The organism is Stenotrophomonas sp. Steno-Z10-BAI, from assembly GCF_056393115.1.
The window spans coordinates 171,190-227,397 of the sequence record NZ_JBWJOZ010000006.1 but is presented as its reverse complement, the minus strand read 5'-3'; the positions used below and the strand labels follow the sequence as shown (position 1 = coordinate 227,397).

53 protein-coding genes and 1 tRNA gene (1 of these 54 only partly in view) are annotated in these 56,208 nt (G+C 66.2%); 25 read left to right on the top strand and 29 right to left on the bottom strand.

What is annotated here, in order from left to right; all coding sequences use genetic code 11:
• Together AC06E9_RS15615 and AC06E9_RS15610 are read left to right on the top strand one after the other, a co-directional pair.
• Positions 1–945 carry the 3' portion of a dipeptidyl-peptidase 5 gene (locus AC06E9_RS15615; RefSeq protein WP_478056365.1) on the top strand. The gene continues 1,119 nt to the left of window position 1, outside the view, so only the last 945 of its 2,064 coding nucleotides appear in the window; the start codon falls outside the window, past its left edge; it ends in the stop codon at positions 943–945.
• A gap of 133 nt (positions 946–1,078) precedes the next feature.
• Positions 1,079–2,323 (top strand): DUF819 family protein, encoded by a 1,245-nt coding sequence (locus AC06E9_RS15610; RefSeq protein ID WP_183073818.1) that lies wholly within the window; start codon positions 1,079–1,081, stop codon positions 2,321–2,323.
• Positions 2,324–2,337: 14 nt separating this feature from the next.
• On the opposite strand, the gene AC06E9_RS15605 is transcribed toward AC06E9_RS15610, so the two are convergent.
• The 5 genes from AC06E9_RS15605 to AC06E9_RS15585 are packed head-to-tail and all read right to left on the bottom strand — an operon-like array spanning position 2,338 to position 5,373.
• A complete protein-coding gene (locus tag AC06E9_RS15605) occupies positions 2,338–2,823 on the bottom strand; it encodes a hypothetical protein (RefSeq protein WP_121043356.1) in 486 nt (161 codons plus the stop codon).
• A 47-nt stretch (positions 2,824–2,870) separates the two neighbouring features.
• Positions 2,871–3,131, bottom strand: a complete 261-nt coding sequence (gene minE / locus AC06E9_RS15600) for a cell division topological specificity factor MinE (protein WP_017355894.1) — start codon at positions 3,129–3,131, stop codon at positions 2,871–2,873.
• A gap of 2 nt (positions 3,132–3,133) precedes the next feature.
• Positions 3,134–3,943 carry a septum site-determining protein MinD gene (gene minD, locus AC06E9_RS15595; RefSeq protein WP_088432112.1) on the bottom strand — a complete coding sequence of 270 codons (810 nt, stop codon included), beginning with the start codon at positions 3,941–3,943 and terminating at the stop codon, positions 3,134–3,136.
• A 35-nt stretch (positions 3,944–3,978) separates the two neighbouring features.
• On the bottom strand, positions 3,979–4,761 hold the full coding sequence (minC, locus tag AC06E9_RS15590; protein WP_121043359.1) for a septum site-determining protein MinC: 783 nt from the start codon (positions 4,759–4,761) through the stop codon (positions 3,979–3,981).
• A 15-nt stretch (positions 4,762–4,776) separates the two neighbouring features.
• The gene (locus AC06E9_RS15585) at positions 4,777–5,373 is read right to left on the bottom strand and encodes a GNAT family N-acetyltransferase (RefSeq protein ID WP_088432114.1); all 597 of its coding nucleotides are present in this window, start codon (positions 5,371–5,373) and stop codon (positions 4,777–4,779) included.
• 138 nt (positions 5,374–5,511) lie between these two features.
• Between AC06E9_RS15585 and AC06E9_RS15580 the strand changes: the two genes are divergently transcribed.
• The 5 genes from AC06E9_RS15580 to AC06E9_RS15560 all read left to right on the top strand — a co-directional run bounded on the left by AC06E9_RS15580 (position 5,512) and on the right by AC06E9_RS15560 (position 9,893).
• Positions 5,512–6,708: a sensor histidine kinase gene (locus tag AC06E9_RS15580; protein ID WP_088432115.1), complete on the top strand. Its 1,197-nt coding sequence runs from the start codon at positions 5,512–5,514 to the stop codon at positions 6,706–6,708.
• On the top strand, positions 6,708–7,349 hold the full coding sequence (locus tag AC06E9_RS15575) for a response regulator (RefSeq protein ID WP_019184539.1): 642 nt from the start codon (positions 6,708–6,710) through the stop codon (positions 7,347–7,349). The genes AC06E9_RS15580 and AC06E9_RS15575 overlap by 1 nt, the downstream gene beginning before the upstream one ends.
• 313 nt (positions 7,350–7,662) lie before the next feature.
• Complete coding sequence (locus AC06E9_RS15570; RefSeq protein WP_152153664.1) at positions 7,663–8,742, top strand: polyketide cyclase; 1,080 nt, start codon at positions 7,663–7,665, stop codon at positions 8,740–8,742.
• A gap of 103 nt (positions 8,743–8,845) precedes the next feature.
• On the top strand, positions 8,846–9,217 hold the full coding sequence (locus AC06E9_RS15565) for a DUF423 domain-containing protein (RefSeq protein ID WP_121043365.1): 372 nt from the start codon (positions 8,846–8,848) through the stop codon (positions 9,215–9,217).
• A 1-nt stretch (position 9,218) separates the two neighbouring features.
• Positions 9,219–9,893, top strand: a complete 675-nt coding sequence (locus AC06E9_RS15560; protein ID WP_478056364.1) for a DNA-3-methyladenine glycosylase family protein — start codon at positions 9,219–9,221, stop codon at positions 9,891–9,893.
• A gap of 2 nt (positions 9,894–9,895) precedes the next feature.
• Here the strand turns inward: AC06E9_RS15560 and AC06E9_RS15555 are convergent, their stop codons facing one another.
• From AC06E9_RS15555 to AC06E9_RS15530, 6 genes are all read right to left on the bottom strand, one after another.
• On the bottom strand, positions 9,896–10,408 hold the full coding sequence (locus tag AC06E9_RS15555) for a hypothetical protein (protein ID WP_478056363.1): 513 nt from the start codon (positions 10,406–10,408) through the stop codon (positions 9,896–9,898).
• 27 nt (positions 10,409–10,435) lie between these two features.
• Positions 10,436–11,245, bottom strand: a complete 810-nt coding sequence (locus AC06E9_RS15550) for a M15 family metallopeptidase (protein WP_478056362.1) — start codon at positions 11,243–11,245, stop codon at positions 10,436–10,438.
• A 9-nt stretch (positions 11,246–11,254) separates the two neighbouring features.
• Positions 11,255–11,797, bottom strand: a complete 543-nt coding sequence (locus AC06E9_RS15545) for a PH domain-containing protein (protein WP_478056361.1) — start codon at positions 11,795–11,797, stop codon at positions 11,255–11,257.
• Between the two features lies 1 nt (position 11,798).
• Complete coding sequence (locus AC06E9_RS15540) at positions 11,799–11,987, bottom strand: DUF4177 domain-containing protein (RefSeq protein WP_121043380.1); 189 nt, start codon at positions 11,985–11,987, stop codon at positions 11,799–11,801.
• Entirely contained in the window at positions 11,984–12,163 is a 180-nt protein-coding gene (locus tag AC06E9_RS15535; protein WP_121043383.1) for a type II toxin-antitoxin system antitoxin, read from the bottom strand. Before AC06E9_RS15535 ends, AC06E9_RS15540 begins: the two co-directional genes overlap by 4 nt.
• Before the next feature lie 87 nt (positions 12,164–12,250).
• Entirely contained in the window at positions 12,251–13,120 is an 870-nt protein-coding gene (locus AC06E9_RS15530; protein ID WP_088432124.1) for an SPFH domain-containing protein, read from the bottom strand.
• A 131-nt stretch (positions 13,121–13,251) separates the two neighbouring features.
• Between AC06E9_RS15530 and purT the strand changes: the two genes are divergently transcribed.
• The gene (gene purT, locus AC06E9_RS15525; protein ID WP_121043386.1) at positions 13,252–14,439 is read left to right on the top strand and encodes a formate-dependent phosphoribosylglycinamide formyltransferase; all 1,188 of its coding nucleotides are present in this window, start codon (positions 13,252–13,254) and stop codon (positions 14,437–14,439) included.
• 270 nt (positions 14,440–14,709) lie between these two features.
• Here purT and AC06E9_RS15520 read toward each other — a convergent pair whose 3' ends face one another.
• Positions 14,710–15,915, bottom strand: a complete 1,206-nt coding sequence (locus AC06E9_RS15520; RefSeq protein WP_478056360.1) for an endonuclease/exonuclease/phosphatase family protein — start codon at positions 15,913–15,915, stop codon at positions 14,710–14,712.
• A 37-nt stretch (positions 15,916–15,952) separates the two neighbouring features.
• Positions 15,953–16,708: an arginyltransferase gene (locus AC06E9_RS15515; RefSeq protein ID WP_121043392.1), complete on the bottom strand. Its 756-nt coding sequence runs from the start codon at positions 16,706–16,708 to the stop codon at positions 15,953–15,955.
• A 154-nt stretch (positions 16,709–16,862) separates the two neighbouring features.
• Between AC06E9_RS15515 and AC06E9_RS15510 the strand changes: the two genes are divergently transcribed.
• Complete coding sequence (locus AC06E9_RS15510; RefSeq protein ID WP_478056359.1) at positions 16,863–17,468, top strand: EF-hand domain-containing protein; 606 nt, start codon at positions 16,863–16,865, stop codon at positions 17,466–17,468.
• Between the two features lie 58 nt (positions 17,469–17,526).
• Here AC06E9_RS15510 and AC06E9_RS15505 read toward each other — a convergent pair whose 3' ends face one another.
• The 4 genes from AC06E9_RS15505 to AC06E9_RS15490 all read right to left on the bottom strand — a co-directional run bounded on the left by AC06E9_RS15505 (position 17,527) and on the right by AC06E9_RS15490 (position 21,211).
• Positions 17,527–18,735 (bottom strand): RNA polymerase sigma factor, encoded by a 1,209-nt coding sequence (locus tag AC06E9_RS15505; protein WP_282263310.1) that lies wholly within the window; start codon positions 18,733–18,735, stop codon positions 17,527–17,529.
• 129 nt (positions 18,736–18,864) lie between these two features.
• The gene (locus AC06E9_RS15500) at positions 18,865–19,374 is read right to left on the bottom strand and encodes a putative signal transducing protein (protein WP_478056358.1); all 510 of its coding nucleotides are present in this window, start codon (positions 19,372–19,374) and stop codon (positions 18,865–18,867) included.
• Between the two features lies 1 nt (position 19,375).
• The gene (tesB, locus tag AC06E9_RS15495; protein WP_088432131.1) at positions 19,376–20,284 is read right to left on the bottom strand and encodes an acyl-CoA thioesterase II; all 909 of its coding nucleotides are present in this window, start codon (positions 20,282–20,284) and stop codon (positions 19,376–19,378) included.
• Positions 20,285–20,431: 147 nt separating this feature from the next.
• The gene (locus AC06E9_RS15490) at positions 20,432–21,211 is read right to left on the bottom strand and encodes an enoyl-CoA hydratase/isomerase family protein (RefSeq protein ID WP_478056357.1); all 780 of its coding nucleotides are present in this window, start codon (positions 21,209–21,211) and stop codon (positions 20,432–20,434) included.
• 34 nt (positions 21,212–21,245) lie between these two features.
• On the opposite strand from AC06E9_RS15490, the gene AC06E9_RS15485 reads away from it, so the two are divergent.
• Positions 21,246–21,689, top strand: a complete 444-nt coding sequence (locus AC06E9_RS15485) for a copper chaperone PCu(A)C (RefSeq protein ID WP_152153684.1) — start codon at positions 21,246–21,248, stop codon at positions 21,687–21,689.
• 116 nt (positions 21,690–21,805) lie between these two features.
• On the opposite strand, the gene AC06E9_RS15480 is transcribed toward AC06E9_RS15485, so the two are convergent.
• A complete protein-coding gene (locus tag AC06E9_RS15480) occupies positions 21,806–22,213 on the bottom strand; it encodes an acyl-CoA thioesterase (protein ID WP_088432134.1) in 408 nt (135 codons plus the stop codon).
• On the bottom strand, positions 22,210–25,185 hold the full coding sequence (gene uvrA, locus AC06E9_RS15475) for an excinuclease ABC subunit UvrA (protein WP_478056356.1): 2,976 nt from the start codon (positions 25,183–25,185) through the stop codon (positions 22,210–22,212). Before uvrA ends, AC06E9_RS15480 begins: the two co-directional genes overlap by 4 nt.
• Positions 25,186–25,480: 295 nt before the next feature.
• Between uvrA and rplU the strand changes: the two genes are divergently transcribed.
• The 3 genes from rplU to obgE all read left to right on the top strand — a co-directional run bounded on the left by rplU (position 25,481) and on the right by obgE (position 27,321).
• Positions 25,481–25,798: a 50S ribosomal protein L21 gene (gene rplU / locus AC06E9_RS15470; RefSeq protein ID WP_019184518.1), complete on the top strand. Its 318-nt coding sequence runs from the start codon at positions 25,481–25,483 to the stop codon at positions 25,796–25,798.
• A gap of 15 nt (positions 25,799–25,813) precedes the next feature.
• A complete protein-coding gene (gene rpmA / locus AC06E9_RS15465) occupies positions 25,814–26,074 on the top strand; it encodes a 50S ribosomal protein L27 (RefSeq protein ID WP_019184517.1) in 261 nt (86 codons plus the stop codon).
• A 194-nt stretch (positions 26,075–26,268) separates the two neighbouring features.
• Positions 26,269–27,321: a GTPase ObgE gene (gene obgE, locus AC06E9_RS15460; RefSeq protein WP_121043410.1), complete on the top strand. Its 1,053-nt coding sequence runs from the start codon at positions 26,269–26,271 to the stop codon at positions 27,319–27,321.
• Positions 27,322–27,514: 193 nt separating this feature from the next.
• On the opposite strand, the gene rpsT is transcribed toward obgE, so the two are convergent.
• Positions 27,515–27,784, bottom strand: a complete 270-nt coding sequence (gene rpsT / locus AC06E9_RS15455) for a 30S ribosomal protein S20 (protein WP_019184515.1) — start codon at positions 27,782–27,784, stop codon at positions 27,515–27,517.
• A 116-nt stretch (positions 27,785–27,900) separates the two neighbouring features.
• On the opposite strand from rpsT, the gene murJ reads away from it, so the two are divergent.
• The 6 genes from murJ (at position 27,901) to AC06E9_RS15425 (ending at position 36,967) form a co-directional block, all read left to right on the top strand.
• Complete coding sequence (murJ, locus tag AC06E9_RS15450) at positions 27,901–29,505, top strand: murein biosynthesis integral membrane protein MurJ (protein WP_121043413.1); 1,605 nt, start codon at positions 27,901–27,903, stop codon at positions 29,503–29,505.
• A 75-nt stretch (positions 29,506–29,580) separates the two neighbouring features.
• Entirely contained in the window at positions 29,581–30,528 is a 948-nt protein-coding gene (locus AC06E9_RS15445) for a bifunctional riboflavin kinase/FAD synthetase (protein ID WP_282261916.1), read from the top strand.
• Entirely contained in the window at positions 30,525–33,356 is a 2,832-nt protein-coding gene (ileS, locus tag AC06E9_RS15440) for an isoleucine--tRNA ligase (RefSeq protein WP_478056355.1), read from the top strand. The genes AC06E9_RS15445 and ileS overlap by 4 nt, the downstream gene beginning before the upstream one ends.
• Positions 33,356–33,862: a signal peptidase II gene (lspA, locus tag AC06E9_RS15435; RefSeq protein ID WP_478050372.1), complete on the top strand. Its 507-nt coding sequence runs from the start codon at positions 33,356–33,358 to the stop codon at positions 33,860–33,862. Before ileS ends, lspA begins: the two co-directional genes overlap by 1 nt.
• A gap of 53 nt (positions 33,863–33,915) precedes the next feature.
• Positions 33,916–34,866, top strand: a complete 951-nt coding sequence (gene ispH, locus AC06E9_RS15430) for a 4-hydroxy-3-methylbut-2-enyl diphosphate reductase (protein WP_121043425.1) — start codon at positions 33,916–33,918, stop codon at positions 34,864–34,866.
• A 220-nt stretch (positions 34,867–35,086) separates the two neighbouring features.
• Positions 35,087–36,967: a M61 family metallopeptidase gene (locus tag AC06E9_RS15425; protein WP_478056354.1), complete on the top strand. Its 1,881-nt coding sequence runs from the start codon at positions 35,087–35,089 to the stop codon at positions 36,965–36,967.
• A gap of 24 nt (positions 36,968–36,991) precedes the next feature.
• On the opposite strand, the gene treA is transcribed toward AC06E9_RS15425, so the two are convergent.
• Positions 36,992–38,620, bottom strand: a complete 1,629-nt coding sequence (gene treA / locus AC06E9_RS15420) for an alpha,alpha-trehalase TreA (protein WP_478050370.1) — start codon at positions 38,618–38,620, stop codon at positions 36,992–36,994.
• 163 nt (positions 38,621–38,783) lie between these two features.
• On the opposite strand from treA, the gene AC06E9_RS15415 reads away from it, so the two are divergent.
• Positions 38,784–38,859: transfer RNA gene (locus AC06E9_RS15415), tRNA-Thr, on the top strand.
• A gap of 58 nt (positions 38,860–38,917) precedes the next feature.
• Here AC06E9_RS15415 and AC06E9_RS15410 read toward each other — a convergent pair.
• The 6 genes from AC06E9_RS15410 to AC06E9_RS15385 form a co-directional block, all read right to left on the bottom strand.
• The gene (locus tag AC06E9_RS15410) at positions 38,918–41,992 is read right to left on the bottom strand and encodes an efflux RND transporter permease subunit (RefSeq protein WP_478056353.1); all 3,075 of its coding nucleotides are present in this window, start codon (positions 41,990–41,992) and stop codon (positions 38,918–38,920) included.
• Positions 41,989–43,089 carry an efflux RND transporter periplasmic adaptor subunit gene (locus AC06E9_RS15405; RefSeq protein WP_152153698.1) on the bottom strand — a complete coding sequence of 367 codons (1,101 nt, stop codon included), beginning with the start codon at positions 43,087–43,089 and terminating at the stop codon, positions 41,989–41,991. The genes AC06E9_RS15410 and AC06E9_RS15405 overlap by 4 nt, the downstream gene beginning before the upstream one ends.
• 49 nt (positions 43,090–43,138) lie before the next feature.
• Positions 43,139–43,771 carry a TetR/AcrR family transcriptional regulator C-terminal domain-containing protein gene (locus AC06E9_RS15400; protein WP_121043440.1) on the bottom strand — a complete coding sequence of 211 codons (633 nt, stop codon included), beginning with the start codon at positions 43,769–43,771 and terminating at the stop codon, positions 43,139–43,141.
• Positions 43,772–43,847: 76 nt separating this feature from the next.
• Entirely contained in the window at positions 43,848–45,182 is a 1,335-nt protein-coding gene (locus tag AC06E9_RS15395; RefSeq protein ID WP_152153703.1) for a GGDEF domain-containing protein, read from the bottom strand.
• Positions 45,179–45,985 (bottom strand): alpha/beta fold hydrolase, encoded by an 807-nt coding sequence (locus tag AC06E9_RS15390; RefSeq protein ID WP_121043445.1) that lies wholly within the window; start codon positions 45,983–45,985, stop codon positions 45,179–45,181. The genes AC06E9_RS15395 and AC06E9_RS15390 overlap by 4 nt, the downstream gene beginning before the upstream one ends.
• Positions 45,986–46,020: 35 nt before the next feature.
• Complete coding sequence (locus tag AC06E9_RS15385) at positions 46,021–46,365, bottom strand: hypothetical protein (protein WP_121043588.1); 345 nt, start codon at positions 46,363–46,365, stop codon at positions 46,021–46,023.
• A gap of 70 nt (positions 46,366–46,435) precedes the next feature.
• Here AC06E9_RS15385 and AC06E9_RS15380 point away from each other — a divergent pair, with 70 nt between their 5' ends.
• Positions 46,436–47,446, top strand: a complete 1,011-nt coding sequence (locus AC06E9_RS15380; RefSeq protein WP_121043591.1) for a 2-hydroxyacid dehydrogenase — start codon at positions 46,436–46,438, stop codon at positions 47,444–47,446.
• A gap of 76 nt (positions 47,447–47,522) precedes the next feature.
• Here AC06E9_RS15380 and AC06E9_RS15375 read toward each other — a convergent pair whose 3' ends face one another.
• Positions 47,523–49,547, bottom strand: a complete 2,025-nt coding sequence (locus AC06E9_RS15375) for an acyltransferase family protein (protein WP_478056352.1) — start codon at positions 49,545–49,547, stop codon at positions 47,523–47,525.
• A 368-nt stretch (positions 49,548–49,915) separates the two neighbouring features.
• Between AC06E9_RS15375 and cyoA the strand changes: the two genes are divergently transcribed.
• The 4 genes from cyoA to cyoD are packed head-to-tail and all read left to right on the top strand — an operon-like array spanning position 49,916 to position 53,986.
• Positions 49,916–50,992 carry a ubiquinol oxidase subunit II gene (gene cyoA, locus AC06E9_RS15370; RefSeq protein ID WP_121043451.1) on the top strand — a complete coding sequence of 359 codons (1,077 nt, stop codon included), beginning with the start codon at positions 49,916–49,918 and terminating at the stop codon, positions 50,990–50,992.
• Positions 50,993–51,000: 8 nt separating this feature from the next.
• Complete coding sequence (cyoB, locus tag AC06E9_RS15365) at positions 51,001–52,998, top strand: cytochrome o ubiquinol oxidase subunit I (protein ID WP_121043594.1); 1,998 nt, start codon at positions 51,001–51,003, stop codon at positions 52,996–52,998.
• A 20-nt stretch (positions 52,999–53,018) separates the two neighbouring features.
• Complete coding sequence (gene cyoC, locus AC06E9_RS15360; RefSeq protein WP_121043454.1) at positions 53,019–53,636, top strand: cytochrome o ubiquinol oxidase subunit III; 618 nt, start codon at positions 53,019–53,021, stop codon at positions 53,634–53,636.
• The gene (gene cyoD / locus AC06E9_RS15355) at positions 53,636–53,986 is read left to right on the top strand and encodes a cytochrome o ubiquinol oxidase subunit IV (protein WP_121043457.1); all 351 of its coding nucleotides are present in this window, start codon (positions 53,636–53,638) and stop codon (positions 53,984–53,986) included. Before cyoC ends, cyoD begins: the two co-directional genes overlap by 1 nt.
• Positions 53,987–54,114: 128 nt before the next feature.
• Here the strand turns inward: cyoD and AC06E9_RS15350 are convergent, their stop codons facing one another.
• Entirely contained in the window at positions 54,115–56,178 is a 2,064-nt protein-coding gene (locus tag AC06E9_RS15350; protein WP_121043460.1) for a putative bifunctional diguanylate cyclase/phosphodiesterase, read from the bottom strand.
• Between the last annotated feature and the right edge of the window lie 30 nt (positions 56,179–56,208).

Sequence of the window (56,208 nt, the reverse complement as noted above, 5' to 3'; positions counted from 1 at the left end):
GACGGCGGCAGCATCGGTTCGCCGGTGATCGCCGGGACCACCCTGGCGTATACGAAGAACAGTCTGAAGAGCGGCGATCAGATCATCGTGGCCGCCTTCGACGGCGCCAACCCGCGTGAGATCACCCCGAGCGCCGGTGAAATGCTGCCCGACGTCGCCTTCGGCGATTACGAGCAGTTCCAGTTCAAGGGCTGGAACAACGAGACCGTGCACGGTTACGTGGTCAAGCCGTACAACTACCAGGAAGGCAAGAGCTACCCGGTCGCGTTCCTGATCCACGGTGGCCCGCAGGGCAGCTTCGGCAACGGCTGGAGCTACCGCTGGAACCCGCAGACCTACGCTGGCCAGGGTTACGCGGTGGTCATGATCGACTTCCACGGCTCCACCGGCTACGGCCAGGCCTTCACCGATGCGATCAGCCAGCACTGGGGCGACCGCCCGCTGGAAGATCTGCAGAAGGGCTGGGTTGCGGCACAGAAGCAGTACCCGTTCCTCAACGGCGACAAGGCGTGCGCCCTGGGCGCCAGCTATGGCGGCTTCATGGTCAACTGGATCGCCGGCAACTGGAACGAGCCGTGGAAGTGCCTGGTCAATCATGACGGCGTGTTCGACCAGCGCATGATGGGCTACGCCACCGAAGAGCTGTGGTTCACCGAGTGGGAGCAGGGTGGCACGCCGTACGCGAAGGCCGCCAACTACGAGAAGTTCAACCCGGTCAACCACGTGGCCGACTGGAAGAAGCCGATCCTGATCGTGCACGGCCAGCTCGACTACCGCATTCCGGTGGAGCAGGGCCTGGCGGCGTTCACCGCTGCGCAGCGCCAGGGCATCGAGTCCAAGTTCCTGTACTTCCCGGATGAGAATCACTGGGTGCTCAAGCCGCAGAACAGCGTGCAGTGGCACGACACCGTCAACGGCTGGTTGAAGCAGCACATCGGCGAATAAGCCGGTTTGAAGCGCCGCCCCCAGGGGCGGCGCTTTGCTATCGGTGGTGCCGGTCATTGGCTGGCGGTTGTATCGCGCGTTCCACATCCATGAGGTTGCCGGCCAGCGGCCGGCACTACGCAGGCCATCCCCCGTGAAAGCACCCGCCCTGATCCAGAACGATATCGTCGTCTTCGGCTTGATCGCCGCCACCCTCGGTGCCGTGTTCTGGACCGCCTCGCGCGAGCAGGGGCTGTGGAAGCGGTTCTATACCTACGTGCCCGCGTTGCTGCTGTGCTACCTGATTCCCGGCGTGTACAACACCGTCGGCCTGATCGATGGCCAGAACACCCATCTCTACAACCCGGTCGCGCGCGACATCCTGCTGCCCGCCGCTCTGGTGCTGCTCACCCTGGCCGTGGACATCAAGGGCATCCTGCGGTTGGGGCCGAAGCTGATCGTGATGTACCTGGGCGCCTCGCTCAGCATCATGATCGGCGCCGTGGTCGCCTTCCAGTTGATGAAGTGGCTGCACCCGGCGACGGTCGCCGGTGACACCTGGGCGGGCATGGCGGCGCTGGCCGGCAGCTGGATCGGCGGCGGTGCCAACATGCTGGCCATGCGCGAAGTGTTCGATGTCAACGCGACCACCTTCGGGCAGTTCGCGGTGGTCGATGTCGGTGTCGGTTATGTGTGGATGGCGGTGCTGATCTTCATGGCCGGGCGCGCGGCAAAGATCGATGCGCGCAGTGGTGCCGACACCTCCGGCATCGATGCCCTCAAGCTGCGCATCCAGGCGTTCCAGGCACAGCATGAGCGCGTGGCCAGCCTGACCGACCTGATGCTGATCGTGGCGGTCGCCTTCGGCGTGGTGGGGCTGTCGCACGCGATCGCCGGGCCGGTCTCGGCATGGTTCAAGGGGCATGTCGCCTGGGCCTCGCAGTTCAGCCTGGATGCGCCGTTCGTGTGGGTGGTGGTGATCTCCACCACCTGCGGCCTGGCGTTGAGCTTCACCCGTGCGCGCAACCTGGAAGGTGCCGGTGCCTCCAAGCTCGGCTCGCTGCTGCTGTACTTCCTGATCGCCTGCATCGGCATGCAGATGGACCTGCTGGCACTGCTGGACCGCCCGTGGCTGTTCCTGCTCGGCCTGATCTGGATCGCGGTGCACATCGTGCTGCTGTGGGCGCTGGCGCGCGCGCTGAAGGTGCCGTTCTTCTACTTCGCGATCGGCTCGCAGTCCAACATCGGCGGGCCAGCCTCCGCGCCCGTGGTGGCGGCGGCGTTCCATCCTTCGCTGGCGCCGGTCGGCGTGCTGTTGGGCACGATGGGCTACGCCACGGGCACGTATCTGGCGTACATCGTGGGCATCACCCTGCGCGCGATGGCAGGGCAGGGCTGACCGCGCGCGCGGATTTACGCAGGAAGAAGGCCGCGTTCGACCAGCCACGCCTTTGCATCTTCCGCATCCTGTTCGAACCACGCCTTCGTGGACCCCAACCGATACGTATACCCCCAAGCATCCATGTCCAGCATCAGGCGGTCGCTGCCCACACCAGGCAGTCTGCCGGCCAGCACGATCTGCAGGTAACAGGTGGCGTCTTCTTCGGGCACCGAATCGGTGGCATCGGTATGCACCAGCGCACGCCGCTCCGGCGGCAGCACGATCAGGTGACAGGCTTCGTGCAGCATCGAGTGCACGGGGGTGTCATCGCGGACGTACACGTCGCTGCCGATGATGCCGGCTTCGGGTTCGCCCCAGTAGCTGCCCGGAATCGGCGCACCATCGGCCACACGATGCAGGTGCAGATCGTGGGTGGCGAGCAGGGCGAGGGCATCGTCGAAACGGATATCGCCGACGCGGGTGACCTGCGGTTCGGCGGTGGGGGCAGCGTCGTTCATGGGTTACCGCTCAACCGCCCCTTCCAACGCGGAAGGGGCGATGTCGATCAGGGCTGCTGCGGGCCTTCCGGCAAGGCGACGGAGATATCGAGCACATCGTGCTCCCCGTCCTTGACCAGATCGACCTTGACCGCATCAGCGTCGATGTTGACGTACTTCTTGATCACTTCCAGCAGCTCGCGCTGCAGCAGGGGCAGGTAGTCCGGGCCGCCGCGGTGGCTGCGTTCCTGCGCGATGATGATCTGCAGGCGGTTCTTGGCCGTTTCGGCAGTGGTCTTCTTCCGGTTCAGGAAATCGAACAGTCCCATGCTTACCCTCCGAACAGCTTGCTGAAGAAGCCTTTCTTCTCCACGGTGGTGAAGCGCATCGGACGCTCTTCGCCAAGGATGCGGCCCACCGCATCTTCGTATGCCTGGCCCGCCGCCGATTCGGGGTCCAGAATGACCGGCTCGCCCTTGTTGGACGCATTGAGCACGTCGCCCGATTCGGGCACCACGCCAATGGCCTTCAGGCCCAGCACTTCTTCCACGTCGGTGATGCTGAGCATCTCGCCGCTTTCCACCCGTACCGGGCTGTAGCGCGTGAGCAGCAGGAAGGCCGGCACGTTCTTGCCGGATTCGGCCTTGTGGGTCTTCGAATCGAGCAGACCGATGATGCGGTCCGAGTCGCGCACCGAAGACACTTCCGGGTTCACCACCACGACCGCACGGTCGGCGTAGTACATCGCCAGGAACGCGCCCTTCTCGATACCGGCCGGGGAGTCGCAGATGACGTACTCGAAGCCGTCGGCGATGAGATCGTCGAGCACCTTGCGCACGCCTTCCTGGGTCAGTGCGTCCTTGTCGCGGGTCTGCGAGGCAGCCAGCACGTACAGGTTGTCGAAGCGCTTGTCCTTGATCAGGGCCTGCTTGAGGGTCGCTTCGCCGTGCACGACATTGACGAAGTCGTACACCACGCGGCGCTCGCAGCCCATGATCAGGTCCAGGTTGCGCAGGCCGACGTCGAAGTCGATCACCGCCACCTTTTTGCCACGACGTGCCAACCCGCAGGCCAGGCTGGCGCTGCTGGTGGTCTTGCCGACGCCGCCCTTGCCGGAGGTGACTACGATGATTTCAGCCAAAGGATTTCTCCTGATTCTTCTGTTTGGGGGCTGCGTCAATCCAGCGCAGCGATCTTGATCTGGTCCTGTTCCAGCCACACCTGCACGGCCTTGCCGCGCAGGGAGTCCGGAACATCGTCCAGTACCTTGTAGTGGCCGGCAATGGCGACCAGTTCAGCATGGAATTCACGGCAGAAAATGCGCGCCGTGGTGTTGCCTTGGGCACCTGCCAGGGCACGGCCCCGCAGCGTACCGTAGATGTGGATGCTGCCATCGGCGATCACTTCGGCGCCCGCGCCGACGGTGGCCATGACGGTCAGGTCGCAGTTTTCCGCGTACAGCTGCTGGCCCGAACGGACGTTGGCGGTCTGCATGCGGCCCGGCTTGGGCGCGCCTCCGGTGGCGACAGCGCTGGGCGCCGGCGCCGCAGGCACGGCAGCGGCGGCACGCGCACGGCGCGGCGGCGGTTCGGCGACCGGCACGCGCGCAGGCGCCGGCTCGGCCTCGGCGCGCTCGTACTGGGCGCGGAACTTGGCCAGCAGCGGCAGGCCGAGCTGCTGGGAAAGCAGGTCGGTTTCGGTGGTGCCGTAAGCCAGCGCAACCGGCAGCACGCCGGCCTTGCGCAGGCCGTCCAGCAGCGCCTTGGCGGTCGCCACGTCCGGCATCCTGCTCAGCCCGCCGAAATCCAGGATCACTGCCGCACGCCCGAACAGCTTCGGCGCACGCGCGACACGTTCCTGCATTTCACGGGTGAGGCGCTCGACATCGAGGGTGCGGATGCGCAGATTGGCGATGCCGACCTGGCCAATCTTCAGTTCACCGGCCTGTTCAAAATCCATGTTCGCCGCCACCGATCAGGTCCCCGTCTGCTGCTGCACGCGCAGCGGCTCGCGGCGATGGCCTACCCAAGGCACATCCGGCAGCTGATCGCCGTAGGTGTCGTGCACCCACTGGTAACTGCACAGGTCCTTGAGCAGCATGCTGGCGCGCACATCCACGTGGGCCATGTTGTTCTGCCCGACCTCGCGGAAGCCGAAGCTGCCGTGGAAGAGCAGGGCGGCATCGGCACCGTGATCCAGGAACACCTCGCAGGTCAGCTGCGGGTAGCGCAGCTCGGCGTAGCTCTGCGCATCGGCATAGAACGCACGGCCAACGCCACCGCCGCGGCGGCGGCTGGCGACCACGATGCGGTCGATATAGAAGAATTTGCTGTCAAGCTGCTGCTTGAACCAGGCGAAGTTGCTGCTGTCGTGCTGGCTGTCGCTGCCGAAGCCGATCAGGAAACCGGCCAGGTTGCCGTCGCGCTCGGCGACGCGGAAATACTCAGCGCTTTCATAGAACAGACGCAGGCGGGCGGCATCCAACGGCAGGATGGCCAGGCCGGCATTGTTGTTCAGGGCCAGGACGGAATCGAGCTCGTGCTCGCGCACGTCGCGGATGACAATCGACATTGTGACTCCGTGGGGTAACGCGGTTGGCCCATCGAGGGGCCCTCGGTCCGATTATTGCATGGGTGGCTTCCCCCCGCGAGCGGACAGGCATGACTTCTGTGGGAGTGCAGGGGAACAGGTTCAGCCTACTATGCGTCCATGTTGGGATACCTCAGCCACACCCGAGTACTGCGACTGGCCGGCCTGTTCACCTGGGTCATGGTCGGACTTCCTCTGGTTTACTCACAGTACGAAGCACTGCTGCGCCGCGGCGGAGGCGTCGATGCCTGGGCGCTGTGGCTGTTCGCGGCGTACCTGGCCTTCGGCGCCGGCTACTTCTGGCTGACCCGCGGGCTGCGCAACGGCGGCCACTCGCGCTGGTACGACCGGGTCATGCTGGTGCTGCTGACCGCGTCGGCGCTGGGCGTGAGCTATCTGAGCGGCTCCGGGCTGGGCAGCATCCTGATGATGGTCGCCGCCGGCGTCATCCCGTGGATGCTGCCGGTGCGCGGTGGCGTGATCTGGCTGCTGCTGAGCCAGCTGGCGGTGCTGCCGGTCTACTACCTCATCCTGAATTTCTCCCTGTTCGAAGCGGTGATGCAGTCGCTGCTGTATGGCGGCTTCTCCATGTTCATCTTCGTGACCAGCCTGGTGGCGCGGCAGCAGACCGATGCCCGTGAAGAGCAGCGCCGGCTCAATACCGAGCTGCGCGCCACCCGTGTGCTGCTGGCCGAAAGCGCCCGCGTCAACGAACGCACCCGCATTTCCCGCGAGCTGCACGATCTGTTGGGCCACCACCTGACCGCGCTCAGCCTGAATCTGGAAGTGGCCGGCCACATCACCGAAGGCCAGGCCCAGGAACACGTGCATCAGGCCCATACCCTGGCCAAGCTGCTGCTGACCGACGTGCGCGAGGCGGTCAGCCAGCTGCGCGACAGTGGTGCGATCGACCTGGCCGCCGCGCTGCGCCCGCTGACCGAGCAGGTCCCCTCGCTGGAGATCCACCTGGATATCGACGAGCCACTGAGCGTGGAAGATCCCGAGCGCGCGCACGTGCTGCTGCGCTGCACCCAGGAAATCATCACCAATGCGGTGCGCCACGCCGGCGCGCGCAACCTGTGGATCAAGGTCCGGCGCGAGGCGCCGGGCATCGTGGTGCTGGAAGCGCATGATGATGGGGTGGGCGCCGACGGTATCGTGGTCGGCAATGGGTTGCGCGGGATGCGCGAGCGCCTGCAACAATGCGGTGGTGAGCTGCAGATCGAAACCCGCCGGGGACAGGGCTTCCGCCTTCGTGCCTCGGTACCCGGCGTGCCAGTATTGATGCTGACCGCTGTCATTGAAGGAGTGCGTTGATGATTCGCGTCTGCCTGGTCGACGACCAAACCCTGGTGCGGCAGGGGATCCGCTCGCTGCTGGCGCTCGATGACGGCATCGAAGTGGTCGCCGAGGCCGCCGATGGCCGCCAGGCAGTCGAGGTGGTTCCGCAGGTCCGCCCTGACGTGGTCCTGATGGACATGCGCATGCCGGTGATGTCCGGGCTGGAGGCGCTGCAGATGCTGTCGCGGCTGAACCAGCTGCCGCCGACCATCATCCTGACCACCTTCGATGACGACCAGTTGGTGCTGGCCGGGCTGAAGGCCGGCGCCAAAGGCTACCTGCTCAAGGATGTGACCCTGGACCAGCTGGTGGGCGCGATCCGGACCGTGGCCGATGGCGGCTCGCTGGTGCAGCCGGCGGTGACCCAGCGGCTGCTGTCGGGCCTGGAGCACATGCGCAACGAGTTCGTGAGCCTGGACCGGCCGGACCCGTTGACCGACCGCGAGACCGAGATCCTGCGGCTGATGGCCAGCGGCTTCTCCAACAAGGAGATCGCCAATTCACTGGGCGTGGCCGAGGGCACGATCAAGAACCACGTGTCCAACATCCTCTCCAAGCTGGGCGTGCGCGACCGTACCCGCGCCGTGCTCAAGGCCTTCGAACTGCAGCTGGTCTGAGCCTGCGGACCCGGCGCCAGCCTTCGGGCGGCCGCGGGTTCGCAAGTAATTTATGAATTCTGTGAAACCCTTGCAGCGCAAGCGATGCAGGGGGATTCTTGGTCCCAGCGGCCGAATCCGGCAAAGAAATATTGTCCATCCGCTACGTGCTGACACGCGCGATGCGTTATCTTTCCGCTCCTTGTCTATGCAAAACCGCTGCCGACATGGAAACCGGTGTGCCAACCCTGATCAACAACACCGGCGAAGCCTGCTAGGATTGGCGCTTCGCTTCAATCAACCCGGCCGTGGGATCGGCCCCGGAGACTCCTGAATGACCCGTATTATCGAGTTCCTGATCGCCTTGGGGATCGTGGCTGGCCTGTTCGTCATCATTGGCGTATGTCTGCCGGGCGAGCGCCATATTTCCGAAAGCATCGAGACCAACCGCAAGATGACGATCGTGTACGACACGGTCAACAGCCTGCGCCGCTTCAAGGACTGGAACCCGCTCTTGCTGCGCGATCCCGCCGTTGAACTGAAATACTCCGGCCCCGCTGCCGGCGTCGGCGCACGCCTGGACTACGCCTCCAAGGAAAGCTCCTTGGGCGAAGGTAGCTGGGTGATCACCGAGTCCGAGCAGAACAAGCACGTGGCGATCAAGATCGAGGACGCCTCCAAGGGTCACGACAAGACCACCCGCTTCACCCTGGAGCCGACCGGCAAGGGTGGCCGCAACGTCAAGATCACGCAGGACTACAGCGTCAAGTACGGTTTCAACCTGTTCGGTCGTTACGCTGGCCTGTACGTCAGCCGTCACGCCGGTGACGACCTGAAGCTGGGTCTGTCGCGCATGGCCAACATGCTGGCCACCGTGCCGAACATCGACTACCGCACCGCCGAAGCTCCGCTGACCGATCTGGCCATCGTGGACGTCCCGGCCGAGGACCTGCTGGTCGTCACCGCCGGCAACGTGGATCGCGGCCAAGAGACCATCACCAAGTCCATCAAGGACAACCAGGAGTGGATCAAGCGCGTCATGGAGGCCAACAACCTCGAAGCCGCCGGTCCGTTCCGCATCATCACCACCGATTTCGGCGCCGAGAAGTACGCCTTCGACGTGGCCCAGCCGGTCAAGAAGAAGGGTGCTGAAGGCGCGACTGCCGAAGCCCTGACGGTGAAGATCGACGGTGGTGCACCGGTCAAGTACGTGCACGTTGCTCCGCATCGCTCGGCCCACGCGGCCTACACCGGCCACATGGCCGGCCTGGACATCGCCCGCAACGCCCTGCGTGCGTGGTCGGTGACCGGCGGCAACGAAGTGATCGATCGTCCGTACGAGTCCTGGAAGGACGGCGTGGACAAGTCGTTCACTCCGGAAGGCACGTACGACATCTACTGGGCCGTCAAGTAAACCGACGGTTGCCGTGATGTAACGCACGACCTGAAACGCGCCGCTTCCTGCGGCGCGTTTTTTTTTGGCTCCGGCAGCGGGGCATTGTCTGAAGGACGCAAGCATGCTCAACCTGGAACGACGCACGCGCAAACCCTCCCTGCTGGCCGGCCTGGGCGGCCTGCTGGCGGCCACCGGGGTCGGTCTGTCGGCCTACGCCTCGCACGGCATCGCCGATCCACTGGCGCAGTCGCATGTGACCACCGCGGCCTTGTACGCGTTCGGGCACGGGGTGGCGCTGGCCGTGCTCGGCCCGACCCAGCAGAACACGCTGGGTCGGCTGGCCCTGTATGTCCTGCTGATCGGCACGCTGCTGTTCTCCGGCAGCCTGGTGGCTGGCGCGTTGTGGACGCTCAGTACGCAGTTGGCACCGGTCGGTGGCACCGCGCTGATGGTCGGCTGGCTGGCCTACGGCCTCAACGCGCTGAGGCGCTGACATGCCCCGCTACCGCCGCGGTTTCGATGTCGATGAGGCGCATGACTGGCTGAGCCGGCGCGACCGGCGGCTGGGCACGTGGATGAAGCGGCTCGGCCCGATCCAGGCGCCGCCCGGCTGGGCGAAAACCTTTGATCCGGTCGACGCGCTGGCACGGGCGATCCTGTTCCAGCAGCTCAGCGGCAAGGCCGCCTCGACCATCGTCGGGCGGGTGGAGACCGCCATCGGCAGCCCCCGGCTGCACGCCGATACGCTGGCGCGTATCGATGACCCCGGGCTGCGGCTCTGTGGCGTCTCCGGCAACAAGGCGCTGGCGCTGCGCGATCTGGCCCGGCGCGAGGCCGCAGGAGAGATCCCCGACCTGCGTCGGATGTCGGTGATGGACCACGACGCCATCATCGAGGCGCTGGTCCCGATCCGCGGCATCGGCCGCTGGACGGTGGAGATGATGCTGATGTTCCGGCTCGGTCGCCCGGACATCCTGCCGGTGGACGACCTCGGTGTCCGCAAGGGCGCCCAGCGCGTGGACAAGGCCGAGCGGATGCCGACCCCGAAGGAGCTGCTCGCCCGCGGCGAGAAATGGGGCCCGTTCCGGACCTACGCGAGCCTGTACCTGTGGCGGATCGCAGATTTCACGGTGGATCCGAAGGCGACGACCAACCGCTCGCAGGGGTGAGGCTACGCGGCCGGTGGCTTCGGCGCGAAGGCCGGGTCGTCGCTGATTCGTGCCCGCGCTGGCTGGCGCTTCTTCGCCGCAAGGTAGCGGTGATGGTGGAAGGTGGCGAAGGTGCCGCGGAGGACCACGACCCCGATCACCAGCATCATCCCCATCCTCCGAAGCGTGTCTGTCAGGCCTGCGGTGTCCTGCCTCAGATGCATCACGAACACCCATGCCCACAACGCAGCGGTCAGGCAGGCCGCAATCCGGCTGCGTTTGTAGACCCCCACTGCCAGACCCAGGTAAACGCAGCCGACCATCGCAGCAGCGATGAAGTTCATCATGGCGAACACGTGCCGGTTCGTGACCCACGTCCAGCCGCCCGTGGCGAGGGTGAACACGGTGAGTCCCGCGCCCAGTAACCAGAGCTGCGTGACTGGCCTGGTGATCCCGCTCGGCACCTGTTTCCAGTGCGGTGCCGTTGGCGGGGTGGGGGGAACCTCACCGGCCTGGTAGGGATTCTGATCGTCCATGGTCGCCCTCCTTGTGGGTCGCGCTGGTCAGGGTATGGCGTCGTGCCAGCACCAGTGCCACGGTTCGTAGACAATCCCATGCGGGTTGTCCCGCGGGTAGCTCAGCTGGAATCCGAAGCGACCGGCATGCTCGCCCAGCCACGCGAACGCGGCAGTCGACTCGAACGATTCTTCCGCCGGCGGTTCGCCGGGTGTGCCGATATCCAGCGCGTAGCCGCTGTGGTGCTCGCTGTAGCCCGGCGCGGCGTTGACCTTGAGGATCTCCTCCACGCTCAGCCCGCGGTTGCGTTTGCGGGCGAATATCCCGAGCTGGTAATCGTGGCTGCGGTAGCCGGAGATCGCCTCCAGGGCGATGCCATCGGCAGCGGCCCGCGCGCGCAGGCGTTGCCAGCTACGGGCGGCGTCACGCTGGAGCCAGAGGGGCCGCCGGTAGCGGTCGAAACCGGCCAGGTGCAGCTGAGCCGGTTCGGCTTCCAGCGCCAGGCCGCTCGCGGCCTCGTAGGCATCGGCATCAATCCCGAGGGTTTCGAGGCGATGCTGCAGTCCACTCAGGGGCAGCACCGCATCGGGCGCGCTGCCGCGGCGGCGATCCAGCACCTGGCGGTCCAGCGCATCCAGTGCCTCCTCGATGCCCGGCTCGCGCATCAGGCGCGGCACCAGTGGCAACACGCCGTGGGCGGTAGCGACGGCGAGGTAGCGCCCATCGCGTTTGCGCCGCAGGACCCACTGCGCGCGCGCCAGGGCGCGCGCGTCGGCAGAGCCGCGTGCACGCAGCAGGCCGCCAGGCCACAGTTCGATCTCGGCGGTGTTGATCAGCAGGGCAGGGGGGCGGCGCATGCTGCCAGCTTAGTGCGCGCGCGGTCGCGCGGCCAGCGCCTGCAGCGCATCCAGCAGGACCCGCGGGCGTTCCGGGCTGATCACCAGCGCGCTGCCATCGCGCAGCGGCAGGTGCAGCACGCGGCTGCTGTCGGTGATCAGGCAGAACGCCTTGCTGCGATCGGCCATGCGGTAGTGCCCGGACTGGAAGCCCGGTACGCCGTAGCCGTTGGTCTTGATCGAGGGCTTGTACCGGCCATGCTCGGCGAAGTCGACGATGTGCGCCTCGTCCAGCCGCATCGCGCTGACCGGCACGCGCTTTCGGTAGAAGGTCGACAACACTTCCAGCGTGTCCTCATGCAGCACGATGCGACGCCGGCTGTAGGCCCAGGTCAGTACGGCTGCCAGCACGGCCAGGAAGGGCAGCGTGACCATCAGCTCGGTGTGCGAACGCTCCGGTGCGTCCAGCGCGGTGCCGACCATCAGGCCGGCGACGAGCAGCAGCGGAACCCACAGCCACAGCAGTCGCCAGACCGGCGATGGGGCAACCTCGAAGGGATGAGGTGCACTCACTTCATGCCTCCTTTTTGAAGATCAGTACCGACGTCGTGAAGGGAGGTGCCGACACCAGGCTGATCGCGTTGACCAGCTCCCAGCCGAGCTGGCCCTGCCGGGTCAGTTCCTCCTGGATCTGCTCGGCGTTGACGATCCCCATCAGGTTGGGTTTCACTTCAACGGTGAGATAGCTCCAGCGCCTGCTCATGATTTGCTCTCCTTGTCGGCGGTGGGTTTGGGAAGGCGTCCGGCCTTGCGCAGGGCATCGCGCAGCACGTATTCGATCTGTGCATTGAGGCTGCGCAGCTCGTCGTCGGCCCAGCGCTGCGCCGCCGCCAGAACGTCGGCATTGATACGCAGCGGGTACGCTTTCTTTTCGGTCATGCGGGGTCCTTTATCGACAGCGCGTGCCGTCCCCTCGGCGCCGCGTTGCGGTGGTAGCTGCCGACCCTGGGTCGGCACGCTGGTGCATCAATACAGCGAACCGGCGTTGACCACCGGCTGGGTGCCACGATCCGAACACAGCACGGTCAGCAGATTGCTCACCATGTGCGCCTTGCGCTCTTCATCGAGCTGGACCACACCGTTCTTCTGCAGTTCGGCCAGGGCCATTTCGACCATCCCGACCGCACCGGCGACGATCCGCGTACGTGCGGCGATGACCGCATTGGCCTGCTGGCGTTGCAGCATCGCCTGGGCGATTTCCGGGGCATAGGCGAGGTGGCTGATGCGCGCATCGATCACCTGCACGCCGGCATCGGCCAGGCGCTCGGCCAGCTCGTCCTTGAGGTGCTGGGAGATCTCGGCGGCATGGCTGCGCAGCGACAGCTGGCCTTCTTCGTGCTGGTCATACGGGTAGCTGGTCGCCATCGCGCGCAGCGCCGATTCGGACTGGATGTGCACGAAGCTCTCGTAGTCGTCCACGTTGTAGACCGCTTCGGAAGCATCCACCACCTGCCACACGATCACCGCGGCGATCTCGATCGGGCTGCCGTCGAGCTCGTTGACCTTGAGCTTGCCGCTTTCGAAGTTGCGCACGCGCTGGCTCACCTTGACCTTGGTGAAGAACGGGTTGTTCCAGCGCAGGCCGTTCTCCTTGACGGTGCCGACGTACTTGCCGAACAGGCTGACGACCACCGCCTGGTTGGGCTGCACGGTATACAGGCCGACCAGGCTGAGCAGGGCGGTGGTGGCCAGCACCAGGCTGCCCACGATCAGCGCCGGGTTGCGGTTTCCCTTGTCCACCCCGACCACGAACATCCACACGGCCACCGCGGTCAGGGCCAGCACCAGCAGCAGGAAGGGCAGGCCGGACAGCGAGCGGATCGACTTCTCTTTCATGGCAGGGCGTCCTTGGGTAGTTGATTGGAAGATATCAAATTGATATCACTTCGCAAGTGCCGCCCCAGCCGGCCACGCGGCGGCGGCACCGGCTAGAATGCCCTCCCGCCCCTGTTGCCCGGAACATCGCCATGTCCACGCTCGGTACGCCGCTGTCTCCTTCCGCCACCCGTGTGCTGCTGCTGGGGTCCGGTGAACTCGGCAAGGAAGTCGCCATCGAGCTGCAGCGGCTGGGGGTGGAGGTGATCGCTGCCGACCGCTACGCCAACGCGCCGGCGATGCAGGTGGCACACCGTTCGCACGTGATCGACATGCTCGACGCCATGGCGCTGCGCGCGCTGATCGCACTGGAGAAGCCGCATCTGGTGGTGCCGGAGATCGAGGCGATCCATACCGAGACGCTGGTCCAGCTGGAACAGGAGCAGGGGCTGCGGGTAGTGCCGACTGCGCGTGCGGCACGCCTGACCATGGACCGCGAGGGCATCCGCCGGCTCGCCGCCGAGACCCTGGGTCTGCCGACCTCGCCGTACCGGTTCGTTGATACCGACGCCGAGTACCGCGCGGCGGTCGCTGCGATCGGGCTGCCGTGCGTGGTCAAGCCGGTGATGTCTTCCTCGGGCAAGGGCCAGAGCACGCTGCGCCAGGAGGCCGACATCGCGCCGGCCTGGGAGTATGCGCAGACCGGTGGCCGCGCCGGTGCCGGGCGCTGCATCGTGGAGGGCTTCATCGACTTCGAGTACGAAATCACGCTGCTGACCGTGCGTCATGCGGGCGGGACGTCGTTCTGTGCGCCGATCGGGCACTGGCAGAAGGATGGTGATTACCGCGAGAGCTGGCAGCCGCAGCCGATGTCGCCGCGTGCGCTGGCGCGGGCGGAGGAGATTTCGCAGGCGATCACCGATGAGCTGGGTGGCTGGGGGCTGTTCGGGGTCGAGCTGTTCGTGAAGGGCGACGAGGTGTGGTTCAGCGAGGTGTCGCCGCGGCCGCATGACACGGGTCTGGTGACGTTGGCCTCGCAGGAGTTGAGTGAGTTCGCGCTGCATGCGCGCGCTATTCTGGGGCTGCCGATTCCGGTGATCCGCCAGAGTGGTCCGTCGGCGTCGTGTGCGATGTTGGCGCACGGTGAGGGTGTGCCGTTCTTCAGCAATGTGGCCGCAGCCCTGGTGCATCCGGATTCGGCGCTGCGCCTGTTCGGCAAGCCGAGTGTGCACGGGCATCGCCGGGTGGGTGTGACGTTGGCGCGCGGTGGGGATATCGAGGAGGCGCGGAAGATTGCGCGTGAGGCGGCTGAGGCTATCGGGATCGAGTTGCGGTCTTGAGGTGGGTTTGAGGCCCAAGCCTAAGCCGAAGCTGGCGCCTTGGTTGCTGTCGGTCTGAGGCGATCGGGCAGCCCGATGCAGGACACGCCGTAAACCCATCCTTGGGGGCTCGTAGTGCGGCATCCATGCCGCACACGGTCCTTCATCGGGCTGCCCGATCACCTCTTCGTGGAGGGTCGGTTGGGCGGATCCAACGGCGGGGCATAAAATGGCAGGACAAAAAAACGGCGAGCCTTGGCTCGCCGTTTTTCGTTGAATACGGAGCAGACTTTATTTCAGGTCGACCCACACCAGGTGGTGGTCGCTGCCGTCGGCGATTTTTGCTTCCGGGCTGTCATTGGCAGGCCAGAACACGCCGCTGCCGATGTAGCTGAAGCCGACCGAGGGCAGGACGTAGTCCAGGCGCATGGTGCCGGATTTCGGGCCGAAGTCGCCGGTGGCATGGAAGGGCGCGCCTTTGCGGGTGATGCCTTTCTCGGCATAGGCCAGGCTGGTCTGCTCGGCGCCGACGCTGCGCGGGGTGGGGTAGCGCAGGACGCGGGGGTTTTCGATCAGTTCGACGATCGCTTCGTGGCGGCCGTCGCCATCGACCGGGTCGTTGTTGAGGTCGCCGAGGATGACGAAGCGCGCGTCCTGCGCGAGGCCGCCGCAGTGGCCGCGGTCATCGCACAGCCATGAAGTGTCGCGGTCCTTGAGGTAGTCCTGCCACAGGCGCAGTTCGTCGTGGTTGCGGGCGGCGTTGCGCTTCTCCGGGCCGTCGAAGACCGGCGGGGTCGGGTGCGAGACCAGGGCGTGTACGGTGCCGTTCGGGGTGGTCACCGGTACGTCCCAGTGCGATTTGGAGGACAGGCGCAGCTGCGACCAGACGTGGTCGTTGTAGAAGGATTTCCCGGTATGCGGGTCGATCGGGCGCAGGGCGCCGGGCATCGTGCTCCACTTCAGCAGCTGGAAACTGCGGACCTTGGCATCATCGATCGGGTAGCGCGACAGCACCAGCATGCCGTACTGGCCCGGGTGCAGGCCGTAGCCCCAGGCATCGTTGCCACGGGCGCGGCCTTCGCCGCCGATCTCGCCGTTGTTGTCCAGGTCCAGGCCGCTCTGCACGCCAGTGTTCACCGGGGCGAGGTAGCGGTAGGCGTAATGCAGCGGCTCACCGCCGCCCGGCTGGGCGGCTTCCAGGTAGCGCTTCTGGAAGAGATCAGCGGCGCGATGGGCGTCGTCGTAATCGAACTCGTTGAGCAGCACCAGATCCGGGCGGACCTGCTGCAGGACGGCGGCAATCTTGCGCGCGTGTTCGCTGTCACCTTCGAGCTCGGCGATCAGGCCGCCGGTCTCGTCGCTGTACAGGGAGGTGTTGTAGGTGGCGATCCGCAGCGGCGCGGAAGCGGGATCCGGCATGGCGGCGGTCTTGGCAGGGGTCTGTGCGCAGGCGCCGCAGAGCAGGGCCAGGGCAAGGATCAGGGGATGGGCTTTCATCCGCCTATTTTGCACCCGGCGCGGTGTCAGTGATGCGTCAGCGGCCGTCCAATTCGTCATCAAAGGCGTGCCAGCGGCGGCCGTCATAGGCCTCCAGCGGGCGGAACCGGCGCTTGTAGTCCATCTTGCGGTGGTCGCGGATCCAGTAGCCCAGGTACAGGTGCGGCAGCTGCTCGCGCTGGGCCCAGGCGATCTGCTGCAGGATCGCGAAGGTGCCCAGGCCGCGATGGGCCTGGTCCGGATCGAAGAAGGTGTAAACCGCCGACAGTCCTTGCGGGGTCACATCGGTCACGGCGACCCCAAGCAGCGGGCCGCGATGGCCGTCCTCGCCCGGGGCGCGGATTTCGATGAAACGCCCCTGCGACCAGCGCCCGATCAGGAACTGGTCGAACTCGTGCGGGCCGTGCTCGTCCATGCCGCCCTGCGCGTGCCGGTGGGACAGGTAACGGTGGTACAGCGCGAACTGCTCTTCGGTCTGTTCGGCGGCGACGATACGCACTTCCAGATCCGCATTGCGGACCAGGCAACGACGCTGGCTGCGGTCCGGTGCGAAGCGGGCCACGGGGATGCGCACGGCTACGCAGGCGTGGCAGTCCGCGCAATGCGGGCGGTAGACCAGATCCCCAGAGCGGCGGAAGCCCCAGCCCAGCGCCATCGGGTACAGCGTGCCCAGGCGCGGATCGTTGGGATCGAGCACCAGATCGCGTGCGGCCCGTTCCGGCCAATAGCCACAGGGGTGGTCACCGGTCTGGAACAGTCGCAGCTCGTCGTCGCGGTCGCCGTGTATTGCCATGCCCACAGCATAGCCCCGTGCCGTCGCAGCCGCCGCGACTGTCTGCCAAATGAACACGGCTGGCCGGGCTGTCAACGGTGCTGGCGCCCACGCGTTGTTACCGGTGTGGGTGCCATGCACCGCACGCAGTTTCCCTCACAAACCGGAGTTACCCATGCGCAACCGCAAATCCCTCCTGCTGCTGGCCCTGCTGCTGTCCACCGGTGCTGCCGGCCTGGCGGTCGCTGCCGATACCCCCGCCGCCGCTGACAAGCCGGCCCGTGCCAAGCTGGACACCAATGGCGATGGCTTCATCGACCGCACCGAAGCGGCCAAGTCGCCCCGTCTGGCTGCGCAGTTCGACACGCTCGATGCCAACAAGGACGGCAAGCTCTCCCGTGAGGAACTGCCGCGCTGGCACGGCAAGCGCCACGGGCGTGGCCCGGGTGGGCATGGCGACTGGATGGCCAAGCTGGACACCAACAAGGACGGCCGCATCAGCCGCGAGGAGGCCAAGGCCGACCCGCGCCTGGCCGCGCGCTTCGATGCGATGGACGTCAACAAGGATGGTTACCTGGACAAGGCCGACCGCGAGCTGCGCATGAAGCAGCATCGTGATGCCTGGTTTGCCGCAGCCGATACCAACAAGGACGGCCAGCTGAGCAGGGCCGAGTTCGATGCGGCCAAGGGCCCGTTCGGTGGCCCGCGTGGTGATCATCGCGATGGCAAGCATCGCGATGGCAAGCCGCCGATGCCGCCGAAGGCACCGGCCACGAAGTAAGCGGTATGGCGGTGGTGTGTAACGAAAGCGCCGGTCATCGACCGGCGCTTTTCGTCCATCAGATGCGGCCGTTCCTGTACATCGCCCAGACGATGGTGCCGACCACCAGCAGATTCATGGCCCACAGCGCTTTGGGGCCGTACAACGACTGATATTTCCAGTTCGCCCCGGTGCGCCCGTGGCGGGCCGCATCGCGCGCGATCATCGGCGCCATGATCCGCTGCAGCGGGACCAGGCACTGATAGTTGACGACGCCCAGGCCGATCGCCAGCGCCACGCATGGCCAGTACCAGGCCAGGGGCAGGAAGCCCAAGGCGAATACGCCCATGCAGACCAGCATCGCAGTGAAGGTGCTGTAGTGGACGAACCTGCGGATCGCTGCGCGCTCGCTTTCGTTCTCGGCATATGAGAGCAGATAACGGCCGCCCAGGTAGCTGCCCAGCACGCCGCCGACCATGCCGCCGATGATCGCGCCCCAGGCGAGATCCGGTGGAAACACCTGTGTCTGGCTGGCCGCTGCCGTCAACGAGCCCATTGCCGCACCGCCGGAGACACTGGCACCGCCCAGGCCGAGCTTCCCGGTGCCCAGCCCGGTGCCCAGCAGGATCGCAGCACTGGCCGTGCCCGGGGCGGCGACCAGCACCATCGATACGACGGTCGTGGCGAAGGCGGCACTCGGCGCGCTGCTGCGGGCGAAGTCGCTGAAGCGACGCAGCATCTCCTCACGGACGGTGGCACGTGCACGCGACAGGCGCTTGCGCACGGCGGCATCACTGAGCCCGAGCAGATCGGCGACCTGCTGCGAACTCTGACCTTCGCGGTAATAGAGCAGCAGGGTTTCGCGGCTGTCTTCCGGCAGCGCCGAGATGATGTCTTCGGCGGCCAGTTCTTCCTCTACCCGTTGCAGATGATCCGGGGCACTGGGGCTGGGGTCGGCAGCCATGTTGATGGCGATCTCGGCGGCCTCGCCGGACAGCGGGCGGCCGCGGTTGGCGCGCAGCCAGTCACGGGCGAGATTGCGGGTGATCTGGCGCAACCAGGGCAGGAAGCTGGCATGGCTGTGCAACTGGTTGAGTTGCTGCCAGGCCTTGATGAACGCTTCCTGCGCGATGTCCTCGCTGGCATGCACATCGCGGGTGATCGCCAGCGCGATCGCGGTGACCGTGTTCTGGCAGGCCAGCACGATGCGGCCATACGACTGCTGGCAGCCGCCTGCGGCAGCGGGCAGCTCGCGTTCGAGCGTGGTGGTCAGCGGATGCGTCGTCACGATGTCCTCCCCCGGGGATGGTCCCATCATGACGCGTGCCGGCCCCGGATGTGACCGGGTAGCCGGCCAGCGGCCGGCTCTGCAGGCTTCCAACCGCACGAGGAGCCGGCCAGCGGCCGGCACTACCTGTTACTCGGTGGGCTGGATCCGGACCCGCACTTCCTCTTCTTCCGGCGGGGTGGCTGCCGGTGCGGTCGGCGACGCCGCCGGCTGCACGGTCGGGGTCGGCGCGGGCGCCGCGACCGGGGCGCTGCGGTGGCGCATGACCACCACCATCGCCACGGCAGCGATCACCAGCAGCAGGCCGATACGGATGCGCCAGGCCCAGTTGCGCGGCGCATCGTTCTGGGCGACCTCGTCGCGGAACGCGAACTGCGCGGTCGGGTGATCGCGGCGGGTGGTTTCGAGCAGGCGCGCATCGCGCAGGATCTCGCGGGCGCGGGGCTGGTCATCGGCATGCACCACCCACAGGGTCGGGTGGGTAGTGGCCTTTTCCTTGTCCAGATAGCTGAACTGGCTGCCGCGTTTGCTGTGGTACGAGCGTCCGTTGGTGATGCGCACCTCGATGCCGGCGTCGCGCAGCAGCTGGGCCACGCCTTCGACGGTTTCCACTCGCTGGCTGTTGAAGATCTGTCTCATGTCAGTCCTTGGCCGGCACGGCGGCAGCCGCGGCACTGTCGTCGACCACGCGGATCAGGCCTTCCTGCGCCGTGCTGGCGACCAGGATGCCGTTGCGGGTGAAGAACTGGCCACGCGCCAGGCCACGCGAATCCTGCGCGCTGGGACTGTCCAGCGAGTACAGCAGCCAATCGTCGGCGCGGAACGGGCGGTGGAACCAGATCGCATGGTCCAGCGAGGCCATCTGCACATGCGGCTGGTAGTAGCTGATGCCGTGCGGGAAGGTCGCGGTGCCGAGCAGGTGGAAGTCCGAGGCGTAGGCGAGCAGCGCCTGATGCAGCTCCGGGGCATCGCCGACGGTCTCGTTCAGGCGCAGCCAGACCTGGTGGTACGGCGGGCGCTTGGGCGGGTTGAGTTCGTCACGCGGGTAGACATGGCGGAACTCGAACGGGCCGCCCCGCGAGAGCCAGCGCTGCACCTTGATCGGCAGACGATCCAGGACCGCCTGCGGCAGCGGCTGGTTCGGTTCGATGTCTTCCGGCTGCGGCACTTCGGGCATCTTGTGCTGGTGCTCGGCACCGGTCTCGGCCTGCTGGAACGAAGCGGCGCAGAAGAAGATCACCTTGCCGTGCTGGATCGCGGTGACCCGGCGGACGGAGAAGCTGCCGCCATCGCGGGTGCGGTCCACGTCATAGACGATGGGGTGGTCGATGTTGCCGGCACGCAGGAAGTAGGCGTGCAGCGAATGCACGTGACGGCCGTTCTCGACCGTCTTCTGGGCGGCCGACAGCGCCTGGCCCAGCACCTGGCCGCCAAAAACATACTTGGTACCGATATCGCGGCTCTGGCCGCGGAACAGATTGTCTTCCAGGCGTTCGAGCGAGAGTAGGTCGATCAGCTCGGAAACGACGGGTTCGTGCGTGGCGGACAAAGGCGGCAACCTGGGTTGGACTGGCGCCGATTATACGGGCTCCGGTAGGGCCGGCTGCTGGCCCGCTCCTCGTCAGGTACAGGTGTAGGGAAGCCGGCCAGCGGCCGGCACTACCGGTGTGCGCGGGCGCGCTTCAACCGTGGTGGGTCATCCCTTTCCCAGCCGCGCGACCAGTCCCTGCAGCGCCTGCTGGGCGTCCGGGGCGTACCAGGCCTCGATGAAGCGATCCAGCTGGATCAGATCGGCGTGCAGGGCCTCGTGGAGATCGGCACGGGCGATCGCGCGGGTCAGCAGCATCGGCTGGCGCGGCAGCGTGAGCAGGCCCTGCAGCCAGGCCACGGCACGGGCAACCACCAGATTGGCGTCGACCACCTCATCGACCAGCCCGATCTGCAGCGCACGCTCGGCCGGCACCATTTCGCCGCCGACCAGCAGGGTGGTGGCCCGGTGGTGGCCGACCACGCGGCGCATCAGGCGCTGGATGCCTTCCGGCGCGACCAGCCCGACCTGCACTTCGTTCAGGCCGATCACCGTGGGATGGGCGGCGTCGGGGCTGCGGGCGATGATCCGATAGTCGCAGCACAACGCGAGCACGCAGCCGCCGGCCGGGGCGTGCCCGGTCATGGCGGCGACCACCGGCACGCGGCACTCGGCCAGGGTGCGCACGGCGCCGAAGAAGGCCTGCCAGCTGTCCAGCAGCTTGTGTTTGTCATCGCCGTGGCCGAGCAGGTGCGGCACGTCCATGCCGGCGCTGAAGATGCGCTCGCTGCCGGACAGCACGATGCCGTGCACATCATCGGACATCGCCTGGTTGATCGCGTGGATCAGGTGCCGGCACAGCTCGGTGTCCAACGCATTGACCGGTGGCCTGGCCAGCCGCAGTTCGCGGATGGGGCCGTGGTTGATCACCTCGATGAGCGTCGTCATGCTGCAGTCTCGTTGCGGACAGGGAACGAAGCCGATGATAACCAAACCATTCGTGTGCGTATTGTTGGGATTGTGTGCGTTCGCAACATCCGCGTGGGCCGCAACGCCGGCCTGTGTGTCACTGCGCGATGGGTGGGTGCGCCTGCCGCCCGGTGCGATGCCGATGGCGGCCGGCTACGGCCAGATCCACAACGACTGCCGCGAGGCGGTGGTGGTGGTCGCCGCCGGCAGCAAGGCGTTCGGCGATGTCTCGCTGCACGAAACCACGCTGGTCGACGGCGTCAGCCGCATGCGCGCGGTCGAACGCCTGCCGATCGCGGCGGGGGCGACGGTCGTGCTGAAACCCGGTGGTCTGCACCTGATGTTGATGCAGCCGGAGGTGGCGCTGAAAGAGGGGGCGCAGCTGCCGTTGCGGCTGAGCCTGGAAGATGGGCGCAAGGTGGATGGAACGTTGCAGGTGCGCAGCGCGGTGCCGTAAAGATGCATGGGCCGTGGTAGTGCCGGCGGCTGGCCGGCACCCACGCAGTCCATCGCTGCCATGAAACTGCCGGCCAGTGGCCGGCACTACTTTTCAGTTCGGCGCGGCGGAACCTCTCAGCTCGACGCGGTGCGGATCGCCTCTGGCAACGGCGCGCTCTTGCCGGTCTGCGTGTCCATCCAGACCACTACCACGTTGCCATCCGAATACAGCGTGCTGTCGTTCTTCTCGTCCACGATGCGGTGGCCGATGGTCACGCTGCTGTTGCCGAGACGCTCGACGAACAGCTCCACCACGATATCGTTGGGCCACACGATCGGCAGGCGGTAGTTGACGTTGGTCGCCGCCACTACCGGTGCGATCCGGTCGGTCATCGAAACGCCCTCCACGCCCAGCATCCAGCGCACGCGCGCTTCTTCCAGGTAGGAGATGTACTTGGCGTTGTTCACGTGGCCCATGCTGTCCATGTCGCGCCAGCGGACGCTGATCGGCACGCGGGCGAGGATCTTGTGCTCGTTGCTCATGCGGTCTTCTTCTTGGTCTTGCTGGGGGCTTTGGTCGCGGCGGTCTTGCGCACGGCCTTCTTCGGTTCCGGCTTGGCCTTGCGCGGCGGGCGGGCGTCGGGCTTGTTGGCCACGGCCGCCGGCTGTTCCGGACGCGCGCTGGTGGAGGGCAGCATTTTGGCCAGGAACTGGCCGGTGTACGAGGTTGGGCAGGCCGCCACGTCCTCCGGCGTACCGGTGACCAGGATGGTGCCACCGCGGTGGCCGCCTTCCGGACCCAGATCGACGATCCAGTCGGCGGTCTTGATCACGTCCAGGTTGTGCTCGATCACCACCACCGTGTTGCCTTCGTCGCGCAGCTTGTGCAGCACGCCGAGCAGCGCCTCGATGTCGTGGAAGTGCAGGCCGGTGGTCGGCTCATCCAGGATGTACAGCGTGCGCCCGGTATCGCGGCGCGACAGTTCCTTGGACAGTTTCACGCGCTGCGCTTCACCACCGGACAGCGTGGTCGCGCTCTGGCCCAGCTTGATGTAGCTCAGGCCCACATCGACCAGCGTTTCCAGCTTGCGCGCGATGCTCGGCACCGGCTCGAACAGCTTCAGCGCATCTTCGACGGTCATCTGCAGCACGTCGTTGATGTTGTAGCCCTTGTACAGGATCTCCAGCGTTTCGCGGTTGTAGCGCTTGCCGTGGCAGACATCGCAGGGCACGTAAACGTCGGGCAGGAAGTGCATTTCCACCTTGATCAGGCCATCGCCCTGGCAGGCCTCGCAGCGGCCACCGCGCACGTTGAAGCTGAAACGCCCCGGGGAATAGCCGCGTGCACGCGCTTCGGGCACCTGCGCGTACAGCTCGCGCAGCGGCGTGAACAGACCGGTGTAGGTGGCCGGGTTCGAGCGGGGGGTGCGGCCGATCGGCGACTGGTCGATGTCCACCACCTTGTCGAACAGATCCAGGCCGTCCACTTCCTTGTACGGGGCGATCGGGTGCGAGGAGCCGTTGATCTCGTTGGCGGCCAGCGAGAACAGGGTGTCGTTGATCAGGGTCGACTTGCCCGAGCCGGACACGCCGGTGATGCAGGTCAGCAGGCCCGACGGAATATCCAGGTCCACGCCCTTGAGGTTGTTGCCGCTGGCACCGCGCAGGTGCAGGGTCATCTTCGGGTTGGGCTTGTGCCGGCGCGCCGGGATCTCGATGGCGCGCTTGCCCGACAGGTACTGGCCGGTCAGCGAACGCGGCGCATCCAGGATGTCCTGCAGCGTGCCCTGGCCGACGATCTCGCCGCCGTGCACGCCCGCGCCCGGACCGATGTCCAGCACGTAGTCGGCCAGGCGGATCGCATCTTCGTCATGCTCGACCACGATCACCGTGTTGCCGAGGTCGCGCAGGCGGGTCAGGGTGCCGAGCAGGCGCTCGTTGTCGCGCTGGTGCAGCCCGATCGAGGGCTCATCCAGCACGTACATCACGCCGACCAGGCCGGCGCCGATCTGCGAGGCCAGCCGGATGCGCTGAGCTTCACCACCGGACAGGGTGTCGGCCTTGCGCTCCAGGGTCAGGTAATCCAGACCGACGTCGACCAGGAAGCCGAGCCGTTCGCCGATCTCCTTGACGATCTTGCCGGCGATCTCGCCGCGCCAGCCGGGCAGGCTCATGCTGCTGAAGAACTTCAGCGCATCGTCGATCGGCATCACCACCAGTTCCGGCAGCGCACGGTCGGCCACGAACACATTGCGCGCGGCCTTGTTCAGGCGCTGGCCCTGGCACTCGGGGCAGTTGCGCTCGCTGATGTACTTGGCCAGCTCTTCGCGGACGGCCGAGGATTCGGTCTCTTTGTAGCGGCGCTCGAGGTTGGGAATGATGCCCTCGAAGCGATGCTTGCGCTGGGTGCGGCCACCGGCTTCGGTGAAGTAGGTGAAGGTGATCGTCTCTTCGCCGCTGCCGTACAGCACGGCCTGGCGCACGTCCTCGGGCAGGCTCTGCCAAGGGGCGTCGGTGTCGAACTTGTAGTGCTTGGCCAGCGAGGCGATCAGCTGGAAGTAGTACGCATTGCGGCGATCCCAACCGCGCACGGCGCCGGCCGAGAGCGACAGCTCCGGGTGCACCACCACGCGCGAGGGGTCGAAGAACTCGGCCATGCCCAGGCCATCGCAGCCCGGGCAGGCGCCGACCGGCGAGTTGAACGAGAACAGGCGCGGTTCCAGCTCCGGCAGCGAGTAATCGCAGACCGGGCAGCTGTACTTGGAGGAGAACAGTTGCGCAGGCGCATCCTCCACATCCAGCGACTGCACCGAGACCATGCCGTCGCCCAGCTTGAGCGCGGTTTCAAAGCTCTCGGCCAGGCGCTGCTTGATGTCCTCGCGCGGGCGGAAACGGTCGATCACCGCTTCGATGGTGTGCTTCTGGCGCAGTGCCAGCGGCGGCACCGCATCGATTTCATGCAGCTGGCCGTCCACCCGCACGCGCACATACCCCTGCGCGCGCAGCTGGTCGAAGACCTGGGCGTGCTCGCCCTTGCGCTCGCGGATCACCGGCGCCAGCAGCATGTAGCGCTGCTCGGCATCCAGGGTCAGCACGTGGTCGACCATCTGGCTGACCGTCTGCGCTTCCAGCGGATAGCCGTGGTCCGGGCAGCGCGGGCTGCCGACGCGGGCGTACAGCAGGCGCAGGTAGTCGTAGATCTCGGTGATCGTGCCGACGGTCGAGCGCGGGTTGTGCGAGGTCGATTTCTGCTCGATCGAGATCGCCGGGGACAGGCCCTCGATGTGGTCCAGGTCCGGCTTTTCCATCACGCTGAGGAACTGGCGGGCATAGGCCGACAGCGACTCCACGTAACGACGCTGGCCTTCAGCGTAAATGGTGTCGAACGCCAATGAGGACTTGCCCGAGCCGGACAGGCCGGTGATGACAATCAGCTTGTCGCGGGGCAGGTCGAGATCGATGTTCTTGAGATTGTGCGTCCGCGCGCCGCGGATGCGGATGAAATCCATCGCCATGGGGGATCCGTTGTGGGGCTTCGGCTCAGGGAGCCGGCAAGCGGGTGGGGCAATCGGAAACGGCAATCGGTCAGCCTACCGAGCTTGGGATTTGGGGGCAATCGCGGACTTTGCCACCCCCATGTCTCATTCCCTGAGACCCCACGAGCCGGTTTCCTGAACCGTATTCAGCCAAATCCGGGTCAGAGCAGGGGGTGGGTTGACCCGAAGTGGTTGAAGTCATTAAAATTCCGCTTCTGTCCGCCCTCGATGGCGGCAGTCCATAGACCACAATAACTACAGAGGAAGTCTGGTCATGTACGCAGTACTGGTAACCGGCGGTAAGCAATACCGCGTGGCGCAGGGCGAAACGCTCCGCGTTGAAAAGCTCGAAGTCGAAGTCGGCAACGAGATCAAGTTCGACAACATCCTGATGCTTGGCGACAGCGATGGCATCAAGCTGGGCGACGCGCTGAGCGGCGCTTCGGTCACTGCCAAGGTCGTGTCCCAGGGTCGTGCCGACAAGGTCCGGATCATCAAGTTCCGTCGCCGTAAGCACCACATGAAGCGTCAGGGTCACCGTCAGTACTACACCGAAATCGAGATCACCGGCATTGCCGGTGGCAGCAAGTAATAAGGAGAAGCAGTCATGGCACATAAGAAGGGCGTAGGCTCATCGCGCAACGGTCGCGACTCCAACCCGAAGTACCTCGGCGTCAAGATCTTCGGTGGCCAGGCCATCGATGCCGGCAACATCATCGTGCGTCAGCGCGGCACCCAGTTCCATCCGGGTACCGGCGTTGGCCTCGGCCGTGACCACACCCTGTTCGCGCTCGTCGACGGCAAGGTGGAGTTCTCGGTCAAGGGCCCGAAGAAGCGTCGTACCGTCAGCGTCGTCGCCGAAGCCTGATCTTCAGCGGTACGCAGGCGCCCACGCCACGGCGTGGGGTCGCTGACGAAAGCCCCGCTTCGGCGGGGTTTTTCGTTGGTATCAACTATCGGGCGGGACATTTCCCGCCGCCGGCCCTGGATCGTACCGGGGCCGTTAGACTCTGCGGTGGGGTGCACCTCGCGCCCGCCGCCTCCAGATTGGCATCCAGAATCATGAAACTTGTAGACGAAGCAGAAATCCAGGTGATCGCCGGCAATGGCGGCAACGGCTGCATCGGTTTCCGTCGCGAGAAGTTCATTCCGCTGGGCGGGCCGGACGGTGGCGACGGCGGTAATGGCGGCAGCGTGTGGATCCGCGCCGACGAGAACCTCAACACCCTGGTCGATTTCCGCCATGACCGCATCTTCAAGGCGCAGCGCGGCGAGAACGGCATGGGTCGCCAGGCCTATGGCAAGGGCGGCGAAGACCTGGTCATCACCGTGCCGATCGGCACCGTGATCATGAACGTCAGCACCGATGAAGTGATCGGCGATCTGACCAGCCATGGCGACCGCCTGCTGGTGGCCAAGGGCGGCCGCGGTGGCCTGGGCAACATGCATTTCAAGAGCTCCACCAACCGCTCGCCGCGCCAGGCGCTGCCGGGTGAAGAGGGTGAAGAGCGCCTGCTCAAGCTCGAGCTGAAGCTGCTGGCCGACGTCGGCCTGCTGGGCTTCCCGAACGCCGGCAAGAGCACGCTGATCCGTGCGGTGTCGGCGGCGACCCCGAAGGTCGCCGATTACCCGTTCACCACGCTGTACCCCAATCTGGGCGTCGTGCGCGTGGAGAACTACCGCAGCTTCGTGATCGCCGACATTCCCGGCCTGATCGAAGGTGCGGCCGATGGCGCGGGCCTGGGCGCGCAGTTCCTGCGCCACCTGCAGCGCACCCGCCTGCTGCTGCACCTCGTGGATATCTCCCCGATGGAAGGTGGCGTGGAAGGTGTCTCGCCGATCGAGCAGGTCCGTGCGATCGAGCGCGAGCTGGAAAAGCACGACCCGGAGCTGCTGAACAAGCCGCGCTGGCTGGTGCTGAACAAGGCCGACCTGATGTTCGAGGACGAAGCCAAGGCTGCCGCCGAGAAGATCGTCGCCGAGCTGGGCTGGACCCAGCCGTGGTACCTGGTCTCGGCCCTGGGCCGTGAAGGCACCTGGCCGATCATGAACAACGTGATGGCCTTCTTCGATCGCCAGAAGGAAGACGAGGCGCAAGCGCGCGATGCGTACTGAGCGCACCCGCGCGCCCCTGAGAAACCCGGCTGCGGCCGGGTTTTTCTGTGGTGCCGTCGTCACCGCCGACCGGGCCGACCGGGCCGGCCGTCGCAGATCGCAGGCAACAAAAAACCCGGCCGGGGCCGGGTTTTTCTCTGCGGCTGGGTCGAAGCCACGCAGTGCGTGGCTCTACGACACCCGCAGCGCCGTATCAGGCGGCCTTGATGGCCTTGATGCGCGCGGTCAGGCGGCTCTTATGGCGAGCAGCCTTGTTCTTGTGGATCAGACCACGCGAGCTGAAACGGTCGAGGATCGGCTGGGCAACAGCGAAGGCTGCCTCGGCGCCGGCGGCGTCATTGGCATCCAGAGCCTTGATCACCTTCTTGACAGCGGTGCGCAGCATCGAACGCTGAGCCGTATTGCGCGCGTTGCGCACGACGGTCTGCTTGGCGCGCTTCTTGGCGGACTTGATATTGGCCACAGTGGTGGTTTCCTGAAAAATCGGTGTAATGGGAACAGCAAGCTGGAAAGTATGATGGCTCGAAAAATGTACGTCAAGTCAATTGTCAAGAGGGAACACGGGTGAGTTCACCAAGGATGTTGCGGGGCCTGCTGTCTTTCAGCAGCATGACCATGATTTCGCGGGTGTTGGGGCTGGTTCGCGACCTGGTCATCACCACCACGTTCGGCACCAATGCGGTGACCGATGCCTTCTGGGTCGCCTTCCGGGTGCCCAATTTCCTGCGCCGGCTGTTCGCCGAAGGCTCGTTCGCCACCGCGTTCGTCCCGGTGTTCACGGAGGTGAAGGAAACCCGCTCGCATGCCGAACTGCGCGAACTGATGTCGCGCGTGGCGGGCACCCTGGGCGGCGTCCTGCTGCTGGTCACCGCGCTGGCGTTGATCTTCGCGCCACAGCTGGCGACCCTGTTCTCCAGCGGGGTGGATACCGACCCGGCCAAGCACGGCCTGCTGGTGGACCTGTTCCGGCTGACCTTCCCGTTCCTGCTGTTCGTCTCGCTGACCGCGCTGGCCGGCGGAGCGCTCAACAGTTTCCAGAAGTTCGCGATGCCGGCGCTGACCCCGGTGATCCTCAACCTGTGCATGATCGCCGGTGCGCTGTGGCTGGCCCCGCGGCTGGGTGGCACCCCGGAGAAGCAGATCCTGGCGCTGGGCTGGGCGGTGCTGGCCGCCGGCCTGCTGCAGCTGCTGTTCCAGCTGCCGTCGCTGAAGGGCATCAACCTGCTGACCCTGCCGCGCTGGGGCTGGCAGCATCCCGGGGTGCGCAAGGTGCTGACCCTGATGGTGCCGACCCTGTTCGGTTCCTCTATCGCGCAGATCAACCTGCTGCTGGATACGGTGATCGCCGCCAAGCTGACCGATGGCTCGCAGTCCTGGCTGTCGCTGGCCGACCGCTTCCTGGAACTGCCGCTGGGCGTGTTCGGCGTGGCGCTGGGCACGGTGATCCTGCCGGCGCTGGCCCGCCACCATGTCAGTACCGACAAGGCCGGCTTCTCCAGTGCGCTGGACTGGGGCCTGCGCACGACGCTGCTGATCGCCATCCCGGCCATGCTGGGCCTGCTGCTGCTGGCCGAGCCGCTGATTGCCACCGTGTTCCAGTACGGCCGCTTCACCGCGTTCGATACCCGCATGACCGCGCTGTCGGTGTACGGCCTGAGCTTCGCCCTGCCGGCCTTCGCGCTGCTCAAGGTGGTGCTGCCGGCCTTCTACGCCCGTCAGGACACCCGCACCCCGGTCCGCGCCGGTGTGGTCGCGCTGGTGGCCAACATGGTCTTCAACGTCATCCTGCTGGCCGTGCTGTACCACGTGATGGTGCCGGAGGCGCTGAAAGCGCAGGGCGTCTGGGTCGCGTTGGGCAAGCAGCCTGGCCTGCATCTGGCGCTGGGTATCGCCAGTGCGCTGTCCAGTTATCTGAACCTTGGCCTGCTCTGGTACTGGCTGGGCAAGACCGATGTCTACCAGCCCAAGGCGGGCTGGGGCGGCTATGCGACCAAGCTGGGGCTGGCCTGCCTGGCCATGGTGGCGGTGCTGCTGGGCCTGCGCTACGGGATGGCGGACTTCACCGGCATGGACAAATGGCACCGGATCGGCAACCTCGCGCTGCTGGTCGGCGGCGGTGGCCTGACCTATCTGGTGGCCCTGGTTGCCATGGGCTTCCGCCCGCGCCATCTGCGGGAGCATTGATCCGGGGGCAGCCCGGCTATACTTCATGGCTATCTCTTGCAAAGCATCGGCCCCGGTGGGCCGTATTCCACGTAGATGAGCAGGCTGTTTAGAAGCGTCGAAGGCGGGCAGTTGTTCCCGCACGGAAGCGTGGTCTGCATCGGCGCATTCGACGGCCTGCACCTGGGTCATCGTGCGTTGGTGCGCCACGCCGTTTCGCGCGCGCGCGCGCTGGGCGTGGCTGCCGTGGCGGTGGCTTTCGAGCCACTGCCGCGCGAGTACTTCGCCCAGGGCGAGCCGCCGCCGCGGTTGACCCTGGCCCGTGACAAGGTCGCCATGCTGCGCGAACTCGGCGTGGATGCGATCGGCCTGCTGCGCTTCGATGCGCGCATGGCCGCGATGCAGGCCGAGGCGTTCGTCGAGCAGCTGCTGGTGCACCGGCTGAGCGCGCGCGAGGTGTGGATCGGGCCGGAGTTCTGCTTCGGCAACCGCCGCAAGGGCGATCTGGCCCTGTTGCAGGCGATGGGCCGCGAGCGTGGTTTCAGTGCGGGCGAGATCGAGCCGGTCGACCTGCACGGCGAGCGCATTTCCAGCACCCGCATCCGCCAGTTGCTGCGCGCCGGTGATTTCCGTCATGCCGGCGATCTGCTGGGCAGGCCGTATACGATTGGGGGCAGGGTAGTGCGCGGCCGCCAGTTGGGCCGTACGCTGGGGTTCCCGACCGCCAACCTGCGCTTTCCGAAGACGCCGGCGCTGTCGGGGATCTACGCGACCTGGGTCCATGGTGTGTTCGACCAGCCGTGGCCGTCGGTCTCCAGCTTCGGTACGCGTCCCACCGTGGATGGCGTGGAGCCGCTGCTGGAAGCGCACCTGTTTGATTTCCAGGGCGACCTGTACGGCCGCCACATCGATGTCGAGTTCGTCGCCAAGCTGCGCGACGAAGAAAAGTTCCACGATCTGGCTGCGTTGACCGACCAGATGCACCGTGACGCCGAACAGGCCCGTCACATCCTTTCCGAACACAGATTGCGAGCCACTGCGTGAGCCAGGACTACAAAGCCACCCTTCATCTGCCGGCAACCGAATTCCCGATGCGCGGCGACCTGCCCAAGCGCGAGCCGGGCATTCTGTCGCGCTGGGAGGACGAGGGCCTTTACGCCCGCCTGCGCGACAACGCGCAGGGCCGCCCGCTGTTCGTGCTGCACGACGGCCCGCCTTACGCCAATGGCCAGATCCACCTGGGCCACGCGGTCAACAAGATCCTCAAGGACATCATCGTCAAGTCGCGTTACCTGGCCGGCTTCGATGCGCCCTACGTACCGGGCTGGGATTGCCACGGTCTGCCCATCGAGATCGCGGTCGAGAAGAAGTGGGGCAAGGTCGGCGTCAAGCTCGATGCGGTCGCGTTCCGCCAGAAGTGCCGCGAGTTCGCCGAAGAGCAGATCGAACTGCAGCGCCGCGACTTCAAGCGCCTGGGCGTGATCGGCGATTGGGACAACCCGTACAAGACGCTGAGTTTCGATTTCGAAGCCAACGAGATCCGTGCGCTCTCCAAGGTGTTCGCCAACGGTCACATCGTGCGCGGCGCCAAGCCGGTGCACTGGTGCTTCGACTGTGGCTCGGCGCTGGCCGAAGCGGAAATCGAATACCAGGACAAGACCTCCCCGGCGATCGACGTGGCCTACGTGTCGCGTGATTCGCAGCAGCTGGCCGAGCGCTTCGGCGTGACGCTGCCGGCCGATGTCGAGGTGGCGGTGCCGATCTGGACCACCACCCCGTGGACGCTGCCGGCCTCGCTGGCGGTGTCGCTCGGTGCGGAGATCGAATACGTGCTGGCCGAAGGCCCGGCCCACCACGGCAAGCGCCGTTGGCTGGTGCTGGCCGCCGCGCTGGCCGAACGTTCGCTGCAGCGCTACGGCGTGGACGGCCTGGTCGTGCACGGTCGTGCCACCGGCGCCGCGCTGGAAAATCTGCTGCTGGCCCATCCGTTCTACCCGCAGCGCGACATCCCGCTGCTCAATGGCGACCACGTCTCCGACGAAGACGGTACCGGTGCGGTGCATACCGCCCCGGGCCATGGCCAGGAAGACTTCGTGGTCAGCCAGCAGTACGGGCTGATGGACAAGTACAACGCCGGCCAGATCAACCCGGTCGACGGCCGTGGCGTGTACCTGTCCTCGACCCCACCGGCCGGCGATGTCGAGCTGGCGGGCCTGCACCTGTGGAAGGCGCAGCCGTTGATCGTCGATGTGCTGCGTGCCTCCGGTGCGCTGCTGGCGTATGTCGAGATCGTGCACAGCTACCCGCACTGCTGGCGCCACAAGACGCCGGTCGTGTTCCGCGCCACCCCGCAGTGGTTCATCTCGATGGACAAGGCCAACCTGCGCCGCGATGCGATGGCCGCGATCGACAACGTCGGCTGGTTCCCGAGCTGGGGCAAGGCGCGCATCGGCTCGATGGTCGATGGCCGCCCGGACTGGTGCATCAGCCGCCAGCGCACCTGGGGCGTGCCGATCGCGCTGTTCACCCACCGCGAAACCGGTGAGCCGCACCCGCGCACCGTCGCGCTGATGCAGCAGGTCGCCGACCGCGTGCAGGCCGAAGGCATCGACGTGTGGTACTCGCTGGACAGCGCCGAGCTGCTGGGCGAGGAAGCGTCGCAGTACGAGAAGGTCACTGACATCCTCGATGTCTGGTTCGACTCGGGCGTGACCCACGAAGGCGTGCTGCTGGCGCGTGGCTTCGGCAAGCCCGCCGATCTGTACCTGGAAGGCTCGGATCAGCACCGCGGCTGGTTCCAGTCCTCGCTGCTGACCGGCGTGGCCATCGACAAGCAGGCCCCGTACAAGCAGTGCCTCACCCACGGCTTCACTGTGGATGAGAAGGGCCGCAAGATGTCCAAGTCGCTGGGCAACGGCATCGAGCCGCAGGACATCATGAAGACCCTGGGCGCGGACATCCTGCGCCTGTGGATCGCCTCGGCCGATTACAGTAATGAAATGTCGCTGTCGCAGGAAATCCTCAAGCGCAACGCGGATGCCTACCGGCGCCTGCGCAACACCGCGCGCTTCCTGCTCGGCAACCTGGACGGCTTCGACCCGGCCCAGCATCTGGTGGCCCCGGCCGACATGGTCGCGCTGGACCGCTGGATCGTGCATCGCGCCTTCGAGGTGCAGGAGAAGATCAAGGCCGCGTACACCGGCTACAACATGGCCGAGATCGTGCAGCTGCTGCTGAACTTCTGCAGCGTGGATCTGGGCTCGGTGTATCTGGATGTCACCAAGGACCGCCTGTACACCATGCCGGTGGACTCGCGCGGCCGCCGCTCGGCGCAGACCGCGATGTACCACATCGCCGAAGCGTTCACGCGCTGGATCGCGCCGATCCTGAGCTTCACCGCCGATGAGCTGTGGGGGTACCTGCCGGGCGAGCGCAAGGAGAACGTGCTGTTCGCCACGTGGTACGACGGTCTGGTTCCCTTGCCGGCCGATGCACCGCTCAACGCAGCCGACTTCGACCAGCTGCTGGCCCTGCGCGAGCAGGTCGCCAAGGTGCTTGAGCCGATGCGCGCCAACGGTGCGATCGGTGCGGCGCTGGAAGCGGAGATCACCGTCGCCGCCGATGCCGAGACCGCCGCGCGCTGGCAGCCGCTGGCCGAGGAGCTGCGCTTCCTGCTGATCAGCGGTGACGTGCAGGTGCGCCCGGCGACCACCGACGAGGTGTTCGTCAGCGCCCAGCCGACCGGCAAGCAGAAGTGCGTGCGCTGCTGGCATTACCGCGCCGATGTCGGCTCGGTCGCTGCGCATCCGGAACTGTGCGGCCGCTGCGTGACCAACATCGACGGTGCCGGCGAAGACCGGCGGTGGTTCTGATGACCGCCGCCCGTCCGCGTCCGAACGCGCTGATCTGGCTGCTGCTGTCGGCAGCGATCATCATCGCCGACCAGTGGAGCAAGGCCTGGGTGCTGTCCAGCCTGCCCGAGTACGAGCCGGTGGTGGTCATCGAGGGCTTCTGGAACTGGTACCGCACCTACAACACCGGCGCAGCATTCAGCTTCCTGAGCGATGCCGGTGGCTGGCAGCTGTGGTTCTTCACCGCGCTGGCGGTGGGCATCAGCGGCCTGATGGCCTACTGGATGTGGGGCACCGCGCGCGGTGCCTGGCGCAGCGCCGTGCCTTACGCGCTGGTGATCGGCGGGGCGATCGGCAACGTGATCGACCGCCTCATGCACGGTCACGTCGTCGACTTCATCCAGTGGCATATCGGGGACCATTACTGGCCCTCGTTCAACATCGCCGACTCGGCGATCGTGGTCGGCGCGGTGGGTATCGCCCTGTTCGGCCTGTTCGACGGCAAGGCTGCCAAAAAAGCGGGATAATTCCCTCCTGTATCCGTAACAACCCGGCTCACGCCGGCCGGAGTATCTGACCGATGGATGTGTTGCTCGCCAATCCGCGTGGTTTCTGTGCCGGTGTCGATCGTGCGATCGAGATCGTCAAGCGCGCGATCGAGACCCTGGGTGCGCCGATCTACGTGCGCCACGAGGTCGTGCACAACCGGTTCGTGGTGGATGACCTCAAGGCCCGCGGCGCGATCTTCGTCGAAGAACTCGACGAAGTGCCGGACGACAACACGGTGATCTTCAGCGCGCACGGCGTGTCCCAGGCCGTGCGCCAGGAAGCCGACCGCCGTGGTCTGAAGGTGTTCGACGCGACCTGCCCGCTGGTCACCAAGGTGCACCTGGAAGTGGCCCGCCACTGCCGCGCCGGCCGCGACGTGGTGCTGATCGGGCACGCCGGGCACCCGGAAGTGGAAGGCACGATGGGCCAGTGGAACCGCGAGCGCGGCACCGGCCAGATCTACCTGGTGGAGGGTGTGGAAGACGTCGCCACGCTGGTCATCGACCAGCCGGAGAACTTCGCCTACACCACCCAGACCACCCTCTCGGTGGATGACACGCGCAGCATCATCGACGCGCTGCGCACCCGCTTCCCGGCGATGCAGGGCCCGAAGAACGACGACATCTGCTACGCCACGCAGAACCGCCAGGACGCCGTGCGTGACCTGGCCAAGCGCTGTGACCTGGTGCTGGTGGTCGGCTCGCCGAACAGCTCCAACTCCAACCGCCTGAGTGAACTGGCGCGCCGTGATGGCGTGGAGTCCTACCTGATCGACGGTGCCGACGAGATCGACCCGGCGTGGGTGGCCGGCAAGAAGCACATCGGCTTGACCGCCGGTGCCTCGGCACCGCAGGTCCTGGTGGATGGTGTGATCGCGCGTCTGAAGGAGCTCGGTGCCACCGGTGTGGGCGAACTGGAGGGCGAGCCGGAATCGATGGTGTTCGCGCTGCCGAAGGAACTGCGGCTGCGGTTGGTCGACTGACCGCGCAGCATTCCGCCACGCATGCCATGGCGCTGCCCCGGTAGTGCCGGCCGCTGGCCGGCAGCGCATCCCGGTTGGCCCTGATCGCGACCGGCAGACAGAACGTCACTGCGCGCCGCTGTGCCAATCATGGCCGCAACGCGACGTATGACCTTTGGCCATGGGGCAGGGCGGCAACACGCGGCTAGGATCAAGGGCTTCCCCCGCTGGAGCCTGCCTGATGAAGATGCGTGCCATTGCCCTGTCCGTGTTGCTGGCCGTGTCCGCCACCGGCGTGCAGGCGCAGACACCGCCGCCGCAGGACGTGGCCTTCCCGGGCCTGCTGCGCATCGACGTGGACGCGCGCGACATCGGGCGACGCATCTTCAAGGTCAAGGCCACGGTGCCGGCCAAGCCCGGCCCGCTGACCCTGCTGTACCCGCAGTGGCTGCCCGGGGCGCATTCACCGAGTGGCCCGATCGACAAGCTCGCCGGCCTGGTCGTCACCGCCAACGGCACGCCGCTGCAGTGGACGCGCGATCCGTACGACGTCTATGCCTTCACCGTGCAGGTGCCGCAGGGCGCCAGCGAAGTGGTGGCCGAGTTCAAGTTCCTCTCTTCGCAGGGCACCCAGGGCCGCGTGGTGGTGACCCCGGACATGCTCAACCTGCAGTGGAATGCCAATTCGCTGTACCCGGCCGGGGTGATCACCCGCAACATCCAGGCGCAGGCCACCGTCACGCTGCCGCCGGGCTGGTCGTACGCCACCGCGCTGGATACCGAGCGCCGCGAGGGTGACACGGTGGTGTTCAAGCCGATCAGCTATGACCACCTGGTCGACTCGCCGCTGTTCGCCGGCCGCCACTTCCAGCGCTTCGATCTGGACCCCGGTGCGAAGGTGCCGGTGCACCTGAATGTCTTCGCCGATGAGGCCAAATCGCTGGCCGCCAAGCCCGAGCAGATCCAGGCGCATCGCGCGCTCGTGCAGCAGATGTACAAGCTCTACGGCGCACGCCACTTCGACCGCTACGAGTTCCTGCTGGCGCTGACCGACAAGCTCGGCGGCATCGGCCTGGAGCACCAGCGCTCCAGCGAGAACAGTGGCGAGACCGGCTACTTCACCGAGTGGGACAAGACCTGGCTGGGCCGTGATCTGCTGCCGCACGAGTTCAACCACTCCTGGAACGGCAAGTACCGGCGTGGCGCCGATCTGACCACGGCCAACTTCAACGTGCCGATGGGCGACAGCCTGCTGTGGCTGTACGAAGGCCAGACCCAGTTCTGGGGCCAGGTGCTGGCCGCGCGCTCCGGCCTGTGGAGCCCGCAGCAGACCCGCGACGTGCTGGCCAATGTGGCGGGCACCTATGATCGCGGTCGCCCCGGCCTGGCCTGGCGCAACCTGCAGGACACCACCAACGACCCGACCATCGCCCAGCGCCGCGCATTGGCCTTCCGCAACTACCAGATGAGCGAGGACTACTACTCCGGCGGCCAGATGGTCTGGCTGGAGGTGGAGGGCAAGCTGCGCGCGCTGACGGGTAACAAGCGCGGCCTGGACGACTTCGCCAAGGCGTTCTTCGGCATGAACGACGGCGACTGGAATGTCCATCCGTATACCTTCGAAGAGGTGGTGAGCACGCTCAACGGCGTGGCGCCGTTCGACTGGGCCAGCTTCCTGCGCGAGCGCCTGGACGGGCACGGGCCGCTGACCGGTGGCCTGGAAGCGGCCGGCTGGAAGCTGGTCTATACCGATACGCCGAACGAGGCGTTCAAGGCGCAGGAAACCCGCGGCAAGAACAGCAACCTGCTGTACTCCATCGGCCTGTCGGTCAGCGAGTCCGGCTACATCGGCGATGTGCTGTGGGACAGCCCGGCCTTCAACGCCGGTCTCATTCCCGGCATGAGCGTGGTCGCACTCAATGGCCGCGTGTTCAAGGCCGAGCAGTTGAAGGAGGCGATCACCGCCGCCAAGACCGACAAGGCGCCGCTGACGCTGCTGGTGAAGAGCTTCGATCGAATCGATACGGTGACGCTGGATTACCACGATGGGCTGAAGTACCCGTCGCTGGAGCGCATCGCGGGCAAGCCGGACCGGTTGGCGGACTTGTGGAAGGCGCGGTGAGTGCGCTGCGTGGAGGCCGCTGGATCAGTCCGCGGCGTCCACATCCTGGGCGCTCTCGCACGCACGCTTCGGCGCACACAGGCGATCCAGCAGCGCCAGCGTGACCCCGTTGCTCCAGCCGAAGCCATCCTGCAGCGGGTACTCGCCACCGCCGCCGCCGGTGGCCGAACCGTCGACCACGTACTTCTCCACCAGCTTGCCCTCGCGGTCATACACGGTCTGCACGGTGCGCAGGAAGCGCGTGCCGATCCGGCGGGCGAGGGTGTCCTGTCCATAGCGCTGCAGCCCGTCCACCGCGACCCACTGCAACGGTGCCCAGCCATTCGGGGCATCCCATTGCTGCCCGGTTGTCACGGTGGTGGTCAGCAGCCCGCCATCGCGGAGCAGCTGCGAATCGACTGCCTGGGCGGTACGGCGTGCCTGCGTGCGCCCGGCGACGTCCAGCCACAAGGGGAACAGAGCGGCTGCGGTCAGGGCGGGGCGGGTCTGGCCACGCTCCAGATCGCGGTCCACGTACCAGCCTTGCTGGTCATCCCAGAGCAGTTGGTTGATGGCGTGCTGACGCGCCTTCGCCAGTTGGGTGAAGGTGCGTGCGCCGCTGCGATCACCGGCCGCCTTGCTGGCGCGGGCCACGGTCGTTTCCAGATGGAACAGCAGGCTGTTCAGATCGACCGGCACGATCGCCGTGGTATGGATGCTCGCCAACGCAGACGGCTCGGCGAGCCAGCGTGAGCTGAAATCCCAGCCCGATTCCGCACCGGCGCGCAGGTCGCGATACACCTGCGAAGGGGCGCGCTGCGGCGCCAGGGCGGCCGTGGCCACATCGTCCATCCAGGACTCTGTGCGTGGCACCGCGCGGTCGTCCCAGTAACGGTTGAGCAGTTGCCCGCCCGCCAGCCTGACCACCCGTTCGCGTGCCTCGCCCGGCGCCAGCGTTTCCGCGCCGCGCATCCAGAATGCATGCTCGATGCGCAGCTGCGGCAGGTAACGGCGGTAGGCGTCATCGCCTTCGTGGGTGGCGAGTAGATCCACCATCAGGCTGAAGAACGGCGGCTGCGAGCGGCTCAGGTAGTAGCTGCGGTTGCCGTTGGGAACATGGCCGTAGCTGTCGAGCTGGAACGCGAAGTTGTCCACCATGTCGCGCACCTGCTGCCAGCGACCACTGGAGGCCAGCCCGAGCAGGGTGAAATAGCTGTCCCAGTAGTACACCTCGCGGAAGCGCCCGCCGGGCACGACGTAGGGCTTGGGCAGCGGCAGCAGCGAGCCGTTCGGATCCACCGTGTCGGTGGTGCGGGTCAGCACGGGCCACAGCCCCTCGATGTGCGCGCGCAGCGTCTCGCCCGCTGGTGGCACGTAGGGCTGGGTGTCACCGGGCACCGCGAAGTGCTCGGCCACGAAGGTTGCCAGATCGAATCCAGGTTGGGTCCTGGCGCGCTGCCACTCGGCGAGGAGGGGTGCGCTGGGCTGGCGGGGCACTGCATCCGCGAAGGTCTTCTGATCCTTGAACAGGTGTGCGCCCTGGACCTGCTGGAACAGGGGCTGCCACTGCTGGTCCGGTGTCTGCGGCGTCGGTGCCGTGTCGCGTGCCAGCGCAGTGGCACTCAGCAGCAGGGATGACAGCAGCAGACCGGCCAAGCGGGGACAGGGGCGCATGGGATGCCTCCGGAGGTGGGAAATCCACTGTACGGGGCGGCGCGTCAAGGGCTGGTACTTCCGGGGCAGCGCGCACGCGGTCATTGGGGTGCGGGCCGTTTGACGGTGCGGCCGCTTCCCTGATTGACCAAAGTGGTCCGCACCCCCTAGAATTCACGACCTCGCCGGAATAGCTCAGTTGGTAGAGCGGCGCATTCGTAATGCGTAGGTCGTAGGTTCGATTCCTATTTCCGGCACCAGATACAGCAAAAAGCCCCGGCCTTGGCCGGGGCTTTTTGTTTGGGGCGTTCGAGGCGATCAGCCTGCTGGGTGCACCGGATGCGAAGACCGCCGCCGGAACTTCCGCGACAGCCAATTCCCCGCATCATCCACCACGGTGAAGGCCGCGGGAATCACGATCAGGCTCAGCAGCGTGGAGGTGATCAAGCCCCCGATCACGGCGATCGCCATGGGCGCACGGAAGCTGGAATCCCCGGCAAAGCCCAGCGCGATCGGCATCATGCCCGCGCCCATTGCCAGGGTGGTCATGATGATCGGCTGTGCACGCTTGCGGCAGGCATCGATCAGCGCGTCGTGCTGGCTCATGCCGTGCTCGTCTTCGGCCATCACCGCGTAATCCACCAGCAGGATGGAGTTCTTGGTGGCGATGCCGATCAGCATCAGCAGGCCAATCAGCGCCGGCAGCGAGAGCATGTTCTGGGTGATCAGCAGCGCGCCGAACGCGCCGCCGGCAGACAGCGGCACCGCAGCCAGAATGGTGACCGGCATCAGCGCGTGGTTGAACAGCAGCAACAGCACCATGTAGATGCAGATCAACCCGGCGGCCATCGCAAGCATGAAGCCGATGAACAACTCGACGAACACCTCCGCATCGCCGGTGTTGAGGAAGGTCACGCCCGGCGGCAGCTGCTTGACGCCCGGCAGGGCCTGCACCTCGGTCATCACATCGCCCAGCGGACGACCGTTGAGTTCGGCGGTGAGGGTCACGTTGCGCTGGCGCTGGTAGCGCGAGATCTGCGAGGGGCCGCTGCCTTGCTGGATATCGGCGACCGCCGCCAGCGGCACCGGGCCATTGCGGCCGGGCACGCGCAACTGGCTGATCAAGCCTGGGTTGGCCAGGGTGGCTTCGGCAAAGCCGACCCGGATCGGTACCTGGCGGTCGGGCAGGTTGAGCTTGGCCAGGCGCTGTTCGTAGTCGCCAGCGGTGGCGATGCGGGCGGCTTCGGCGATGTCGGCGGTTGCGACGCCCAGGTCCGCGGCGCGGGCGGGATTCGGCACGATCTGCAGTTCCGGGCGCAGCAGCGAGGCGGTGGAGGTGACGCTGCCCAGGCCCTGGATACCGCGCAGGTCGCGTTCCAGTGCGGTGGCGGCATCCTGCAGGCGTTGCGGGTCGTCACCGGAGAGCACCAACTGCAGCAGGTTGCCGGGCTCGGAGCTGACATAGCTGACGCGCACGCCGGGCAGATCGGCCAGGCGCTCGCGCGCCTCACGTTCCAGCACGCGCTGGTCGCGGTCGCGTCCGTCGGCGCTGCCCCAGTCGAGCACCAGGGTCGCCTTGCGCGGCTCCCCGACGCCGGTCGCACCCGGATCGCCCAGGTCGAGCACGCTGCCGACCGCGGTATAGACCTGTTTGAGTTCGGGCATGTCCTTGAGCAGCCCGCGCGCGTGTTCGGCGACGGCCACGGTTTCCTGCAGGCGCGTGCCCGGCGGCAGTTCGAGATTGAGGTTGCTGCGGCCCAGATCGGACTGCGGGATGAAGGTGGCCGGGATGAACGGCACCAGCGCCAGTGACGCGACGAACAACCCGGTGGCCAGCCACAGGGTGCGGCCGCGATAGCGCAGGGCGGCGTCCACCCAGCCCAGGTACCACGTCATCAGTTTGGATTCCGGCTTCTCCTCGCCGTGCGGCTTGAGCAGGTAGGCGGCCATCATCGGGGTGAGCAGGCGGGCCACCAGCAGCGAGAACAGCACGGCGGTGGCAGCGGTCCAGCCGAATTCGCGGAAGAACTTGCCGGCGATGCCGGGCATGAAGGCCACCGGCACGAATACGGCGGCCAGCGTCAGCGAGGTGGCGATCACCGCGTTGCCGATCTCGCCGGCGGCCTCGCGTGCGGCTTCCAGCGGTGGCTTGCCCATGCGCAGGTGGCGCACGATGTTCTCGATCTCCACGATCGCATCGTCCACCAGGATGCCGACCACCACGGACAGCGCCAGCAGCGTGATGATGTTGAGGGTGAAGCCGAAGAAGTACATCACCGCGAACGTCGGGATGATCGACAGCGGCAGCGCCAACGCGGACACCCACGTTGCGCGCCAGTCACGCAGGAACAGCCACACCACCAGCAGCGCCAGCAGCGCGCCTTCCCAGAGCATGGTCATCGAGGAATCGTAGGAGCGGTGCGTCTCATCGATCGCCGTGGTGACCAGGCGGAAGTCGATGCCGGGATGCTCGGCCTTGATCTTGTCCAGCGCGTCATGCACGCCGGCCTCCACCTTGACCTCGCTGGAGCCGCGGGTGCGCGACATTGAGAACGCCACCACGCCCTTGCCGTCCAGCAGGGCGGCCTCGGTGGGATCGGCAGCGCCATCAGTGACCGTGGCCAGCGTGGACAGCCGCACGGCGCGCCCGTCCGGCAGGGCGATGGAGTAGTCGCGCAGCGCCTGTGCGTCACCGACGGTGCCCAGCGTGCGGATGGTCTGCTGCGCGCCCTCGACCTCGGTCTTGCCGCCGGCACGCTCCACCTGGATGCGGGCCAGCTGCTGCGATACATCGCCGGCGGTGATGCCCATCGCGATCAGGGCATTGGGATCCAGATCCACGCGTACCTGGCGCTGCACGCCGCCCACGCGGGTGACGCGCGCCACACCGGGCACGCCGTACATCGCACGTGAGATGTCACGGTCGACGAACCAGCTGGCTTCATCGGTGGTCATGTGCGGGGCGACCAGCGCGTAGGTCATCAGCGAGCCGCCGATATCGACCTTGGAGATCACCGGTTCCTGGATGTCCTGCGGCAGGTCGGTGCGGATGCGGGTGACTGCGTCGCGGGTGTCATCCAGCGCGGTGGCAAGATCGGCTTCCAACTGGAATTCGATGGTGGTGGTGCTGACGCCTTCGCTGACCGAGGACATCACGCGCTTGACGTTGTTGACCGTCGCAACCGAGTCCTCGACCTTGCGGGTCACTTCCGCTTCCAGCTGGCTCGGCGATGCGCCCGGCTGGGTGACGGTGACGGTGGTTATCGGGAAGGCGATGTCCGGGAAGCGGGCTACCGGCAGCTGATGGAAACCCCACAGGCCGGCCACGCACAGCGCGAAGAAGATCAGCAGCGCAGGCAACGGGCGGTTGATCGCCCAGGCAGAGATGTTCATCGGGCGGCGGCCTTGGCATCGGCCACCACGCGCACGCGGTCGCCCTCACCGAGGAAGCCGGCGCCATCCACCACCACCTGATCGCCCGCCTTCAATCCTTCAAGGATCGCGGTACGGCCCTTGACGGCCTGGCCGGTGCTGACGCGGTGGCGGGTGGCCTGCTGTGTGTCGTTCACGGTGAACACGTAGTTGTGGCCATCGCGCTGCACGATTGCTGCGGTCGGGATGGTCAGCACCTGGCCGTCGCCGGTGACGATGCGGCCATCCACATAGATGCCCTGTTTGAGCGGGCCGGGCGTGGGCAGGTCGGCGTAGATCGTGCCGGTGCGGGTCTGCCCATCGACACCCGGGGTGACCGCGCGGATGCGGCCGCTGACCACCTGGCCGCCGTACGGCAGCTCCACGGTGTTGCCGACGGCGACATCAGCCAGCTGGTTTTCCGGCAGCTCCGCGCGCCATTCCAGGCGGCCATCGCGGATCAGGCGCAGCAGCTCGGTACCGGCGGAGACCACCTGGCCTGGCTGCACCAGGCGCTTGGAAATCAGGCCGTCGGCCGGCGCGCGCAGGTCGGCGAAATCGCGGCGCAGCTTGGCGGCGTCGCGCGCGGCACGGGCGGTGGCGGTCTGCGCTTCGGCATTGATGCGCGAGGCACGCAGCTCATCCAGGCTGCTTTCGCTGATCAGCTGCTGGGCGGCCAGCTTGGCGCTGCGTTCGTAGTTCATGCGGGCCAGCTCCTGCGAGGCCTGCGCCTGCCGCAACGAGGCATCGGCCTGCGCCAGCTCGCTGTCCAGGGTGCGATGGTCCACCTGCAGCAGCACCTGGCCCTGCGTGACCCATTGCCCCACGTCCACCAGCAACGCGGTCACGCGCTGGCCGCTGATCTCCACGCCCAGCTGCATTTCCTCGTAGGCGGTGACCGGCCCGGAAACCAGCACCGTGCGCGCCATGGTCTGCTGCTGCGCGGGCGCCAGCGAGACCGGCAGCGCCGAGCTGGCAGCGGCGGCGTCGGCCGAGGCCTTGTCGTCCTTGCCGCCACACGCGGACAGCAGCGCAGCGACCAGGATCAGGGAGAAACTGCGGAAGGAGGGTGCACGCATGGAGTGGCTTTCCGGGTCGGAACAGCGGGAAAAGAAAGGAAGGGGGCAATCAGGATTCGCGGGACAGGCGCAGTGCGATGCCATCCAGCATCAGGCCCAGCCCCTGCTCGAAGCGGGCGTCGAAATCGACCTCGCTCCACACGTCACGGGCCTGCCAGCAATGGGGAAAGCGGGCCTCGGCCAGCGCCATGAACGCCTCACCCAGCGCCTCCATGCTGCCGTCGCCGGGCCAGGACTGCTCCTCGATGACAAAGCCCATCGTGTAGTACACCAGGTCCATCGAGGTGGTCGCGGCAAAGCGTGCCGGCGCGCCGGCGCCCATCAGCGCGGCGATGCTGGCCTCACCCACCCGCAGCACGTTCTCGGTCGCCAGGAAGGTGCCGGCATACACCCGCGCACCGTCACGGCGGGCCTTGAAGGCCAGGCGGAACTCGCGCCCGATCTGCAGCAGGGTCTGCCGCCATGGCTGCCCGGCGGGGATCGTACGGGCGACGTCGCCGATCATGGCGTCGGCCATGGCGTCGATCAGCGCCTGCTTGCTCTTGAAGTGCCAGTACAGAGAGGGCGCCCGGATGCCCAGCGAGCAGGCCACCTTGCGCAGGGTAATACCCTCCAGGCCGGCCTCGTCGAGGATCCGGAAGGCCGCCTCGACGATGTTTTCCCGCGCGATGGGTTGGCGCACTGTGCTCTGGCCTAACGTTGTTAGGGGGCGAATCTAACAGTGTTAGGCTGGCGCGGGCAAGTGCCGCCCGCGTGCCTCAGAGGTCGATCAGGTCGGCCTGCAGCGCCGCCATCCGGACCCGGTTCCGGCCACTCGTCTTGGCGTCGTACAGCGCCTCATCCGCCCGGGCGATCAGCGCCTCCAGCAGCCGCTGGTCGCCGCCCGGCAGCGCCTCGCCGATCGCGCCACCGACGCTGACGGAGACGGCAATGCGCTCGCCGCCCACGAGGATGGGTTCGGACGCCACCGCACTGCGCAGCCGTTCGGCGGCGGCGGGGATCTCGTCCACCGCGGACGCCGCCAGCAGGGCAATGAACTCCTCGCCGCCGAAGCGGGCGAACAGATCGCGCTCCCGCAGGGCGTCCCGGCAGCGCTTGGCGACCACCTTGAGGACTTCATCGCCGACCGGATGGCCGTAGGTATCGTTGATCTTCTTGAAGTGATCCACGTCCACCATCAGTACCGCGACGGCGCGGCCGTTGGCTTCGCGCGCGGCGATGATCTGGGCCGAGCATTCTTCGAAATGACGGCGGTTGGGCACGCCGGTCAAGGGATCGGAGGAGGCGAGGCGGCGCAGCTCGGCGGCCATCAGCAGATCGGCGGTGACATCGGTGAACAGCCAGATGCGCCCATGTGCGCCGTCGCCGCGCACCGGGTGGGTATCCACCTCGAAGGTGCGTTCGCCCAGTGTCCAGTTCTGCTTGGCCGCGAACTGGTCGTTGTTGATCTGGGCGCTGTAGGCCAGCTCCAGTTCGCCATGGTTGTCGCACCGTTGGCGCAGGGCGCGCATCGGGCCGGCGAGATCCGCGGCGCGGTGATCACCTGCCGTGCAACCCAGCAGTTCCGCTGCGTGCTCGTTGACCGCAGCACCTACGCCATCGCCATCGATCAGGACGATGCCCGCGGGCACACTTTCAAACAGATCGAGGAACTGATTGCGGACGATGGCGCCGCGTGCGGCTTCCCGCCGCGCGGACAACAGCCGCGCCACGCTCGTTGCCAACAGCGGCACCTGCGCCGTCAACGCTGCGGGCGCAGGGGCGCTTCGCCAAACCAGCAGCAGGCCGCTCAGCGGCGCCCCGTGCGAAGGCGCCGGGACGTACAGCAGGTGGGCGGGGAGGCCTTCCAGGGCATGGATGATCGCCGTCGGCAGCCTGAACCCCGCCGCGTCCATGGCTTCGCCGTTCCAGCGGCACTCGAGGATGCCGCTGCGTGCCAGGTTGAAGCTCGGCGAGGGCAGTGCCGGGGCCGAGACCGCCCAGGTCGCCCGGCCGCCGGCGTCCACTTCCACCGCCATCACCAGGTCGGCGTGGGAGGCGAGGCGGGCGAACTGGCACAGGGCGGCCAGCGCGTCACTGTCGGACGTGGTCACAACGCGGTGCCTGCCAGTCGCTGTTCGAGGATGCGCATGACGTCATCCGGCGCGGTCATGTGCGGAAGATGCCCTGAGGCATCGATCACATCCAGGGTGGCGCCCTCGATCGCGTTGGCCAGCCAGTGGCCGACGGCAACCGGTACCGCCACGTCGTGTGCGGTCTGGATGAGGTGGACCGGGCGTGAAACCCGCGCGGCCAGGCTGCGCAGATCGGAGGTGAAAATCGTGCGCGACGTGTTGAGTGCGATGTCCGGGCGCATCTGGAACAGGGTATTGGAGAAATCGGCGACAACCGCGCTGTCCTCCACGCCGACGACCATCGGGGCGAAACCGGCGATCCAGGCCTGGTAGTTCGCACGCATGCTCTCGAACAGCTGCTCCAGGTCCTGCGGCTTGAAACCGCCGGTGTAGCCGGCGTCGTCGAGATAGCGCGGCGACGCACCGATGATGACCAGGCGCTCGAACAGCTCCGGCCGTGCAACGGCGGCGGCCGCGCCGATCATGCCGCTCATCGAGTGGCCGATGTAGGTGCAGTCACGCACGTCCAGTTCGTCCAGGATGTCGATCAGATCGTCGGCATAGCCGAACAGCGAGCCGTGCCGTTCGAAATCGTAGGTCTGCGCACCGTGCGGACCGCAGCCGGCGAGATCGAAGGAGATCACATCAAAGCGTGCTTCAAACCAGGGGCGCAGGGCGTTCCATGCGGTCTGATCGGTACCAAAGCCGTGTGACAGGATCGCGACTGATTTGCCCGCACCGGTACGGCGCCCGTTGAACCGCTCGAAACTTTCCACGCACATCCACCCATGGCGTCCTGCAAGGGCCGAATACTAGGTCACGGGCGCGCGCGGGTCCAACGCGCGCCCGTGCCGAAGACCAGTTGCCGCAGATAGCCGCCGATGAAACCTGCGATGGCCCCTGTGAGCGCACCGAGCAGCAAACGGGCGGCGACGCGGGCGATACGGCCGCCATGCAGCCGCACCCACGGCAACAATGTCATTGCCTGGGCACCGATCAGCAGGACCAGCACATCCAGCCCCAGCGCATCCACCACGGGCAGCAGTGGTGCAAGCAGTGGATTGCAGGCCATCAGGGTCACGATCGCGGCAGTGAGCGCGAACAGGGTGCGCCGGCCCATCGGCGTGGCGGTCCAGCGGAGAAGGCGGGCAGTCAGGGACACGGCAGGCTCCAGGCAGTTGGCCGGAGTGTACTGCGGTATCGTCATGCTCGAACTCCCGGGGATCACCCTCATGAAGATCGCAGTATTCAGCGCCCGCCCGTACGACCAGCAGTTTCTCGATGAGGCCAACCAGCGCCGCGGGGCAGGGCAGCCGTTCGAATGTCTGTACTTCGATGCCGCGCTGGATTTGCATACCGCGCCGCTGGCGCAGGATTGCGAGGCGGTCTGCGTGTTCGTGAATGACCGGCTGGATGCCCCGGTACTGCAGGCGCTGCACGCGATGGGCGTGCGTGCGGTCCTGCTGCGCTGCGCCGGCTTCAACAATGTCGACCTGGCGGCGGCGGGGCAGCTGGGCCTGTTCGTGGCCCGCGTGCCCGCGTATTCGCCGGAGGCCGTGGCCGAACACGCGCTGGCGCTGGTGATGACGCTCAACCGCCGGACCCACCGTGCCTACAACCGCGTGCGCGAGGGCAACTTCATGCTCGATGGCCTGCTGGGCCGCACGCTGCATGGCAAGACGGTGGGCATCGTCGGCACCGGGCAGATCGGCCTGGCCACGGCCCGCATCTTCAAGGGCATGGGCTGCACCGTGCTGGGCCACGATCCGTATCCGTCGGCGGCCTTCGCCGCGATCGGCACGTCGGTGGCGCTGGATGAGCTGCTCGCCCGCTCGGATGTCGTCTCGCTGCACTGCCCGCTGACGCCGGACACCCATCACCTGATCGACGATGCGTCACTTGCCGGGATGAAGCCCGGGGCGATGCTGGTCAATACCTCGCGCGGCGGGCTGGTGGATACCCATGCGGTGATCCGCGCGCTGAAGTCGCGCCGCCTGGGGCATCTGGCCATCGATGTGTACGAGCAGGAGAGCGGGCTGTTCTTCCAGGACCGGTCTGGCGAGATCATCGACGATGACGCGTTCCAGCGCCTGATGACCTTCCCCAATGTGCTGGTGACCGGGCACCAGGGCTTCTTCACGGTGGAGGCGCTGCAGGAGATCTCGGCGATCACGCTGCGCAACCTGGGGCAATACGCCACTGGTACGCGGTGCCCGAATCTCGTACCACCGCCCGGCGGGTAACCCCCAAACGCACGCGGCCACCCCAGTGACGGGGCGGCCGCGTGCGTTCTGACACCTGTCGCGTTCGCAGCTGCGGTCAGGGCGAGCCCTGCAGCAGCTGCTTTTCAATCAGCTCCAAGGTGAAATGGGAGCCTGCCGGCGTAAGGTGGACGATATCCAGATAGAACGTTTCACCGCTCTTTGAATCCGAGCGCGTGAGGCAGCCATCGTCGTTGCACAGTACCTCGGTCAGCGAGATATATTCCACGCCGGTCTGCTTGGCAATTTGGCGCATAAGCTCCTCGGCCGTGGCGGTCCGGTAGTCGGCAGCTCCGGTCGCGTGGTCGCCCTGGCCCATGCCGTACTTGCTGTAGTCCAGACGCGACGAAGGTGTGGCATGCAACGGATCATCGCGCCAGATGTTGAACACGATCCGCGACGGAGTGTCCTTCCACGACGGCGGCGGGCCCAGCATGACCACGCGACGAACACCCAAAGCCTTGAGGCGAGTGAGCGTCGCAGGCAGATTCGCCTTGTCGTAGTAGTGCCACATGGCGGCCATCAGCACGGTATCCGGCTTGAGTCGAGCGATGGAGGCCAGGGCCCAGTCGTTGTTATAGGTACACGCCGGATTGGTGCCCGCGAAGTCGGCCATCGGCGGGCAGGCTGAAGACGTGAACTGCGCCAGACGCATCTGGTCGCTACGCTGCTGCAGGCCGCGGATGCCGGTGTACAACGAAGCAGCAGACGAGTCACCCCACAGCACCCAAAGCGGCTTGGTACCCTGATCCACGCATTCCGCAGCGTACTTGTCGGCGTTGTCGCCCAGCTCCATGAAGCAGACATGGTTACGCAGGCCAGCACGATAGGCCTCCAGGTCGTACTCGGTGGCGCGCTGGATGATCTCGGGATAGCGGGACGGATAACCAGCGTTATTCCAAGCCCTGTAACCGAGGACGCCGATGATGGCCATGCCCACCAGCAGCGCGGCGACCTTGATGCCGCCGTGCCGCGACGACCGCAGCGGCCGCTCGACCAGACGCCAGGTGAGCCAAGCAAGAGCAACGCTGGCCAGTAGCAGGCCGGCGCGGTCCAGGCTGCTCAGATCGCCGTAGGCATTGCGGGTCAGCGTCAGCAGCGGCCAATGCCAGAGATACAACGGGTAGCTGATCAGACCAACCCATACGAACGGGCGGCTGGAGAGGATCCACCGTGCAACCGGCGTGGACGGGCCCGCGCCGATTAGCAGGGCGGTGCCCAGCGTCGGCAGAAGGGCGCGTACACCGGGGAAGGGCATGGTGGAACGGATGCTCAGCATGGCGATCACGAGCAGCGCCACGCCCACCCATGCAGCGCAGGCGCGTACCAGTGCCGCTGTTCCGGCAGGTATCACCACGCCGGAATGGCTCAACCTGGCCGCCCACCAAGTACGCTCGCGAGCGCCTTGGGCCGAGCTCCAATGCGCGAGCATGCCACCGATCATCAGCTCCCAGGCTCGGGAGAGGGGGGAATAGAACGAAGCGGTTGGATTACCGCCCTGATGGTGCAGGTTCACCACGAAGGAGGCGGCGGCGGTGGCGATGATGACCGGCATCAGAGGCAGGCGCATCCGCCACGCCGACCACAGCAGCAACGGCCAGGCGAGGTAAAACTGCTCTTCGATGCCCAGCGACCACAGATGCAGCAGCGGCTTGCTGGCCGAGGCAGCGTCGAAGTAGCCCGCTTCGCTCCAGAGCACCAGATTGGCGACGAACCCGGCGCCACCGGCGGTATGTTTGCCCAGATGGGCGAGATCTTCGGCCAGCATCGTCTTCCAGCCGAACGCGAAGCAGGCCGCCAGGACCAGCAGCAGGGCGGGGAAGATCCGTCGCACGCGGCGCGCGTAGAAGTCCCCGATGCTGAAGCGGGACTGATCCAGGCCATCCAGGATGACCCGGGTGATCAGGAAGCCGGAAATGACGAAGAACACATCCACGCCGACGAAGCCGCCGGGCAGGAGTTTCGGAAATGCGTGATAAAGCAGAACGCCTATGACCGCGATGGCTCGCAGCCCGTCAATGTCTGCGCGATACGGTCCATGCGCCTTGACGGCAACCGCAGTTGCCGCATCCTGATGTTGCATCGTGGTCCCCTGTTAAAAAAGCGTCAAGATTGTAGCTTGGAGTTGTGAAAATAATCGACTTGAGCTACCAGCAAGGGTATGCAGGCACGGGACGGATGAGCTGAACGCCCCAATTGTCTATACCTGAACGACGGAAACTGTGCCGATTCGGGCGCCCTGCGCGCACTGCGACAACGTGTCGCAGCCTAAAACAGGCCTTTTCTGCGCCGGATCATTGTCAATGCCTTTCTTAAATGATGCGTGACGGCCTAAAATTGGAAGGCTGACATGATCGTCCTTCGTGCCTGTCCCCTTGGACCGGCACCACCGGCTTTGGCTGGGACGGAGGCGGGCTTGAACTGGCATTCCCTACGCAATTGGATCGACCGATGATTCCGTTGAAACCCCTTGGACGCTTCCTGCGTCCGGGCCTGCTGTTTGCGTTGTCCGTGTTCCTGACGGGCTGCAACTCGGCCATCCTCAACCCCAAGGGCCAGATCGGCCACGACGAGAAGACCCTGCTCATCACGGCGACCGTGCTGATGCTGCTGGTTGTCGTGCCGGTCATCATCATGACCCTCACCTTCGCGTGGAAGTACCGTGCGACCAACACCAAGGCCCGCTATGAGCCGAAGTGGTCACACTCCACGGCCATCGAAGTGGTGGTCTGGTCGATCCCGTGCATGATCGTGCTGGTGCTGGCCGTGCTGACCTGGCGTTCCTCGCACGCGCTGGATCCGTACCGTCCGCTGGACTCGGACAAGAAGCCGGTGGTGATCGAAGCCATCTCGCTGGACTGGAAGTGGCTCTTCATCTATCCCGAAGAGAACATCGCCACCGTCAACGAGATCACCTTCCCGGTGGATACCCCGCTGAACTTCAAGATCACGTCCGATTCGGTGATGAATGCGTTCTTCATCCCGCACCTGGGCAGCATGATCTATTCGATGACGGCCATGGAGACCAAACTCCACCTGATCGCCAACGAGACCGGTGAGTTCCCGGGCATGTCCTCGCACTACAGTGGCGCGGGCTTCAGCAAGATGCATTTCTCCGCGCACTCGGTGACCGAGGCGGAGTACCAGCAGTGGCTGACCAAGGTGCGTGCCGAAAGCGCGACCCTGGACAAGACGGCCTTCGCTGCGCTGGTGGCCGAAAAGAACCACGACTGGCACCCGGTGACCTATTACGGCACCACCGAGGCCGGCCTGTTCGACTGGGTCATCGCCAAGCACATGGGCGACAACCAGCACTACGGCATGAAGCACGACCACAAGGCCATGAAGCATGACGGCGCCGAGGGCGAAAGCCATGAAGGCCACGACATGCAGGCCATGAGCGGAGCCCACGACGAAGCGGCCAAGCTGCCGGTCCATGCCGACCAGCCCGCTGCCGCGGACGCCGCACACACTGCAGACGAGCACGCCGCAGCCGGCCACGCCGGTCACGACGGCTCGGGAGAATGACCATGAATCTGTTGGGTAAACTGACCTTTGCCGACATTCCGCATGACCCGATCATCATCACCACGTTGATCGGTGCTGGTATCGGCGGCCTGCTGGTGTTGGCCCTGATCACCAAGTTCAAGCTGTGGGGCTATCTCTGGAAAGAGTGGTTCACCTCGGTCGACCACAAGAAGATCGGCGTGATGTACCTCATCGTCGCCTTCGTCATGCTGCTGCGCGGCTTCGCCGACGCCATCATGATGCGTGTCCAGCAGGCGATGGCCGCTGGCGGCAACGAGGGCATCCTGCCTCCGCACCACTACGACCAGATCTTCACCGCCCACGGCGTGATCATGATCTTCTTCGTGGCGATGCCGCTGATCACCGGCCTGATGAACGTTGTCGTGCCGCTTCAGATCGGCGCACGCGACGTCGCCTTCCCGTTCGTCAACTCGCTCAGCTTCTGGCTGTTCGTAGCGGGCGCGGGCCTGGTGATGATCTCGCTGGGTGTCGGTGAGTTCGCGCAGACCGGCTGGCTGGCCTTCCCGCCGTTGTCAGGCAAGGAATACAGTCCAGGGGTAGGTGTCGATTACTACATCTGGGGCCTGCAGGTCGCCGGCCTGGGTACCACGCTGAGCGGCATCAACTTCTTCATCACCATCTTGAAGATGCGCACCCCCGGCATGAAGCTGATGCAGATGCCGATCTTCACCTGGACCGCGCTGGTCACCAACGTGCTGATCATCGCCGCCTTCCCGGTGCTGACGATCACCCTGGTGCTGCTGACCCTGGATCGTTACCTGGGCACGCATTTCTTCACCAATGACGGTGGCGGCAACGCCATGCTGTACATCAACCTGATCTGGATCTGGGGTCACCCGGAAGTCTATATCCTGGTCCTGCCGGCCTTCGGCGTGTTCTCCGAGGTCATCGCCACGTTCTCGCGCAAGGCGCTGTTCGGCTACAAGGGCATGGTCTACGCCACCGCCTGCATCGGCGTGCTGTCGTTCCTGGTCTGGCTGCACCACTTCTTCACCATGGGCTCGGGTGCCAACGTCAATGCCTTCTTCGGCATCACGACGATGATCATCTCGATCCCGACCGGTGTGAAGATCTTCAACTGGCTGTTCACCATGTTCCGCGGTCGCGTGCAGTTCACGACCCCGGTGCTGTGGACGATCGGCTTCATGGTCACCTTCACCATCGGCGGCATGACCGGCGTGATGCTGGCGATCCCGGCCATCGATTTCGTGCTGCACAACAGCCTGTTCCTGATCGCCCACTTCCACAACGTCATCATCGGCGGCGTGGTGTTCGGCATGTTCGCCGGCATCACCTACTGGTGGCCGAAGATGTTCGGCTTCCGCCTCAATGAAACCTGGGGCAAGCGCGCGTTCTGGTGCTGGTTCATCGGCTTCTATGTGGCTTTCATGCCGCTGTACATCCTGGGCTTCATGGGCATGACCCGCCGCATGCAGAGCTACCCGAACATGGAGTACCAGCCGCTGCTGATCGTCGCCATGTGCGGTGCCTTCATCATCGGCGCCGGCATCCTGTGCCAGGTGATCCAGATCGCCGTGTCGATCCGCGACCGCAAGAAGACCGCCGACCTGACCGGCGATCCGTGGGACGCCCGTACGCTGGAGTGGGAAACCTCTTCGCCGCCGTCGTTCTACAACTTCGGCTCGCTGCCGCGCGTCAACGAACTGGACGAGTTCTGGGAGCGCAAGCAGCGCGGTGAGGCGTGGGAGCGCCCGGCCAAGTACACCGACATCCACATGCCGCGCAACACCGGCACCGGTGTGGTGATCGGCGCCTTCAGCCTGGTGTTCGGCTTTGCGATGATCTGGCACATCTGGTGGCTGGCCATCGTGGGTCTGGTCGGCATGATCGGCACCTTCATCTGGCGCACCTTCGACAAGGACGTGGATTACTACGTGCCGGCCGCGGAAGTGGAGCGGATCGAAAATGAGCACCGTCGCCACCTGGTGGCGCAGGGCCTGGTGAAATCGGAGCTGAAGGCATGAGCACCACTATCCCCAACACCATGAACCCTGGGCACGCCGCGCACGCGGCGGCCCACGGCCATGACGACCACGAGCACCACGACACCGGCGGCAATACCGTCTTCGGTTTCTGGGTGTACCTGATGAGCGATTGCCTCATCTTCGCCACCCTGTTCGCGACCTACATCGTGCTGTCCGGCGGCACCGACGGCGGCCCCGGCCCGAAGGACCTGTTCGAACTGTCCTTCGTCGCCTGGGAAACCACGCTGCTGCTGGTCTCCTCGCTGACCTTCGGCCTCGGCATGATCGCCATGCACAAGCAGAAGGTGGGCCAGATGTACGCATGGCTGGCCCTGACCTGGCTGCTGGGCTTCGGCTTCATGTGCATGGAAGTGTGGGAGTTCAACCACCTGATCCACCAGGGCTACGGTCCGGACCACAGTGCGTTCCTGTCGGCGTTCTTCGCGCTGGTCGGTACCCACGGTCTGCACGTGAGCGCGGGTCTGCTGTGGCTGCTGATCATGTTCATCCAGATCAAGCAGAACGGCCTGACCCAGACCAACAAGACCCGCATGGCGTGCCTGAGCCTGTTCTGGCACTTCCTGGATCTGATCTGGATCGGCGTGTTCTCCGTCGTCTATCTGAATGGAGCGCTGTAATGGCCGCACATGACAATCACGCACACGATCATGGCCACAGCGCTGCCGGCGAAAGCCATGGCAGCGTCAAGTCCTACCTGATCGGCTTCGTCCTGGCCGCCGTGCTGACCATCATCCCGTTCTGGGCGGTCATGCATGGCGACCTGCCGCGCTTCACCACCGGCGTCATCATCGTCGTTGCCGCGGTGCTGCAGATCCTGGTGCACCTGGTGTTCTTCCTGCACCTGGACCGCTCCTCGGAACAGCGCTGGAACGTCAGCGCGGCGGCCTTCACCGTCGTGGTGATCGGCATCATCGTCGCCGGCTCGCTGTGGGTCATGCACAACATGAACGTGCACATGATGCACTGACGTCTTCGCGACGTTGCCACACGCAGAAAGGCCGCCCTCGGGCGGCCTTTCTGTTTGGTTCGCCCTCGCATCCGTATGAGAAGCCGCGGCGGGGCTCGGCTACCGGAACCGAGGCGCCGAGCCGCGCGCTACGCTGCTTTCGCCAGCCGCATGAACTCCGCCGCATCCACCGGCCGCCCGAGGTGGTACCCCTGCAGCTGATCGCAGCCCATGTCGCTCAGGTACTGGCGTTGGCCGGCGGTCTCCACGCCCTCGGCGACGATCTGCAGCTGCAGCGAGCGGCCCAGCGCGATGATCGAGGAGACGATCGCCGCATCTTCAGCGTTGTCTTCCAGGTCGTGCACGAAGGCGCGATCGATCTTCAGCTCGGTGGCCGGCATGCGCTTGAGGTAGAGCAGGCTGGAGTAGCCGGTGCCGAAGTCATCGATGGAGATGTTCACGCCCATCGCGGTCAGTCCATGCAGGATCAGCAGGCTCGCTTCCACATCGCGCATCGCAGTGGTTTCGGTCACCTCCAGCGTCAGCCGCTTCGGGTCCAGCCCGTGTTTCTCCAGCGTGCGGCGCACGGTCTCCAGCAGCGTGCTCGAGCCGAACTGCAGCGGCGACAGGTTCACCGCCATCGTCCAGTCCGGATGCCCGGCATCGTGCCAGTGGCGCAGCTGCGCGCAGGCCCGGTCGAGCACCCAGTCGCCGATGGACAGGATCAGCCCGCTGCGCTCGGCGATCGGGATGAACGCATCCGGCGACAGCAGGCCCAGTTCGGGGTGCTGCCAGCGCACCAGCGCCTCGGCCCCGATCAGCGCGTTGCCGTTGGCCTGGAACTTGGGCTGGTAGTGCAGCACCAGCTCGCTGCGGCTGACCGCCTTGCGCAGCTCCTGCAGCAGCTTCAGCTGGCGGTTGGCGCTGACGTTGAGTGACTGGGTAAAGAAGGTATAACCGTTCCGGCCCGAATCCTTGGTGTGGTACATGGCCGCATCGGCGTGGGCCATCAGATCGCGCTCGGTGGTGGCATCGGCCGGGTACAGCGCGATGCCCAGGCTGGCGCTGACCTGCAGTTCCAGCGCATCGATCTCGAACGGTTCGGCCACGCTGGCGATGATCCGTTCGGCGACCACCGCTGCGTCTTCCGGATCTTCCACCTGGAACACGATGACGAATTCGTCTCCGCCCAGCCGCGCGAACGTGTCCTGCGCACGCAGCAGCGCGGTGATCCGCTCACTGACCTGGATCAGCAGTTTGTCGCCGAGCTGGTGGCCGTAGGCATCGTTGATCGCCTTGAAACCATCGAGGTCGCAGAACATCACCGCGAAGCTGAACTGCCGGCGTTGTGCCTTCTCGATGGCCTGCTCGATCCGGTCCTGCAGCAGCATGCGGTTGGGCAGCTGGGTCAGCGGGTCGTGCAGGGCGGCCTGCATCAGCTTCTCGTTGGCCTGCGCCAGCGAATCGGCGAGCAGGCCGGTACGGGTACGCATCTGGCGATCGAACACCGAGGCGATCAGCGCGATGCCCAGCGTGGCCAGTGTCGTCACGATCACCAGTACGGCCAGCCATTTGGTATCGATGCCCTGGCCGTAGGCCGCGCCGCACAGCGCGCCCTCGGGGAAGTTGGCTGCGGCCATGCCGGTGTAGTGCATGCCGACGATGGCCAGGCCCATCACCAGCGAGGCCAGCCCGCGCAGCAGGAACGGCCGGCGCTGCTCCAGGCGCAGCCGGAAGGCGATCCACAGCGCCGCACCGGCCGCGCCGATCGCGATCAGGATCGAGGCGGCAAACCACACTGGGTCGTAGTCGATGCCCGGCTGCATCTCCAGCGCGGCCATGCCCAGGTAGTGCATGGCCGCGATGCCCAGCCCCATCAGCACCGCGCCCGCGCACAGTCGCGACCACGGCAGCTGCGCACGCGAGACCAGCCACAGCGCATACGCCGAGGCGCCGACCGACACCGCCAGCGAGTACAGGGTGATGGCCAGGTCATAGCCGACCGGGATCGGCAGGTGGAAGGCGAGCATGCCGATGAAGTGCATCGACCAGATGCCCAGGCCCATCGCACCGGCGCCACCGGCCAGCCACCAGCGGGCGACCCGGCCGCGGGTACTGGCCAGGCGACCGGCCATGTCCAGCGCGGTGTACGAGGCGAGGATGGCGACCAGCAGCGAGAACACGACAAGACTCTGGCTGTAGGTGCCGGTCATGGAGAAGCCTGGAAAAGGTTGAAGGAGGGC

Bases quoted from the DNA above. Each gene is read 5' to 3' on its own strand.
- AC06E9_RS15605 (WP_121043356.1), bottom strand. From the start codon at position 2,823: ATGAACGACGCTGCCCCCACCGCCGAACCGCAGGTCACCCGCGTCGGC.
- minE (WP_017355894.1), bottom strand. From the start codon at position 3,131: ATGGGACTGTTCGATTTCCTGAACCGGAAGAAGACCACTGCCGAAACG.
- minC (WP_121043359.1), bottom strand. From the start codon at position 4,761: ATGGATTTTGAACAGGCCGGTGAACTGAAGATTGGCCAGGTCGGCATC.
- AC06E9_RS15585 (WP_088432114.1), bottom strand. From the start codon at position 5,373: ATGTCGATTGTCATCCGCGACGTGCGCGAGCACGAGCTCGATTCCGTC.
- AC06E9_RS15580 (WP_088432115.1), top strand. From the start codon at position 5,512: ATGTTGGGATACCTCAGCCACACCCGAGTACTGCGACTGGCCGGCCTG.
- AC06E9_RS15575 (WP_019184539.1), top strand. From the start codon at position 6,708: ATGATTCGCGTCTGCCTGGTCGACGACCAAACCCTGGTGCGGCAGGGG.
- AC06E9_RS15570 (WP_152153664.1), top strand. From the start codon at position 7,663: ATGACCCGTATTATCGAGTTCCTGATCGCCTTGGGGATCGTGGCTGGC.
- AC06E9_RS15565 (WP_121043365.1), top strand. From the start codon at position 8,846: ATGCTCAACCTGGAACGACGCACGCGCAAACCCTCCCTGCTGGCCGGC.
- AC06E9_RS15560 (WP_478056364.1), top strand. From the start codon at position 9,219: ATGCCCCGCTACCGCCGCGGTTTCGATGTCGATGAGGCGCATGACTGG.
- AC06E9_RS15555 (WP_478056363.1), bottom strand. From the start codon at position 10,408: ATGGACGATCAGAATCCCTACCAGGCCGGTGAGGTTCCCCCCACCCCG.
- AC06E9_RS15550 (WP_478056362.1), bottom strand. From the start codon at position 11,245: ATGCGCCGCCCCCCTGCCCTGCTGATCAACACCGCCGAGATCGAACTG.
- AC06E9_RS15540 (WP_121043380.1), bottom strand. From the start codon at position 11,987: ATGAGCAGGCGCTGGAGCTATCTCACCGTTGAAGTGAAACCCAACCTG.
- AC06E9_RS15535 (WP_121043383.1), bottom strand. From the start codon at position 12,163: ATGACCGAAAAGAAAGCGTACCCGCTGCGTATCAATGCCGACGTTCTG.
- AC06E9_RS15530 (WP_088432124.1), bottom strand. From the start codon at position 13,120: ATGAAAGAGAAGTCGATCCGCTCGCTGTCCGGCCTGCCCTTCCTGCTG.
- purT (WP_121043386.1), top strand. From the start codon at position 13,252: ATGTCCACGCTCGGTACGCCGCTGTCTCCTTCCGCCACCCGTGTGCTG.
- AC06E9_RS15520 (WP_478056360.1), bottom strand. From the start codon at position 15,915: ATGAAAGCCCATCCCCTGATCCTTGCCCTGGCCCTGCTCTGCGGCGCC.
- AC06E9_RS15515 (WP_121043392.1), bottom strand. From the start codon at position 16,708: ATGGCAATACACGGCGACCGCGACGACGAGCTGCGACTGTTCCAGACC.
- AC06E9_RS15510 (WP_478056359.1), top strand. From the start codon at position 16,863: ATGCGCAACCGCAAATCCCTCCTGCTGCTGGCCCTGCTGCTGTCCACC.
- AC06E9_RS15500 (WP_478056358.1), bottom strand. From the start codon at position 19,374: ATGAGACAGATCTTCAACAGCCAGCGAGTGGAAACCGTCGAAGGCGTG.
- AC06E9_RS15490 (WP_478056357.1), bottom strand. From the start codon at position 21,211: ATGACGACGCTCATCGAGGTGATCAACCACGGCCCCATCCGCGAACTG.
- AC06E9_RS15485 (WP_152153684.1), top strand. From the start codon at position 21,246: ATGATAACCAAACCATTCGTGTGCGTATTGTTGGGATTGTGTGCGTTC.
- AC06E9_RS15480 (WP_088432134.1), bottom strand. From the start codon at position 22,213: ATGAGCAACGAGCACAAGATCCTCGCCCGCGTGCCGATCAGCGTCCGC.
- uvrA (WP_478056356.1), bottom strand. From the start codon at position 25,185: ATGGCGATGGATTTCATCCGCATCCGCGGCGCGCGGACGCACAATCTC.
- rplU (WP_019184518.1), top strand. From the start codon at position 25,481: ATGTACGCAGTACTGGTAACCGGCGGTAAGCAATACCGCGTGGCGCAG.
- rpmA (WP_019184517.1), top strand. From the start codon at position 25,814: ATGGCACATAAGAAGGGCGTAGGCTCATCGCGCAACGGTCGCGACTCC.
- obgE (WP_121043410.1), top strand. From the start codon at position 26,269: ATGAAACTTGTAGACGAAGCAGAAATCCAGGTGATCGCCGGCAATGGC.
- murJ (WP_121043413.1), top strand. From the start codon at position 27,901: ATGTTGCGGGGCCTGCTGTCTTTCAGCAGCATGACCATGATTTCGCGG.
- AC06E9_RS15445 (WP_282261916.1), top strand. From the start codon at position 29,581: ATGAGCAGGCTGTTTAGAAGCGTCGAAGGCGGGCAGTTGTTCCCGCAC.
- lspA (WP_478050372.1), top strand. From the start codon at position 33,356: ATGACCGCCGCCCGTCCGCGTCCGAACGCGCTGATCTGGCTGCTGCTG.
- ispH (WP_121043425.1), top strand. From the start codon at position 33,916: ATGGATGTGTTGCTCGCCAATCCGCGTGGTTTCTGTGCCGGTGTCGAT.
- AC06E9_RS15425 (WP_478056354.1), top strand. From the start codon at position 35,087: ATGAAGATGCGTGCCATTGCCCTGTCCGTGTTGCTGGCCGTGTCCGCC.
- treA (WP_478050370.1), bottom strand. From the start codon at position 38,620: ATGCGCCCCTGTCCCCGCTTGGCCGGTCTGCTGCTGTCATCCCTGCTG.
- AC06E9_RS15410 (WP_478056353.1), bottom strand. From the start codon at position 41,992: ATGAACATCTCTGCCTGGGCGATCAACCGCCCGTTGCCTGCGCTGCTG.
- AC06E9_RS15405 (WP_152153698.1), bottom strand. From the start codon at position 43,089: ATGCGTGCACCCTCCTTCCGCAGTTTCTCCCTGATCCTGGTCGCTGCG.
- AC06E9_RS15390 (WP_121043445.1), bottom strand. From the start codon at position 45,985: ATGTGCGTGGAAAGTTTCGAGCGGTTCAACGGGCGCCGTACCGGTGCG.
- AC06E9_RS15380 (WP_121043591.1), top strand. From the start codon at position 46,436: ATGAAGATCGCAGTATTCAGCGCCCGCCCGTACGACCAGCAGTTTCTC.
- AC06E9_RS15375 (WP_478056352.1), bottom strand. From the start codon at position 49,547: ATGCAACATCAGGATGCGGCAACTGCGGTTGCCGTCAAGGCGCATGGA.
- cyoA (WP_121043451.1), top strand. From the start codon at position 49,916: ATGATTCCGTTGAAACCCCTTGGACGCTTCCTGCGTCCGGGCCTGCTG.
- cyoC (WP_121043454.1), top strand. From the start codon at position 53,019: ATGAACCCTGGGCACGCCGCGCACGCGGCGGCCCACGGCCATGACGAC.
- cyoD (WP_121043457.1), top strand. From the start codon at position 53,636: ATGGCCGCACATGACAATCACGCACACGATCATGGCCACAGCGCTGCC.
- AC06E9_RS15350 (WP_121043460.1), bottom strand. From the start codon at position 56,178: ATGACCGGCACCTACAGCCAGAGTCTTGTCGTGTTCTCGCTGCTGGTC.